65 protein-coding genes and 2 rRNA genes (2 of these 67 only partly in view) are annotated in these 56,846 nt (G+C 41.0%); 43 read left to right on the top strand and 24 right to left on the bottom strand.

Translation table 11 applies throughout. From position 1 onward, the window contains the following. From IPF37_02885 to IPF37_02865, 5 genes are all read left to right on the top strand, one after another. A 23S ribosomal RNA gene (locus IPF37_02885) occupies positions 1-969 on the top strand (it extends 2,039 nt beyond the left edge of the window). 198 nt (positions 970-1,167) lie between these two features. After that, a 5S ribosomal RNA gene (gene rrf / locus IPF37_02880) occupies positions 1,168-1,282 on the top strand. Positions 1,283-1,365: 83 nt separating this feature from the next. Beyond that, positions 1,366-1,965, top strand: coding sequence for a hypothetical protein (locus tag IPF37_02875; GenBank protein ID QQR49763.1), 600 nt, complete (start codon positions 1,366-1,368; stop codon positions 1,963-1,965). Beyond that, a complete protein-coding gene (locus tag IPF37_02870) occupies positions 1,934-2,614 on the top strand; it encodes a hypothetical protein (GenBank protein QQR49762.1) in 681 nt (226 codons plus the stop codon). Before IPF37_02875 ends, IPF37_02870 begins: the two co-directional genes overlap by 32 nt. Positions 2,615-2,627: 13 nt before the next feature. Further along, positions 2,628-3,983 (top strand): family 1 glycosylhydrolase, encoded by a 1,356-nt coding sequence (locus tag IPF37_02865; protein ID QQR49761.1) that lies wholly within the window; start codon positions 2,628-2,630, stop codon positions 3,981-3,983. Positions 3,984-4,008: 25 nt separating this feature from the next. On the opposite strand, the gene IPF37_02860 is transcribed toward IPF37_02865, so the two are convergent. Beyond that, positions 4,009-5,061, bottom strand: a complete 1,053-nt coding sequence (locus tag IPF37_02860) for a low specificity L-threonine aldolase (protein ID QQR49760.1) — start codon at positions 5,059-5,061, stop codon at positions 4,009-4,011. A gap of 268 nt (positions 5,062-5,329) precedes the next feature. On the opposite strand from IPF37_02860, the gene IPF37_02855 reads away from it, so the two are divergent. From IPF37_02855 to IPF37_02755, 21 genes are all read left to right on the top strand, one after another. Then, the gene (locus IPF37_02855) at positions 5,330-5,794 is read left to right on the top strand and encodes a hypothetical protein (protein ID QQR49759.1); all 465 of its coding nucleotides are present in this window, start codon (positions 5,330-5,332) and stop codon (positions 5,792-5,794) included. Positions 5,795-5,828: 34 nt separating this feature from the next. Further along, complete coding sequence (locus tag IPF37_02850) at positions 5,829-6,815, top strand: CYTH domain-containing protein (GenBank protein QQR49758.1); 987 nt, start codon at positions 5,829-5,831, stop codon at positions 6,813-6,815. 13 nt (positions 6,816-6,828) lie between these two features. Beyond that, positions 6,829-7,194, top strand: coding sequence for a hypothetical protein (locus IPF37_02845; protein QQR49757.1), 366 nt, complete (start codon positions 6,829-6,831; stop codon positions 7,192-7,194). After that, positions 7,191-7,556, top strand: coding sequence for a hypothetical protein (locus IPF37_02840; protein QQR49756.1), 366 nt, complete (start codon positions 7,191-7,193; stop codon positions 7,554-7,556). The genes IPF37_02845 and IPF37_02840 overlap by 4 nt, the downstream gene beginning before the upstream one ends. A 25-nt stretch (positions 7,557-7,581) precedes the next feature. Then, positions 7,582-7,935: a hypothetical protein gene (locus tag IPF37_02835; GenBank protein QQR49755.1), complete on the top strand. Its 354-nt coding sequence runs from the start codon at positions 7,582-7,584 to the stop codon at positions 7,933-7,935. A 36-nt stretch (positions 7,936-7,971) separates the two neighbouring features. Then, positions 7,972-8,346 carry a hypothetical protein gene (locus tag IPF37_02830; GenBank protein QQR49754.1) on the top strand — a complete coding sequence of 125 codons (375 nt, stop codon included), beginning with the start codon at positions 7,972-7,974 and terminating at the stop codon, positions 8,344-8,346. A 21-nt stretch (positions 8,347-8,367) separates the two neighbouring features. Beyond that, positions 8,368-8,751 (top strand): hypothetical protein, encoded by a 384-nt coding sequence (locus tag IPF37_02825; GenBank protein ID QQR49753.1) that lies wholly within the window; start codon positions 8,368-8,370, stop codon positions 8,749-8,751. A gap of 12 nt (positions 8,752-8,763) precedes the next feature. Beyond that, a complete protein-coding gene (locus tag IPF37_02820) occupies positions 8,764-9,126 on the top strand; it encodes a hypothetical protein (GenBank protein QQR49752.1) in 363 nt (120 codons plus the stop codon). A 41-nt stretch (positions 9,127-9,167) separates the two neighbouring features. After that, positions 9,168-9,548: a hypothetical protein gene (locus IPF37_02815; GenBank protein QQR49751.1), complete on the top strand. Its 381-nt coding sequence runs from the start codon at positions 9,168-9,170 to the stop codon at positions 9,546-9,548. Positions 9,549-9,561: 13 nt separating this feature from the next. Then, positions 9,562-9,927 carry a hypothetical protein gene (locus IPF37_02810; protein ID QQR49750.1) on the top strand — a complete coding sequence of 122 codons (366 nt, stop codon included), beginning with the start codon at positions 9,562-9,564 and terminating at the stop codon, positions 9,925-9,927. A gap of 62 nt (positions 9,928-9,989) precedes the next feature. After that, a complete protein-coding gene (locus tag IPF37_02805) occupies positions 9,990-10,430 on the top strand; it encodes a hypothetical protein (GenBank protein QQR49749.1) in 441 nt (146 codons plus the stop codon). 37 nt (positions 10,431-10,467) lie between these two features. After that, positions 10,468-10,827, top strand: coding sequence for a hypothetical protein (locus IPF37_02800; protein ID QQR49748.1), 360 nt, complete (start codon positions 10,468-10,470; stop codon positions 10,825-10,827). A gap of 205 nt (positions 10,828-11,032) precedes the next feature. Then, the gene (locus IPF37_02795) at positions 11,033-11,290 is read left to right on the top strand and encodes a hypothetical protein (protein ID QQR49747.1); all 258 of its coding nucleotides are present in this window, start codon (positions 11,033-11,035) and stop codon (positions 11,288-11,290) included. 173 nt (positions 11,291-11,463) lie between these two features. Then, positions 11,464-11,610: a transposase gene (locus IPF37_02790; GenBank protein ID QQR49746.1), complete on the top strand. Its 147-nt coding sequence runs from the start codon at positions 11,464-11,466 to the stop codon at positions 11,608-11,610. Next, complete coding sequence (locus IPF37_02785) at positions 11,610-11,738, top strand: transposase (protein QQR49745.1); 129 nt, start codon at positions 11,610-11,612, stop codon at positions 11,736-11,738. Before IPF37_02790 ends, IPF37_02785 begins: the two co-directional genes overlap by 1 nt. Positions 11,739-11,845: 107 nt before the next feature. Continuing rightward, entirely contained in the window at positions 11,846-14,125 is a 2,280-nt protein-coding gene (locus IPF37_02780; protein QQR49744.1) for a cation-transporting P-type ATPase, read from the top strand. 310 nt (positions 14,126-14,435) lie between these two features. Beyond that, a complete protein-coding gene (locus IPF37_02775) occupies positions 14,436-15,452 on the top strand; it encodes an ABC transporter substrate-binding protein (GenBank protein ID QQR49743.1) in 1,017 nt (338 codons plus the stop codon). Between the two features lie 16 nt (positions 15,453-15,468). Beyond that, positions 15,469-16,362 (top strand): hypothetical protein, encoded by an 894-nt coding sequence (locus IPF37_02770; GenBank protein ID QQR49742.1) that lies wholly within the window; start codon positions 15,469-15,471, stop codon positions 16,360-16,362. A 4-nt stretch (positions 16,363-16,366) separates the two neighbouring features. Then, positions 16,367-17,074, top strand: coding sequence for an ATP-binding cassette domain-containing protein (locus IPF37_02765; GenBank protein QQR49741.1), 708 nt, complete (start codon positions 16,367-16,369; stop codon positions 17,072-17,074). Between the two features lie 112 nt (positions 17,075-17,186). Then, positions 17,187-18,371 (top strand): hypothetical protein, encoded by a 1,185-nt coding sequence (locus IPF37_02760; protein QQR49740.1) that lies wholly within the window; start codon positions 17,187-17,189, stop codon positions 18,369-18,371. 27 nt (positions 18,372-18,398) lie between these two features. Next, on the top strand, positions 18,399-19,589 hold the full coding sequence (locus IPF37_02755; GenBank protein QQR49739.1) for a hypothetical protein: 1,191 nt from the start codon (positions 18,399-18,401) through the stop codon (positions 19,587-19,589). A 38-nt stretch (positions 19,590-19,627) separates the two neighbouring features. Here the strand turns inward: IPF37_02755 and IPF37_02750 are convergent, their stop codons facing one another. Next, the gene (locus IPF37_02750) at positions 19,628-20,791 is read right to left on the bottom strand and encodes a hypothetical protein (GenBank protein ID QQR49738.1); all 1,164 of its coding nucleotides are present in this window, start codon (positions 20,789-20,791) and stop codon (positions 19,628-19,630) included. A gap of 147 nt (positions 20,792-20,938) precedes the next feature. On the opposite strand from IPF37_02750, the gene IPF37_02745 reads away from it, so the two are divergent. From IPF37_02745 to IPF37_02715, 7 genes are read left to right on the top strand one after another with little or no spacing between them, the layout of a single operon-like run. Beyond that, the gene (locus IPF37_02745; protein ID QQR49737.1) at positions 20,939-22,159 is read left to right on the top strand and encodes a type II secretion system F family protein; all 1,221 of its coding nucleotides are present in this window, start codon (positions 20,939-20,941) and stop codon (positions 22,157-22,159) included. Between the two features lie 35 nt (positions 22,160-22,194). Continuing rightward, the gene (gene gspG / locus IPF37_02740; GenBank protein ID QQR49736.1) at positions 22,195-22,632 is read left to right on the top strand and encodes a type II secretion system major pseudopilin GspG; all 438 of its coding nucleotides are present in this window, start codon (positions 22,195-22,197) and stop codon (positions 22,630-22,632) included. A gap of 3 nt (positions 22,633-22,635) precedes the next feature. Beyond that, positions 22,636-23,190 (top strand): prepilin-type N-terminal cleavage/methylation domain-containing protein, encoded by a 555-nt coding sequence (locus IPF37_02735; GenBank protein QQR49844.1) that lies wholly within the window; start codon positions 22,636-22,638, stop codon positions 23,188-23,190. Position 23,191: 1 nt separating this feature from the next. Continuing rightward, a complete protein-coding gene (locus IPF37_02730; protein ID QQR49735.1) occupies positions 23,192-23,614 on the top strand; it encodes a hypothetical protein in 423 nt (140 codons plus the stop codon). After that, entirely contained in the window at positions 23,611-24,630 is a 1,020-nt protein-coding gene (locus IPF37_02725) for a hypothetical protein (GenBank protein ID QQR49734.1), read from the top strand. The genes IPF37_02730 and IPF37_02725 overlap by 4 nt, the downstream gene beginning before the upstream one ends. Beyond that, positions 24,627-25,796, top strand: a complete 1,170-nt coding sequence (locus IPF37_02720; GenBank protein QQR49733.1) for a hypothetical protein — start codon at positions 24,627-24,629, stop codon at positions 25,794-25,796. Before IPF37_02725 ends, IPF37_02720 begins: the two co-directional genes overlap by 4 nt. Positions 25,797-25,823: 27 nt before the next feature. After that, positions 25,824-27,371, top strand: coding sequence for an MCE family protein (locus IPF37_02715; GenBank protein ID QQR49732.1), 1,548 nt, complete (start codon positions 25,824-25,826; stop codon positions 27,369-27,371). An 89-nt stretch (positions 27,372-27,460) separates the two neighbouring features. Here the strand turns inward: IPF37_02715 and IPF37_02710 are convergent, their stop codons facing one another. From IPF37_02710 to IPF37_02680, 7 genes are all read right to left on the bottom strand, one after another. Next, positions 27,461-29,035, bottom strand: a complete 1,575-nt coding sequence (locus IPF37_02710; GenBank protein ID QQR49731.1) for an ankyrin repeat domain-containing protein — start codon at positions 29,033-29,035, stop codon at positions 27,461-27,463. A 33-nt stretch (positions 29,036-29,068) separates the two neighbouring features. After that, on the bottom strand, positions 29,069-29,440 hold the full coding sequence (locus IPF37_02705; protein QQR49730.1) for an ankyrin repeat domain-containing protein: 372 nt from the start codon (positions 29,438-29,440) through the stop codon (positions 29,069-29,071). 34 nt (positions 29,441-29,474) lie between these two features. Beyond that, a complete protein-coding gene (locus IPF37_02700) occupies positions 29,475-29,849 on the bottom strand; it encodes an ankyrin repeat domain-containing protein (protein ID QQR49729.1) in 375 nt (124 codons plus the stop codon). A gap of 32 nt (positions 29,850-29,881) precedes the next feature. Further along, complete coding sequence (locus IPF37_02695; GenBank protein ID QQR49728.1) at positions 29,882-30,052, bottom strand: hypothetical protein; 171 nt, start codon at positions 30,050-30,052, stop codon at positions 29,882-29,884. A 190-nt stretch (positions 30,053-30,242) separates the two neighbouring features. Further along, entirely contained in the window at positions 30,243-30,896 is a 654-nt protein-coding gene (locus tag IPF37_02690; GenBank protein QQR49727.1) for a hypothetical protein, read from the bottom strand. After that, complete coding sequence (locus tag IPF37_02685; protein ID QQR49726.1) at positions 30,871-31,578, bottom strand: ribonuclease HII; 708 nt, start codon at positions 31,576-31,578, stop codon at positions 30,871-30,873. Before IPF37_02685 ends, IPF37_02690 begins: the two co-directional genes overlap by 26 nt. Further along, complete coding sequence (locus IPF37_02680; GenBank protein ID QQR49725.1) at positions 31,520-32,830, bottom strand: hypothetical protein; 1,311 nt, start codon at positions 32,828-32,830, stop codon at positions 31,520-31,522. The genes IPF37_02685 and IPF37_02680 overlap by 59 nt, the downstream gene beginning before the upstream one ends. Before the next feature lie 249 nt (positions 32,831-33,079). Between IPF37_02680 and IPF37_02675 the strand changes: the two genes are divergently transcribed. Next, positions 33,080-33,751 (top strand): helix-turn-helix transcriptional regulator, encoded by a 672-nt coding sequence (locus IPF37_02675; protein QQR49724.1) that lies wholly within the window; start codon positions 33,080-33,082, stop codon positions 33,749-33,751. Positions 33,752-33,821: 70 nt separating this feature from the next. Here the strand turns inward: IPF37_02675 and IPF37_02670 are convergent, their stop codons facing one another. Next, positions 33,822-34,463 carry a LysE family transporter gene (locus IPF37_02670; GenBank protein QQR49723.1) on the bottom strand — a complete coding sequence of 214 codons (642 nt, stop codon included), beginning with the start codon at positions 34,461-34,463 and terminating at the stop codon, positions 33,822-33,824. A 123-nt stretch (positions 34,464-34,586) separates the two neighbouring features. On the opposite strand from IPF37_02670, the gene IPF37_02665 reads away from it, so the two are divergent. From IPF37_02665 to IPF37_02640, 6 genes are all read left to right on the top strand, one after another. Continuing rightward, positions 34,587-35,954: a phosphoglucosamine mutase gene (locus IPF37_02665; protein QQR49722.1), complete on the top strand. Its 1,368-nt coding sequence runs from the start codon at positions 34,587-34,589 to the stop codon at positions 35,952-35,954. Beyond that, on the top strand, positions 35,941-36,294 hold the full coding sequence (locus IPF37_02660) for a DUF502 domain-containing protein (GenBank protein QQR49721.1): 354 nt from the start codon (positions 35,941-35,943) through the stop codon (positions 36,292-36,294). Before IPF37_02665 ends, IPF37_02660 begins: the two co-directional genes overlap by 14 nt. Positions 36,295-36,324: 30 nt before the next feature. Then, complete coding sequence (locus IPF37_02655) at positions 36,325-36,627, top strand: hypothetical protein (protein QQR49720.1); 303 nt, start codon at positions 36,325-36,327, stop codon at positions 36,625-36,627. An 11-nt stretch (positions 36,628-36,638) separates the two neighbouring features. Beyond that, positions 36,639-37,595 (top strand): LptF/LptG family permease, encoded by a 957-nt coding sequence (locus IPF37_02650; GenBank protein QQR49719.1) that lies wholly within the window; start codon positions 36,639-36,641, stop codon positions 37,593-37,595. 109 nt (positions 37,596-37,704) lie between these two features. Further along, positions 37,705-37,989 carry a hypothetical protein gene (locus IPF37_02645; protein ID QQR49718.1) on the top strand — a complete coding sequence of 95 codons (285 nt, stop codon included), beginning with the start codon at positions 37,705-37,707 and terminating at the stop codon, positions 37,987-37,989. Positions 37,990-38,111: 122 nt separating this feature from the next. Next, positions 38,112-38,870 (top strand): hypothetical protein, encoded by a 759-nt coding sequence (locus tag IPF37_02640; GenBank protein ID QQR49717.1) that lies wholly within the window; start codon positions 38,112-38,114, stop codon positions 38,868-38,870. A gap of 85 nt (positions 38,871-38,955) precedes the next feature. Here IPF37_02640 and IPF37_02635 read toward each other — a convergent pair whose 3' ends face one another. From IPF37_02635 to IPF37_02615, 5 genes are read right to left on the bottom strand one after another with little or no spacing between them, the layout of a single operon-like run. Then, positions 38,956-39,933, bottom strand: a complete 978-nt coding sequence (locus tag IPF37_02635) for an SET domain-containing protein (GenBank protein ID QQR49716.1) — start codon at positions 39,931-39,933, stop codon at positions 38,956-38,958. 8 nt (positions 39,934-39,941) lie between these two features. Next, positions 39,942-40,757, bottom strand: a complete 816-nt coding sequence (locus IPF37_02630; GenBank protein QQR49715.1) for a TlyA family RNA methyltransferase — start codon at positions 40,755-40,757, stop codon at positions 39,942-39,944. Beyond that, positions 40,678-42,339, bottom strand: a complete 1,662-nt coding sequence (locus IPF37_02625) for a trypsin-like peptidase domain-containing protein (protein ID QQR49714.1) — start codon at positions 42,337-42,339, stop codon at positions 40,678-40,680. Before IPF37_02625 ends, IPF37_02630 begins: the two co-directional genes overlap by 80 nt. A 21-nt stretch (positions 42,340-42,360) precedes the next feature. Continuing rightward, a complete protein-coding gene (gene pssA / locus IPF37_02620) occupies positions 42,361-43,128 on the bottom strand; it encodes a CDP-diacylglycerol--serine O-phosphatidyltransferase (protein QQR49713.1) in 768 nt (255 codons plus the stop codon). A gap of 4 nt (positions 43,129-43,132) precedes the next feature. Continuing rightward, positions 43,133-43,666, bottom strand: a complete 534-nt coding sequence (locus IPF37_02615; GenBank protein ID QQR49712.1) for a nucleotide exchange factor GrpE — start codon at positions 43,664-43,666, stop codon at positions 43,133-43,135. A gap of 108 nt (positions 43,667-43,774) precedes the next feature. Here IPF37_02615 and IPF37_02610 point away from each other — a divergent pair, with 108 nt between their 5' ends. After that, positions 43,775-44,623, top strand: coding sequence for a class I SAM-dependent methyltransferase (locus tag IPF37_02610; GenBank protein ID QQR49711.1), 849 nt, complete (start codon positions 43,775-43,777; stop codon positions 44,621-44,623). Here the strand turns inward: IPF37_02610 and IPF37_02605 are convergent. The 5 genes from IPF37_02605 to IPF37_02585 are packed head-to-tail and all read right to left on the bottom strand — an operon-like array spanning position 44,620 to position 50,408. Beyond that, the gene (locus IPF37_02605; GenBank protein ID QQR49710.1) at positions 44,620-45,432 is read right to left on the bottom strand and encodes a class I SAM-dependent methyltransferase; all 813 of its coding nucleotides are present in this window, start codon (positions 45,430-45,432) and stop codon (positions 44,620-44,622) included. The two genes, IPF37_02610 and IPF37_02605, sit on opposite strands and share 4 nt — an antisense overlap. Then, a complete protein-coding gene (locus tag IPF37_02600) occupies positions 45,432-46,652 on the bottom strand; it encodes a glycosyltransferase family 4 protein (protein QQR49709.1) in 1,221 nt (406 codons plus the stop codon). Before IPF37_02600 ends, IPF37_02605 begins: the two co-directional genes overlap by 1 nt. Further along, on the bottom strand, positions 46,637-48,040 hold the full coding sequence (locus tag IPF37_02595; GenBank protein QQR49708.1) for a UDP-glucose/GDP-mannose dehydrogenase family protein: 1,404 nt from the start codon (positions 48,038-48,040) through the stop codon (positions 46,637-46,639). The genes IPF37_02600 and IPF37_02595 overlap by 16 nt, the downstream gene beginning before the upstream one ends. Positions 48,041-48,055: 15 nt before the next feature. Next, positions 48,056-49,192 (bottom strand): glycosyltransferase family 4 protein, encoded by a 1,137-nt coding sequence (locus tag IPF37_02590; protein QQR49707.1) that lies wholly within the window; start codon positions 49,190-49,192, stop codon positions 48,056-48,058. After that, a complete protein-coding gene (locus IPF37_02585; protein QQR49706.1) occupies positions 49,140-50,408 on the bottom strand; it encodes a glycosyltransferase in 1,269 nt (422 codons plus the stop codon). Before IPF37_02585 ends, IPF37_02590 begins: the two co-directional genes overlap by 53 nt. 381 nt (positions 50,409-50,789) lie before the next feature. Between IPF37_02585 and IPF37_02580 the strand changes: the two genes are divergently transcribed. Both IPF37_02580 and IPF37_02575 read left to right on the top strand, forming a co-directional pair. Further along, positions 50,790-52,061, top strand: coding sequence for a hypothetical protein (locus tag IPF37_02580; protein ID QQR49705.1), 1,272 nt, complete (start codon positions 50,790-50,792; stop codon positions 52,059-52,061). A gap of 376 nt (positions 52,062-52,437) precedes the next feature. Then, positions 52,438-52,983: an ankyrin repeat domain-containing protein gene (locus tag IPF37_02575; protein QQR49704.1), complete on the top strand. Its 546-nt coding sequence runs from the start codon at positions 52,438-52,440 to the stop codon at positions 52,981-52,983. 66 nt (positions 52,984-53,049) lie between these two features. Here the strand turns inward: IPF37_02575 and IPF37_02570 are convergent, their stop codons facing one another. The 4 genes from IPF37_02570 to IPF37_02555 all read right to left on the bottom strand — a co-directional run. After that, positions 53,050-55,110, bottom strand: a complete 2,061-nt coding sequence (locus tag IPF37_02570) for a hypothetical protein (protein QQR49703.1) — start codon at positions 55,108-55,110, stop codon at positions 53,050-53,052. 94 nt (positions 55,111-55,204) lie between these two features. Further along, a complete protein-coding gene (locus tag IPF37_02565) occupies positions 55,205-55,981 on the bottom strand; it encodes an ankyrin repeat domain-containing protein (GenBank protein QQR49702.1) in 777 nt (258 codons plus the stop codon). Next, entirely contained in the window at positions 55,971-56,786 is an 816-nt protein-coding gene (locus IPF37_02560; GenBank protein QQR49701.1) for a glycosyltransferase, read from the bottom strand. Before IPF37_02560 ends, IPF37_02565 begins: the two co-directional genes overlap by 11 nt. Further along, positions 56,771-56,846 carry the final stretch of a hypothetical protein gene (locus IPF37_02555; GenBank protein ID QQR49700.1) on the bottom strand. The gene runs 170 nt beyond the window's last position, so the window shows 76 of its 246 coding nt (coding positions 171-246); its start codon lies beyond the right edge, outside the window; it ends in the stop codon at positions 56,771-56,773. The genes IPF37_02560 and IPF37_02555 overlap by 16 nt, the downstream gene beginning before the upstream one ends.

Below are 56,846 nucleotides of genomic sequence, written 5' to 3'. Positions count from 1 at the left end.
TGTCGGGTAAGTTCCGACCTGCATGAATGGCGTAACGACTTGGACGCTGTCTTGATGAGAGACTCAGTGAATTTGTAGTCCCAGTGAAAATGCTGGGTACCCGCGATAGGACGGAAAGACCCCGTGCACCTTTACTATAACTTGACATTGATTTTTGGATTGGCATGTGTAGGATAGGCGGGAGACGGTGAAGTCATGGCGCTAGCTGTGACAGAGTCAATGGTGAAATACCGCTCTTGTTCGTTTGAAAATCTAACTTTTTTCCGTAATCCGGAAGAAGGACATTGTCTGGTGGGTAGTTTGACTGGGGTGGTCGCCTCCCAAAATGTAACGGAGGCGTTCAAAGGTTCCCTCAAGGCGAATAGAAATCGTCTTTAGAGCGCAAAAGCATAAGGGAGCTTGACTGCGAGACATACAGGTCGAGCAGGTGCGAAAGCAGGATTTAGTGATCCAGTGGTTCCGCATGGAAGGGCCATTGCTAAACGGATAAAAGGTACGCCGGGGATAACAGGCTTATCTCCTCTAAGAGTCCATATCGACGAGGAGGTTTGGCACCTCGATGTCGGCTCATCGCATCCTGGGGCTGGAGAAGGTCCCAAGGGTTTGGCTGTTCGCCAATTAAAGCGGTACGTGAGCTGGGTTCAGACCGTCGTAAGACAGGTCGGTCCTTATCCATCGTGGGCGTAGGATATTTGAGAGAAGCTGTCCCTAGTACGAGAGGACCGGGATGGACAAACCTCTGGTGTTCCGGTTGTTTACCAAAAGCAAAGCCGGGTAGCTAGGTTTGGATGAGATAACCGCTGAAAGCATCTAAGTGGGAAACTCACCTCAAGATAAGATATCCCGTTTATGCAACTTCGGTTGCATAACATTAAGACCCCTTGAAGACTACGAGGTTGATAGGCTGGGTGTGTAAGCACAGTAATGTGTTGAGCTAACCAGTACTAATAGGTCGAACGTTTTATCTACGCTTTAATTAGTCTCATCATACAACTTTCTGTTTTTTGTCTTTTCGAATATTCAAATATGACTATGAAAATTATGCAAGCAACTTACGTCGCATCACGTTTTGCTACGAGTTGCTTGCATAATTTAAAATTATATATATAATTATATGTATAAGATCTTTAAAAAAATTATGAAATATATAAAAATTTTACAAAATTTCCTGGTGGCAATAGTGCTGGGGTAACACCTGTTCCCATTCCGAATACAGAAGTGAAGACCATCACGCCGAAAATACTTGTTTGGAGACGAACCGGAAAAATAGGTACTGCCAGGTTTAATTCAAAGCCGCTAACTGCAAAGTTAGCGGCTTTTTTGTTGGGCAAAATTTAAGCAGCCATTATTGACAGGAGTTTATCTATGAAAAAATTACTCAATATGGATCTCTCTTATTCCATGGGTCGTTCTTATTCTTCGGATAATACAGAACAACTATCTGAAGAGCAGCGTGAAGATCTTGACATTTTGGTACGTAGTTGTATGAGCGAAAAAGTAGTATTATGCGATGATGGCAGGGTGCTTATATTTGCCGACCCAGCAGCTTGGGGATCTGTTTTTTCGTCTGCTATTTTTTTAGGAATTGCTGCTTTGTTTGCTTTATATCGGTTTCCAAAGGAAAAAGAAGCAAGTATTATTTTTGGTTCTGGTTTTTTCTTGGTCGGTAGTGCTTGGTGTGCTTTTGATGCTATTAAAAACTTAAAGAAAAAAAATAAAAAAACGCCATGGCTTGTGCTTGATAAAGAGCAGATTATGATTGGTGAAGCTGCAGTAAGTTGGGATGCTGTGGCAAATACCGTATGCGAAACCAAAACAAATAAGAATGGTTCCGTTACTAATTCTGTGGTGCACTTGAACAATAAAAAAGGTGTTCCCATGGTAACAATAAACGCCCTTGATTTGCCTATCGACGTTAAGAGATTTTGTAAATTTGTTAGTTATTATCTTAGTATTCAAAAATAACAAAAAACAGGAGTGTATCTATGAAAAAATTACTTTACAGTGCTTTTTTTGTTGTTCAATTAATGCAGAAGTGTCTGCTCAGGATTCAAAAAAACAAGAAGATGATTTTAAAGTTTTTATACGCGACTTTGGTAGCACAAAAGTAAGGCTGAGTGATGATGGCAAGGTACTTGTATTTGCTGATCCATCGGTTGTTTTGCCGGTAATCAGTAGCGTGACTCTAGGATTGCTGACAGGTGCGGGATTTTCTCAACTGGTTAATATTGCTTATCGTGAGTGTTTCAAAAATAAAAAAAATGCAGCGCTGATTTTGCTGATTCCCACGGGGCTTGGGTTAGCTTTCACAATTTATGCGACGCTTGATTTAATGAAAAAAATAGAAAGAAAAAACAAAAAAACGGCGTGGCTTACGCTCGATAATAATCAGATAGCGATTGACGACGATGGTGCGGTATCGTTTTTAAATTGGTGTGATATTGCCGATACCTACTGGGAAACGGTTACTCGAAATGGCATTACCTGTCGATCACTGGTTGAATTTAGAAATAAAAAAGACGTTACTCTTCGTACACTTGATGGTATGTATTTACCTATTGAACCAAAAGAATTTTGTAAGCTCATTGATTATTATCTTAGTATTCAAGATTAACAAAGGGTTTCTCATGATGCTTTGTTGGGCTCGGTTTCTTTTGTTGGGATTTTTCTTAACGCATGCATCGAATGGTTCGCTTTTTTCACAACCATTCCCATCAGATTTTTGCTGGGGCACTACAATTGCAGAATTTCAAAATTCGGGTGCTCAGACACTGCCTCATTCTAACTGGGCTTACTTTCAAGAAAAAATGGGTTTGTCTTCAGGAGTGGCAGTTGATCATTGGAATAAATATCCTGAAGATATTGAGTTGATGCAAAATATCGGGTTGAATTCATTTAGATTTTCTGTCGACTGGAGCAAGATCGAGCCACAGCAAGGTATAATAAATCACGATGCGTTGCAGCATTATGATGATTTGTGCGATGCGTTACTTGCTGTTGGTATAAAGCCGATGGTGACGTTACATCATTTTACGCATCCTGCCTGGTTTGATGATCTTGGTGGTTTTGAGCGTGCTGAAAATATTCATTATTTTGTTGATTTTGCTCAACGCGTGTTTACTCATTTTCAGGATAAAGTTCAGTTGTGGTGCACTATCAATGAACCAGCAGTTTATGCATTTGCCGGGTATTTAATTGGTATTCATTCTCCTGGCAATCTTGCATTTACTACCGATAGTTTTCGGATGTGTGGTGAAGTGTTAAAAAATCTTTTGAGGTCCCATGTTGAGATTTATCAAACGCTTAAAACGATGCCGGGTGGTGATAAAGCACAAATTGGCATTGTGCACAATGTTCTTAAATTTAAACCTCGGTATTCGCTTGAACCTATTTCATCGCTTATTTGTACGTTTTTAACGGCGTTTACTAATGACGTAACGATGAATTTTTTAAAAACGGGGCTCTATGAGTACGAACCGTTTAGTATGTTTGGTTCTACCACCTTGTGTGCCGTTACGCATTACGATGCGCGTGCGCCACAAGCATTGGATTTTATTGGTTTAAATTATTATGCAACGGCGATTATCGGCTTTAATAGTTCTACTATTTTTGGATCGACTTGTTTTTCTGGCCAAATTATGGGTGATATGGATTTGCCGTTAGATCCAGAAGGTTTAGCAATAGCCATCCGTGATGTTGCAGCATTTAATAAACCAATTTATATTACTGAAAATGGGATGGCAGATAATAGCAAAATGCACGATAAGCGCCGGCAGCTGCTTATTATGACGTCATTGAATGAAGTTGAAAAAGCATTGGAAGATGGTATTGATATTCGAGGTTATTATCATTGGACGCTTGTTGATAATTTTGAATGGCACAAAGGTTTTGAGACTTGTTTTGGGTTGCACGATAGCCAGCGCAGACCACGGCCAAGCGCTCAACTTTACAAAAAATTGATTTCTGAATATTCAGAAAAATAAATTTTTTCAAAAATGCCATATATTTTTATAAATTTATTATTTTGCTTATAGTTTTTTTTGCTAAAGTTATAAAATTATCAACATCTTCGATTGTTGTATCAAAAGATGCCATAAGTCTCGCTTCAGATGTTTTTTTGTTCCAAATATAAAATGGGTACTGTTCTTGCAATACTGCGATAGCCTGGAGCGGGATGATGGCAAAAACAGCATTTGCTTGGACTGGATGCGTTATAGTAATGCCAGGAATGACAGCAAGACCTTGAGCCAGTCTCTGTGCCATGGCATTACTGTGTTGAGCATTTTTTAACCAAAGGTCATTAGATAATAAAGCACTAAATTGAGCTGAAATGAAGCGCATTTTTGACGCAAGCTGCATACCTTGTTTACGAATATATTTAAAATTTTGTGCAAATTTTTGACTAAAAAAAATTACTGCCTCACCACACATTAGACCATTTTTAGTACCACCAAAAGACAGAGCATCAACGCCAACATCAGCAGTAAGAGCTTTTAATGATATCTTTAAATGAGCTGCTGCGTTTGCTAAGCGAGTACCGTCCATATACAAAAACATCCCGCGAGCGTGCACAAAATCAGCGATTTCTTTAATTTCTGCTGGTGTATAAACCGTTTCAAATTCGGTAGCTTGTGTTATACTTACCGTTTTTGGTTGTGCTTGATGCTGATCACCAACTCTTTGCAAGTATCGCTCAAGATCATTAACTCGTAACTTTCCATGTTCAGTCTGAATCGTAAATAATTTAGCACCAATAAATTTTTCTGGGGCTCCACATTCATCAACATTGATATGAGCATTTTCTACGCATAAAATTGCATTAAACGATTGGGTTATTGCAGATAACGCAAGAACATTAGCTGCTGTACCAGTAAAAACAAAATGAACTTCAATGTCATTACCAAAATGTTCTTTAAATTTTTCTACCGCTTTTTGCGTCCATTCATCAGCTCCATATGCCAGCGCATGGCCCTGATTGGCATCGATAATTGCTAGTAGAATGTCAGGATGAATACCTGAATAATTATCGCTGGCAAAGCTTTTTTTTGATGTGAATATCATTGACGATCCTTCAATTCGGGAAACATGAAAAATCTTTAATTACAGGTTTATTGTATAGCCAATTTCTTGGGGAATTTCAATCTTCTTGCTCCAGGTTTAACTAATTTTAAAAGTAGCTGAAATCTTTATCTTTTAATGCGAAAGCCTTTGAATAGGGCTCTGTTTTTGTTGCTATTTTTTTAAAAAACGGGCACCATAGCCTTTATTCAAAACGAAAAGGCTTTTTTTTATCAAATAAAAAAAATGAAAGATTTGAGAGTAATACAAAGTGAAGACTAAGCTTGAGCATTTAGTAGCCCTCCATCATGATCTCGAAATTATTATCTGCGATACGCCCACTAAAACTTCTGAAAGTGCGGCGCTGTTTCTGGATGTTTCTTTATCCAGTATCGTTAAAACGCTTATTATAAAAACTAACACACAAAATTTTGTTGCATTTGTTTTGTCTGGCCATGACCGTCTCGATCGGCATGCCGTGACCGCACGATTGCACTGCGATAAATTTCGTTTTGCAACCGGAGAAGAGGCTTTGGCAGTAACGGGCTACCCGCCTGGCGGCATCCCGCCAATCGGGCTTAATGATGGATTGGAAGTTTTTGTTGATGAAAAGGTTATGGAACATGAGGTTGTTTATGCTGGTGGGGGGGATATTAATAAACTTTTAAAAATTCAGCCCAGCCTTCTTGTTGCGTTGAGCAACGGGCGTTGCGGTAGGTTTTCATTGGAAAGTTAAGTTAAAAAGTTGAGATGAGAGAAGAGAGAAGAAGATGAAGAAAAAATTGTTAGTGGTCGCGTATGCGTTTCTTTGTGGTGTTTCGCCGAGCGTTCAAGCATCAACAGCCCCAAATTTTTCAGAAGAAATAGAAATAAAAATAAAATTGGATGATCAGCAATCTGACCTTTTATGCTCGTGGCTTGCAAAAAATGCTCAATCAAGCGTTGCCGTTGAAATGGTTGATACCTACTTTCAGCATCCGTCAATTCTTGCCCCATTTCGCAATGCGCAAGGTTTTGATGATGCCGATCTTTTTTTACGAGTAAGAACACAACCGAACGGCTTTTCTGTCTGTTGCAAAAACAGCGGCGACCAGCTTGAACGGCGCATTGAGGCTGAAACCGGCGTAACCTCTGGCCGCGAGATGATGAATATTCTTTTGCTGTTGGGTTTTTATAAACACGTTGAAGTGAGAAAAAATCGTATCAAACATAAAATTCAGTTTCAAAATTCTATTCTCGAAGTAGCGCTTGATCAAAAAGTGCAAGGTGCTGTTGCTGGTGGTGATTTGGTTGATTTTGGGAATTTTACTGAAATCGAAATCAAAGATGGCAGCAAAGACATTAACGTTCTCTACAATTTTTTACATCATGTTGGCATTAGTGAATTTAAACTTTTTACTAAAAGTTATTATCACATTGCCTTGAATCCAGCGCATAATTTTTACGAAATGAGGAGTTTGTACAACAACGACCGTGGGGCTGCTGTAGCCACGGTAACGCACGATCATGAGCTGGTAAAAACATGTCATGAGTTGTGCGATCAGGGTTTAACAACTGAGCAAGTTGTAGATTTTGTGGTCAAAAGCGATAATAAAAATGCTTATTCAAGATGGCTTGCAGAATTGGAAAATGACGAAGATTTTGATAGAGAGCAGTCAACGATTTTATGTCCATGTTCGGTAGAAATGCTAACAGTTGCTGCGGTATTGCTGGCGTATGGTGTACACGTTATTTATTGTTGGGATTGGGATTTTTAAGGAGATATTAAGGGTGAAAAAAGTAGTGTTGTTGGTCGTTGGTTTGTGGTGTACATCAGCGCAGGCACAGGTGCCAAGCGAAATAGGCGTTGCTCAGGCGTTAACGCACAATGCCGAACTTGTCAAAGTGTGTTGTATTTTGCGTGAAAAAAATATGTTGTCCGAAAAAGTCTTTCAAAAATTAATGGGTCAGGATGAAAAAAAAATGAATAGTGCGGCTTCTTTGCTACCAGAATGGCTGCATAATTATGGTGACATTGCAGCAGTTTGGGGTTTTATGTCCGTGTTTTATATTTTTTGGTACATCATTGATCCTGAAGTTTTTAAAGCGATGTGTGACGATGATATTTTACAAAATGCAGTAGAGGAGCGTTCATGAAAAAAATAATATTTTTAGCCGTAGGTGTTTTTTTGTTTTCATCAATTCAAGCTCGAGTGCACAGTGACGTAGAAATTGCTCAAGCGTTGCTACAAAATAACGAATTTGTAGCGACGTGTTGTGTGTTGTCAAAAGCGGGCCTGACCCATGATCAGATTGTTGCGCAGTTGATGCAAAGCGATAAAAAAGTTGCCTATGGTCGCTTAGATTACCTGGAGTTTGACGCAGAGGTTCAAGAATTTTCTCTTATCCAATCGTTTGTGTGTGGCTTATCTGTTGCGGTAGCAATTTTGTTTGGCATTGGTGTAATGGCTTGTGGTCGTACAACGTTAGACAATATCGATGAATCTTGCTTCCAATAAAAAAATTTAGTTAAGAGAAGTAGTAATGAAGAAAATAATCTTTTTATCGATCGGTCTCTTGTTCTCATCAGTTCACGCGCACGTATTGAGCGAAGCAGAAATTACTCAAGCGGCTGTTGTGTTAGAACACCATCCTGAATTGGTGGCGCGTGTTCATACGCTGTGTGCATGGGGCTTGACGCATGAGCAGATGGTTGCGCAGTTGATGCAAACTAGTGAGGCGCGCGCATACCTACTTCTTGGAGATCCAGATTATGAAAAAGATAAAAATAAGAGAGCGCAAGAATTAACACCTATTGAGATTATTTTATCTCTTGGCGTTCCCTTGTGTGTGCTCATTATTGGACTCTATTTTGAGCTTCAATCTCAAGAAAAATGATTCATATTTAATGTATGATTTTTAGGAGAGTTTGTAGTGAAGAAAATAATTTTTTTGTCGATCGGTCTCTTATTTTCATCAACTCAAGCAGCAGATTTTAATGAAACTGAGATTATACATGTAGCGACTGAGTTGGCACAAAATTCTGAATTGGTAGTGCTTTTTCATGTTTTGTATGAGCAAGGGCTTGAACCTGAACGGGTTATTGAGCTGTTGATGCAATCTGATGAAATGCAAGCATATGCGAGAAATACTCACTATCAAAGACGCCAAAGAGGTACGCGACGCCGAGAGATGATAGCGGATGCTCTTTCTATGACAGCTGTAGCTTTGGCTTCGTTAGTTTTGGCTATCTTTGCATGGTGCAAATATGTTTCTGAGCAAAGTGATTCATCCGCCTTGCAAACTTAAGAAAATTATGGAGAGTTTGTAATGAAGAAGATAATTTTTTTGTCGATTTTTTTGTTGTTTTCATCAGTTCAAGCGCAAGAATTGAGTGCAATCGAAATTGATCAAGTAGCAGCGGCATTAATCAAAAATCCTAAAATTGTGACGAAAGTTCGTGCGTTGAATGAGCAGGGACTAACAACTAATCAAATTGCTGAGCAGCTGCTGTCTCGTGATGTAAAGAGCGCGCATTTTATTGAACTGAATGCTAAAACGATAGCAGAGTTGGTTGTGATAGCCGTAGTTCTTTGTATTCTTTTCTACAATGACCGGCAGGCAAAAAAAACAACAGAAAACGACAGTGTTCAAGAAAAAGCAAAACAATACGATGACATGATGAAGGAAGCAGGCCTTTTAAAAACTGAATAAAACTAAGATTGTATGAAAAGAATAATAGTGCTGGTTAGCTTTTTAATGTTTTTTTCAGTTCAAGCTCAAACGAACTGCGAAGTTGAAATTATTCAGACGGCAGAAAAATTAATGTGCAATACTGAATTGGTAGAAAAATGTGACGCGCTGTTGACGCAAGGTTTGACGACTAAACAGATTGTTGATTCTCTGATACGCGCTAATGAAAAGAATGCGCACGTGTGGGAGCTCTATACTCAAGAGCCGATAATTTTAACTTGTTTGATGGTGAATGTTGTGGTTGGGGTGTTTTGTTGGTGGATTTTTAGGAAGGAAAAAAAAGAAAAAGAAAAGATGGGTTTTAAAGACGACCCGACAGCTTTTGTTGAACATTGAGTAATGCAGATATTGATAATCAAGTTTAATGAGATTAATTAATGAAAAAAATAATAATTTTATTCGTTAGCTTGTTGTTTTCATCAGTTCATGCCCAAATGTATAGCGAGGCTGAAATTGCACAAGTGGCAGCTCAATTAATGCAAAATTCTGAGTTGATAGAGCAGTTTTGTTTACTAACGGCCCAGGGGCTTACGTTGCAAGAAGCGGTTGAGTTGATGACGCAACGTGAAGAGCAACAGGCGCATATTAGCGAGCTGGAAGCAAAAATAATCCTAGCCGGCTTCGGTACTATGTTTTTGATTTCTTTTTTAGCAGTTCTTGTTCATGATATCCCTTTGGTGATCGAGGATTTCCGGAAAGCTGCTTTTAGTCAAGAGTCGCTATTTTATTATACTTCGTTATGCTTGACTAGTGAATAAGGGAGATTCTGTTATGAAAAAGACCTTGATTTTGGCCGGTTGTTTGTTGTTTTCATCAGTTCATGCTCAAATGTATAGCGAAGCTGCAGTTACGCAAGCAGCAGCTGAGTTACTACAAAATACTGAGTTGGTGGTACACTGCCGAGCATTGTACGAACATGGTTTAACGCCCGAGCAAATTGTTGCAATAGTTTTGAAGCATGACATTGTAAAGGCATATTCAGATGGCCATGGCAATGTGCAGATGAATGAATATCCAATGCCACTCATACTTGGTATTGTGGGCGCTATAATAATTGGAGCTGTGATTGAATTTTTTTGTTCAGACAGCCTCTTTAGCAAGAGTACAAAAGAACAAGATTCTTGCAACGACAACTGATATTGTACAATGAATAATAATATTTTTAATAAGTGTCTGTTTAATAGTTGGGAGTGTGTGTAATGAAAAAAATATTAGTTTTATCAATTGGCTTATTGTTTTCATCAGTCCAAGCTCAAGCGTACAGCGAAGCTGAAGTGCCGCACGTCGCAGCTGAGTTAATGCAAAATCCTGCATTGATAGAAAAATGCGTTCAGTTGTCAGCACAAGGTTTAACACCCGAGCAAGTTCTTGCTCAGTTGCTCGAGAGCGAAGACAAGCAAGCGCATAGTATTTTTAGTAGCTGGAAGCTGGCAGTGCTACTTGCCGGACTTGGTCTTGTGGGTTTATGCGCAGCTCAAAATATTTCACTGCCAGACTCTGTGATCGATGTGATGACGCAGGTAATGCCGGAAGTTCTGACGGGTGAGACGCAGATGATTGGTTATTTTAATGACGCAGAATCGGTTGGTTTGCTTTGCGCTTGCGAAGATTTTGTTTGTTTTTGTACTTCGATTTTTTAAATGAATTGGTGAGAAAAAGTAATGAAAGGATTGTGTTATGAAAAAAATAATGATTTTATCGATTAGCTTGTTTTTTTCGTCAGTGCAGGCAACCAATTGTACCGAACAAGAAGTTATTTCGATGCTGGCGCAAAATCCTGCGTTGGTAGAAAAATGTGTTCAGTTGTCAGCGCAGGGCTTGACCGCAGAGCAAGTTGTTGAACAGATTTTTGAAGGTCAAGACCAGCAAGCGCATCTCAGCCTTGGTGCAAGCTTATTCCAAGTAGTCTACTGGGGTGGTATGCTGGCGGCTCTTTTTGGGCTAGTTCTCTACCGTGATTATCCTGAGGTAGTAGCAGAGATTGGGGAATATGTATGCAGTAACTCGTCGCTGCTTTCTGGTAGCCCGTTATGTTGAACTGGTAAATAGGTTTCTTACTTTCATAGCGCAGCGTTACATATAAAGTTTTTGATTTTTTTGAGCGATTGGTAGTAATCTACCAGTCGCTTTCTTTTTTGTTCGCCCCACGCTTTTGATACGATCAAATCTAAACTATTGATTTTCTCCCTCAAATTATTCGACATTATAAAAAAAGATTTCTTATCCAAAAAAAGGGGGACGTATGATTTTTTCTGATGTGGCTAATAAGACTGGCGCCGAGGTGGTAAAAGAACTTGAGACATCACTTGAAACTGGTTTGTTTTCGCTTGAAATAAAAAAACGCCAGGCTCAGTATGGGCCTAACGCACTGAAAAGTAGCAGTAATAAATGGTGGCATATGCTGCTGCGGCAATTTTCTTCATCATTTGTTTATTACCATGAGCAGAATACCCCAAGGCTTTTCAAGCCTGGGGATGAATGCGAGTCCACTTGGCGCTGAAGCAAAAAGCGAAGTATTTTTGCGAAGAGCCAACTGAAGTGGCATACTGAGACCATGAAGAAATATTGGTCAGGAGCACATACAAGGCATAGATTAATGTACCACTTAGTTTGGATCCCAAAATATAGAAAAAGGATACTAAAGGGAGCTATGTAGCAAAACGTATTGAAGAATTGTTTCGGCAGTGTGCAGAAGTAAATCGATGGGAAATTCATGAGCTGAACATTCAGTCAGATCATGTTCACATGCTGATTCAGATAAAGCCGAGCATAAGTGTTAGTATGGTTGTTCAGCTGTTCAAGGGTGGTAGTAAAAGATAATGAGAGAAGAGTTTGCAGAATTGGAAGAATTTTTGTGGGGAGATAGCTTCTGGGCAGATGGCTATTTTGCAGAAACAGTTGGCCAGTGCAGCGAAGAAGCTATCAGAAAATATATTCAGAACCAGTGATATTCAAATGTTCATTGAGAAGCCCCGGCTTTTAAGCCGGGCGGTGTCACTTGCTTTTGATAGCTGCTATCATTTCATTTTTTTTAGGCGAATATTTAAATAGCGGCATGATTGTATTTTTTGTTGGCATCATGGCGGTGTTGGGCTTTTACCAAGAGTTTTTTGCGCAACGCACGATGCAGATGCTCAAGAAGTATGTTACGTACGAAATGAAGGTTCTGCGTGATGGTCAGGAAGTGCTGGTTGATAGCGCCTTACTGGTGCCGGGCGACATTGTTTTCCTTGAGCCGGGCGATTTGATTACGGCAGACATGCGGCTGATTGATATGCAGCATTTGATGGTTGATGAGTCAAGTTTGACGGGCGAGTCTGTCCCTGTTGAAAAATGTCTTGATAAGCTTGAAAAAGTTGAGCAAATTTTTGAAGCAAAAAATATGGTTTTTACCGGAACTACGGTTGTCAGTGGCCAGGCAAAAGGTGTGGTCGTGGCAATTGGCGGGGAAACAACGTTTGGTCGTGTGGCGCATTTAACGACCAAGAGTGGGCAGTTTAGTCGTTTTTCTCAAGACATACAAACGCTCAGCCGCTTCATTTTATATTTGGTGGTGATTGCGTTAGTGAGTGTTATGCTCGTAAATTTTTTGGTAAAAGGTAAAGAGTTTGACTTTGTTCACATGCTTATTTTTTCCATCAGCTTGGCGATTGCGGTTATTCCTGAAGCGCTGCAAGTAGTCATTAATTTTTCTCTTGCATATGCAGCACGAATGATGACGGCCAAGCAAGTGGTAGTTAAGCGTCTTTCAGCAATTGACGATTTAGGTAGTATCGAAGTTTTATGTACCGATAAAACGGGAACTATTACTGAAAGTATTATGGAAGTTGCCGATATTTATGCCGAAAAGCCGTACGATGAAAATCAAGTTATTGGCTATGCAACATTTGCGGGCGCGCGTTTTGCACAAGCGCATCAATCCTTTGATAATGCGTTAGTTGCTTATCTTGAAAGAAACGGCAGCAGTTATGTTGAAAATATTGAGCGCTTGGACTACCTTCCTTTCGATCCGCAACGTCGTCGAACTGCCAGTTTGGTTAAAGAAAATAATCAGTATCATTTGATTGTACGCGGTGCGTATGAAGATATTTTTGCGTTGTGTCATTTTAAAGAAGATGATCAAATACTCGCGTGGATTGCCAAGCAAGGAGGCGAGGGCCGCCGTATTATTGCGATTGGGCATAAAGAGTTTGGTCAGCAACCAGCAGATTTGTTGAATGTTGAGCAAGAAGTTGCCTTTATTGGCCTTGTTGCTTTTTCAGACCCAATTAAAGCCTCGGCACATGATGCGATTAAGCACGCTGAAAAATTAAAAATTGATATCAAAATTTTGTCCGGTGATGCGCCGGAAGTGGTGGGAGCTGTTGGTTATAAAGTGGGACTGTTGAAATCTCCCAGCGATGTTATGTTGGGCTCAACGTTTAGCGCTCTGCCAGAGCATGAGCAGCGCGAGGTAGTTGAAAAATGTCATGCGTTTGCGCGCGTGTCGCCAGAAGATAAATATCTCATTGTGTCGTTGCTGAGTCAAAAATATGCGGTTGGCTTTTTGGGCGATGGCGTGAACGATGCACCGGCACTCAAAGAAGCTGCAGTGGGCATTGCAGTTCCCAATGCAACCGATTTGGCCAAAGATGCGGCCGACATTATTTTGCTGGAAAATAGAATTGGCGTCATTTTAGATGGCGTGGTTGAAGGTCGTAAGGTATTTTTTAACACCTTAAAATATTTGCGTGTTACGCTGACCTCAACGTTTAGTAACTTTTTTACTATTTCGGTGGCGGCTTTATTGTTGCCTCATTTGCCAATGCTTCCGATTCAACTGTTGTGTTTGAATATCTTGGCAGACTTACCGCTTATTTTTATTGCAACTGATACGGTTGATCCGTCAGAAATTACCAGGCCTGAACGTTACAACATGAAGTCGCTTTTTATTACGATCATGACGGTTGGGGCTCTGTGTAGCTTGTTTGATTTTTCATTCTTTTCAAAGCTTTACAAAGAACAGCCAGCAATTTTACAAACGCATTGGTTTTTGTACAGCATCACCTCGGAATTGGTTTTGTTGTTTTCATTGCGTACCAAATCAATATTTTTTAGAACAACGAGGCCTTCCAACTTGTTATTGGGATTTTTGTTTATTGCAGGGTCCTTAGCATTTTTACTGCCATACACCGCCCTTGGCGATTCAATGCTGTCTTTTGTAACGCCAATGCCGGTTCACGTGCGTTGGATTTTTACGATTGTTGGTATGAATTTTGTGGCGCTTGAAATAGTAAAATTTTGCTGGAAATCATTATTTAATAATACTGAAGTTGTTGAACGACGTAAAAAATAGCAATTTTGTATTGAAAGTTAACTTTAGTTAATTTTTTGCTATAATCAAAACGTCGTTAAGAATTATTTGTACGTAAGCCTGAACGGTTATAACCGTTCAGGCTTTTCCAAGATGAAAGGTAGATCATGGCTTGTTCGATTGCCATTTCACACAGATCTTTGTTGATTTCATCTTTTTCTTATGCTGCTGTTTTGACTCTTACCTGGCGCTGGTGGCGCTAAATCTTTTATTTCTCTTACCTTATTTTGTTTTATTTTTTTTCATAACGTTGGTCTTGGTTTTTTGATACCATTACCGTAAAGGTTTTTTCATGAAAAAATTAATTATTATTGCTATTTTTGGTTTGCATGTTTGTTTGACCAGCTACTTGGGCTATTTGCTGTACGCTCCTGAACAAAAGGTGATGCATGCAACGGCAACGCGTACGCATCGCGTGGCTATTTTAACGCCCGTAACGCATCCAAGTTTGGAACAAATTGAACAAGGTTTTCGCAAAACATTGGAAACTGATGTGACGGCAAATTATGAATGTACGACCTACAATGCCAATGGTAATCGCTCGCTCATGCGCTCACAGGTTGAAGAAATATTGCAAGGTGCGTACGATCTTGTTTTTGTGATTACGCGGCAGCCGTCTCAAATGATCAAGGAAATTAGCACCAAAAAACAACAATTAGTGCCGATCGTTTTCAGTGCGGTATCAGATCCGGTGGCCAGTGGTTTAATTGCATCAGAGCAATCGTCCGGCAATAATGTGACGGGTGTTATCGAGACAACTGATTATGAGCTACAGATGGCGCTCTTGCATCAACTCAAGCCTGCCATCAAGCGCATGTTGCTGGTGTACGACCCTCAAGGTAATTTTGTTAAAGACAAGCAAGAAATTGAAAATTTGGCAGTTCAGCACGGCATTCAACTTTCCGCAATTGAAGTGTATGCCGCCAGCGAAATTTATGGCAAAGTTTCTTCAGCGCTCAGCGGAGTTGATGTGGTTATGGTTTTGAAAGACAACACAGTTGTTTCTGGCCTTGATGGTTTAATAAAATTGTGTAACCAGCATGGCGTGACGCTGTACGCAACCGACTTAGATTCGCCAGACAAAGGTGCAGCGCTTGGTTTTGGCGTGCAAGAATATGACTTTGGTGTTCAAGGTGCGCATAAAGCATTTTTAATTTTGAATGAAGGTAAAAAGCCAAGCGACATTCCATCAACCGCGTTGACGGTCAACAGCATTAAAGTTAATGCTAAAGCAGCCCGCGTGCAGGGCCTATCGCTGAGTCGTGAGCAGCTCTTTTTAATGAGCTCAGGCATTGTGGTACAAAAATAAAAAACGGAGAAGTATTATGACGACGATTGCACTGATTATTCTTGAACAATTATGCATGTACCTGCCGCTCATTATCGGCGGCTACATTGCTTTTTCATTATTGAAAGTGCCAAATATCAGCATTGAAAGTGCGTATGTTTTTGGTTCAATTTTGGCGGCCAATTTTATGTTTGTTGGGCAAAGTGTTCCATTTGTTATATATCTTCCAATGGTTTTTGTAGTAAGTTTTTTTGGCGGCATGATGGTAGGGCTGGTGACAGCCCTTTTAACGCAATATTGCCGTGTGCCGCATCTACTTTCCAGTATTTTAACGATTGGCATTTTCCACGGCATTAATCAGGCAGTGCTGGGCAATGCGCATCGCTCGCTCAGTGGTCTGCGCAATCCGTTGGTGGTTTCTGAGCAGTTTATAAAAAATCCGGAACTGATTATGCTGCTTGTTGTTGGGTTGCTGTTGATGGCCGGATTATTTTTTTTATTGCGCACGCAGCTTGGGTACTCGTTTGCTGTCTTTGGTTACAATCCAAGATTTTTTGAACATTACGGCATAGCGACTAATTTTGTGGTGTTGAGCGGGATTGCACTTGCCAACGGCCTTGCCGGTATTTCAGGTTATTTGGTGGCGCAATCGAGTGGTTTTGTTGACACAAACGCTGGTTTTGGGATGGCGCTTTTTTGCATCACGGCACTTATTTTGGGCAAATCGCTGTGCTTTTTTGTACAGTCGTTTTCATGGCTAGTACCGCTGATAGGCGCCGTTGTGTATTGCTCGCTTCAGCAGCTTTTATTAAAAGTTGGTTTTAATTTAAAATATTTTACGATGATACAATCGTTACTGGTTTTGCTGATGGTGATTCAACGCTACCAAACGAGTAGGTCGAATAAAAACGTTAACGATTTGGGGGTTTAAAATTATGGTAAACGCTCTTGAACTTAAAAATCTTCATTTTAAATTTGCGCCCAACGCGCCCGATTTTTTTAAAAATGTAACGATTAATTTTGAAAAAGGCCGCATTCATTTTATCAAAGGATTTAATGGTGCCGGCAAATCTACGTTGTTTAGAATTTTGCGCAGCAAGCTTGAACAGCAGGAGGTGGTTGAGGGCGTAATCGTTGTGGAAGGCAATGCGCAAACGTTGCAGACCGGCACACAGCACTATGATGCGCTGAGTACCATCAACATGGTCCAGCAAAAATTTGATGTGATGCTGGTCGACCATCTTTCATTTGAACAAAACTTACAACTTGCTAATCTGCCGATCCATCCGGGCTTGGCGCCTTTGCCGGCTCATAAAGCGATGCCAACGTTTGTTGAACGATTTGCGATTGATGTTGAAAAGCCGGTTCATTTACTTTCTGGCGGGCAACGGCAGATTTTGGCAATTTTGATGGCATTGCAAAAAACTACCAACATTTTATTGCTCGATGAACCGACGGCGGCGCTTGATGAAAAAAATGCTGAAATGGTGATGTTGTTTTTGAATGATTTAGTGATAACAACACGATTGACCGTGCTTGTTATTTGCCATGATCGCGAGTTGGTTATGCGCTACGCGCATGATCGTTACTTTGAATTGGTGGTTGATGAACAAGGTGTGCGATCAATCGTGCTGCGCAGTTAATTTGTATCGTTAATTAAAAAGAGATTGAAATTATTGCCGAACGGCCTACACTTTCCCCATCCTGTACTTGAAAGTAATAATATTTTTTGGTCAAAGGGAATCGGTGGTAGTCATGAAGCGGTTAGTAGTTTCAATCTTTTTTCTTTCTATTATTTTTTTTCAAGCAGCACATTCTGCTGCAGAATCTGATTTGAGTAAAAAAATTATAGCGTGTGTAAACTCGATGGGTTTAGAACCTTTTGCAGCAAGTGAGAATTCTTCGGTGCGCTCATTTGTCGGTGATGTCAAAGATTTTATCCAGAAACATGAAGACGGTGGTCGCGTGCATGCGTGTTGCATGAATGATATTATTGTTAATGCGCGTATTGTCGAAGATGCTCATAGCGGGCGGATTACTAAATTGGTAAAACTTGATGACTATACTTTTGCTTCCTCATCATGGGACAACTGTCTCAAAGTGTGGAGCTATGATGTGTCACGTGATCGCTTGGTATGCGCTGCTCAGTTAGCTGGCCAAAACCAGAATAAAGATTTTGTTTTATCTCTTGCACTATTGAATGATCATACGATTATCGCAAGTGTTCGCGGTGGTTGTGTCAAAGTATGGCAGCGCGATGATGCCGACCATGAATGGAAGTGGGTTGCCAATATCAAAGAGAATTTGCATGATCATGTCTCGAGTATTGTTGTTCTTGATGATTACACGATTGTGTTGGGATTTTCGAGTGCTCGGGTTGAGATATGGTCGTGTGCAAACGGTATTCGTGGATGGCAGCTTGTACAAACATTGCCAAGCAGCTTTCCTGCGTATGAGGAGGTAATGCCGTGTCTTGTAAATCAGCACATGCTTATTGTTGTGCACAAAGAGACTTGCAAGGTTGCTACGTGGATACGCAAGGATATCGATTCTCCTTGGATTTATCAAAGAACTGATTGGCTTGGGTATCATTTTGTACGTATTCCTGCTATTGAAAGAATTGATGATAACTGTTTTGCCATGGTTAATATAATGCCTGGTTATAAGTCCTCATTCAAGTGTTTATGGAAAGAAAAGTGGGTTGTACAAAAAAAAGCTTCCTATCAAAACGACTCCTTTGCGTTGGCTCCGAATATGAAGAAAGGCTCGATAGTACGTCAATTAGTCCTTAATGACGAGATTCTTGTTTCTGGCCATAACCATGGTGATCTTGAAATAACAAAAATCCCCACGTTGCTCGAAATTGCCCTGACTATCAAACTGCGCGGCATGAGCGAACCAGAAAAGCAAGAAATTTATGATGAATTGGCGGCGTGTTAAAAAATTAAAAAAGAGAAAGTGGTAATCATGAAACATCTGGTAAATGCGTTCTTTTTTGTGCTCATTGGTTCTTTTCAAGCTATACATCCTGCTGCCAGTTCTTCGTCATTCAGCAGCTCGAGTTCAATAGAGTCAGATTTGTGCAGAAAAATAATAGGGCTTTTCCATGATTTTGGAGAAAAAACATTTATCGCAAGCGATAGCCCTACAGTGGCAACGTTTTTTAAACGATTTGAAAAAGTAAAACATTTCATGACCGACAACAATGCAAAATTTGATTGGTGCAGAAGATTCAATATACCAATGACTGTGCGTATATTGTCTGAGCACGCGCATACTTCTCGGATTGATCGCATTGTAAAAATTGATCATAAATCATTTGTTACGCTGTCGCTTGGCGGCGAGGTAAAAGTATGGGCGGGTGATGCCAGAGTCAATGATTGGCATTGGGTTGCTGATTTGGCAGACCGAGCATATATCTGCACGGTTGCTGCTTTAAACTCGCAGACGATCGTTACGGGATGCCATGGAGGGTATCTTGTTCTGTGGGAACAAGATGTGGCGAGCGGCGTGTGGAAAAAGGTTTCTCAGTTGGAAGGGCATACGCATGCCATTCTTGGGATTGCTGTTATTGATAAAGATACAATTGTGACAGCAGGATCTGAAGACACGATTAAAATTTGGCAACGAGTTCTTGGGTCGCAGGTATGGCAACCGGTGGATATATTTTCTACTACGAATAGGTTAGCCAGTATTGCTGCTTTGGATAAAAATACTTTTGTTACGGGGCATAAAGACAATGGTCTTATTCGAATGTGGTCTCGTAAAAACCCGCAGAGCTCATGGAGGAATAGTGGTCTTATGTACTGTGGATCTGATTGTTCTATTGAGCGTCTTGAAAAGCTTGATGACAAGAACTTTATAGCAGAATCTTATAAAGCAAGATTTTTTTGGACAAAAAAAAGTAATGAAAGAGAGTGGCATCTTTCTAAAATGTCGACTAAGCGCGATACTATTATAAGTTATGGGGGCTTTCGTAACGACATTTGTAGCTGGATTCCATTTGATCAAGATACGCTTATTGTTGGTTATTCAAGTGGTATTCCGCGCGTATGGAAGTTTCCTTCTGTTCAAGAAATTACGCTTAGGATTGTGTTACGCGATTTATCAGAGGCAGTAATGCAAAAAATTTATGATGAGTTGGTCGATTTAACATAAAAAGAACGTGAGCTTATTGATAGCTCACGTTCAATTAATTAACAAATAATACCGGTTTCAAAAGCGATTGCTTTTGTTTTAGCTTGTGCGAGTGCATCAAGTAGTGTTTCTTTTTTAGTTTTAATCCCATCATCTTGTTCATCAGCTTCAAGGAAATAAATAACGCCGTTGGCAAGGTCTTGTTCAATTTCATCAAAAAAGTCCATTGGCTGGGAGCCGCCGGTCAAATCGAGATAGTAACAAAACCGGTTGGTGTGGTCCCACAGTAGGCCATCAAGGTCGTCCATGTGGTCGATAACGCCGTTGGTGCCCAGCAATTGCAAATCGTTGGCAACGGTTAAGAATGAATCCCACACGCCTTCTGGTGATCTAAAATTCCACATTTGTTTACCCAGCATGGTTTCTAAAAAGCGTACCGATTGTTGGCGAAGGCGAGCGCGCACTTCTTGTTCTTCCTCGAGTTGGGCAGAGCGTTGTTCCAAGGTGCGCAATTGTTTTTTAATGCTGGCGGCAATATCATACGAAAGATCAGACAAAAAGAGATCAGGGTCTTTTTTGAATGATCTAAAGTTTTCGGTGAAGCGAGAAATCAGCAAATTTTCTGTATGACGGCGTATGAAGCGCAAATCATTTTTGCTTGAGCTTTTCTTTTTGGTGTTTAAATAATGTGGTAGCGCTTCAGCAAATGCCGGTAAAATTTGCAAGACGACCGTGTTATCAACAATCTCACAGTCCCATGCTTTTAATTTCTGGTTAAACAAGCGCATGCCAACATAAACTTCATGTGCCCCCAAATTAAGTTCATGCGCCAGCGAAAAAAATTCAACAATGTGGGTACCGTCTTGCGATAACGTTTGAACATAATGTCGCGTGTTGTACATTTCTCTAATAAATTTACCCATTGATTGATTAAAGTCTTGCTCTTTTGCTTTTTTGGTTCTGCTGCGTAGGGCGAGCTGAGAGCAGTTCAAACTGCGAAAATAATTGCGGATGCTGTTGGTGCTAAACTGTAGAGGCGTTATATCTTTTCCTAAAATATCGTCAAAGTCGAGCGGCTGAGGCTTTTGTTTTAGGTTGAGGACATCAAACGTAGTGTCAATAAATGATGATACTTGTGGCGTGAAGTTTTTGGACGATGCGTTGTGTGTAAGAAAAAGAGTTATGAAAAGAAGAGAAACAAAAAAGAGTTTTTTTCTTTTCATTCGGGAATCCTTTCTGCTAAAGTGGGGTTGTCGGTTAGTACCAATACGTAAAAACAGTGTATTAATAACGAAAACATAACAGAAAACCGTCGTGCTTTGCAAGCAAATAGGATATGAATATTAAACGAGTTGAGGAGCCGAGCATCTATGCCTCTTTATAAGTATGATTCTTTTAATCGACGGGGCGGCCGCGTGGCGGGAACAGTAGACGCCGTCTCGATGCATGCTGCCAAAGAAATTTTGCAGGGCCAGGGCCTGATGCCGGTCAATATTAAAGAAGTAACCGCTGGTTCTGCCGGGGGTGGCTTTTCGCTTAGAACGCTTTTCGAGCGACCGATTGACGTAAAAGTGGTGGTTTTGTTTACCAAACAATTAGCGGTCTTGCTGCGTGCTGGTATCCCGTTGCTGCAAGCCCTTGAACTGCTGATTGAACAATTTGAAGGCCGGTTTAATCGCTTACTGATTAATGTGCGCGATGGCGTTAAATCTGGTGAACCTTTTGCCAAAGAATTGTCAAAGTATCCCAAGGTATTTTCCAATGTCTACGTTCAGTTAGTGCGGGCTGGCGAGGCGAGCGGTAACCTGGATGCCATTTTAGAAAATTTAACAGGCTACTTAGAAAGCGCTGAAGAGACGCGTAAAAAAGTAAAAAAGGCAATGCAGCAGCCGATCATGATGTTATCATTTGCAGGATTGGTGGTCGTTGGTCTTTTGACAGTCTTGGTTCCGCGGTTGAAAGATATGTTTTCCCGCATGAAAACCGAGCTGCCCTTGCCAACGAAAATTTTGATAACGTTGTCTAATATTTTGAGTAATTATTTTTTAGTGCTGTCAGCTGCTCTGCTGCTGATTGTTGTATTATTTACGTACTGGAAATCAACAAAAAAAGGCGCGTATCAATTTGATGCGATGTTGTTAAAATTTCCTGTGACCGCCTATTTTTCTCGAACCAAAGCGATTGTGCAATTTAGCAAGACTTTGGGCATGCTGATCAACAGCGGCGTCAACCTGGCCGAGGCGCTTGACATTGTATGCAATATTGTCGAAAATCGAGTACTGGTACAAAAATTACGAGATGCACGTGATAAAATTATCAAAGAAGGTAAGATAGCAAAGTATCTTAAGCAGACCGGCATTTTTCCTGGTATTGCTAGTTACATGATCAGTACTGGCGAAGAATCTGGCAAGTTGGGTGCTATGCTGCTGGCGGTGGGCCATGATTATGATGTCGAGCTCAAAGAGTTGACTGACGGCTTAACGGAAAAAATTGGTCCAGTGATGACGATCGTGATGGGCCTGATTGTAGGCTTTATTATCATGTCGATTTTCTTACCGGTGCTCAAGATGGGCGATATAGCAAATATGTAAAGCAGGTGCGAGTATTTTTTTATGACGAGGTATATATGAATTTTGTAAAAAAAAGTAGTGCTTTTTCGATGATCGAAATTTTGGTGGTTGTGTTTATTATTGGTTTGTTGGCGACATTGGTCGGTCCAAATATTGTGAAATTGATGACCCGCGGTCAGCGTAGTGCTGCGCAGTCAACCATTAATTCATTAAAAGCCGCCTTGGCGGACTATCGCATGGACACCGGAACCTTGCCAAGTCAGCGCGAAGGCTTGCAAGCGTTGGTACAAAATCTTAACAATAATCCAAAATGGAATGGCTCATATCTTGAAGGCCAAAATGAAGTGCCAAAAGATCCATGGGGCAATGATTATGTCTACAACAAGCCGCCACAAGTTTTTACGAATAAATATAAAACGTATGAAGTCTATTCGTACGGCAGCGAAGAAGGCCAAGACAATCCACAAAATAAATGGATTCATGCAGGGTCTTAATTGATTGCAATAAAAAAAACTGACGCGTTTACGCTGATTGAGTTATTGGTTGTCATCGTGCTAATTGGTTTGATGGCAACCTTTACCATTCCGCGTATGATGCGGCGTAGCCCATCGGTCGAGTGGGCAACTATTTTGGATGAGCTCAATAATCTTGTCTCGTTTGCGCGGCAAGAAGCTATCTGTACGCAGCGGGTGCACCGCCTGCTCATCAGGCGCGACAAACAAAACCCAACCTTTGTGGTGGTACAAGATGAGCGCATCGATTTTGAAAATCCACAAAAAAAAATCTATAACCAAGTAGCGTGCGATTATTTTGAAACGCGCTATGAGTTGGCGCCCGAAATTACCGTCAATGCGGTATATCTTGGTAAACAAAATCAATTTAATGAAAGCAACGAAGCCTTTTGTTATGTTATCTCCGACGGCCTGGTGCAGGAAATTTTGATGCATTGTTCGCGGCAGGAAGATAAAAAAGTTTCGCAGGTCAGTTTTAAAATAAATCCGTTTTTAGGTGAGTTTTCGTTGCTTGATGGCCATGTAAAGCCGGAGAAGTAATATGCGTTGTTCGCCAAGTTTTACGCTGATTGAAGTGATTTTAGCCATCGGTATTTTGGCTACAACCATGTACACGCTTTCAAGCTTGCAGATCAGGTCGCTTTACCGCATTATTAAAGATCGCGAACAGATCGAAAAAATTTTTCTTACCAAGTGCCAGTGCTACCGTGCCCACCTCAAGCCGCTTGCTGCCGGCAAACGGGTGGTAGTTAAAACTGAAAATCCGCCAACAACTTTTACGACTGAAGTTAGTGAAATTGGCAAAAAGTCTGCTTTGGTAAAATTCGCACAAGATCTCAATGTGCTTAAAACTGAATGCTTATGGAAAAGTGAATTTATGAATGGCCAGTTGGACATGATCAGTTTTACGCCAAAAACGGCTGAAGAAAAAGAACAGCAAAAAAAGAAGGCTGTACAACAATGAAATCAAAGCGTCCTGCCTTTGCGCTTATGGAACTGTTGATTGCCTTGTCGCTTTCAAGTTTTATTATTGTTGGCTTGATGAAGGGCTACCAAGGTATTATGGATTATCTTGATCGTAGTCGCTCTATGATGGCGGTCAATCGCAAAATAAGCTTACTTTACAACCAGCTTGAGCGAGATATCATGACAGCGTTTATCGTGCAACCGCAGGAAGAAATTTTTCCTGAAAAAGATAAAGACCGTGAGAAGCACATGCAAAAAAAGCGGGAAGACCAAGACAAAGCAAAAACGATGACGGCAGAAGAGAAAAAAAAAGCTTATGAAAAGAAATTAGAAAAATTAAAAGAGTATTTCTTTGGGACTATTGACGAAGATCAATTTATACAAGTACAGGGCAAGCGTCGTTATATGTTTAAAAATCTTACGTTTTTAACGACGAGTGCGCTTCAAGTTTATGGCGAGCATAAAGTGCGGTTTGTGCGTGTGATGTACGAGCTGACCAAAGATAAAGAGAACAGCAAAGACGGTCACGATCGTTATATTTTGGTGCGCAAAGAAACCCAAGATCTCGAAAATTTTAAAATGCGTGTCAGTGATTTTGATTATGAAAAACAGCAAAAGCAGCCAATTAAAACGCACGTGGTGGCCGACAATATCAAGCACATGAGTGTTAATTACGTCACGTTTAAAAAACCAAAACAGCCAACTGGTTCGGCATCAAAAAAACAAAAAGAAGATGAAGATGTGCGCTTGAACACGTGGGGCGAAAAGCCTTTTACCAAGGGTGTAGTGCCGTGTTGGGTTGCAGTGAACATTTCTTTTTGGAATCGTACGATGCGTGGAGAAGATACGTTTGAAATTTTATTTCCGGTGCTTACCTACCCAACGCCGCAAGAAAAACCTGAGCATGAAAAAGAACAAAAAAAAGATGGAAACGAGCCTGCCATGCCAGCTGCCGTGCAGCAGCAAGAACCAGTTGAAGTGCAAGGTGGCACGGTTCATGGAGTAAATCAATGAAAAAACAATCAGGCTTTATTTTAATTTTTTCGTTGATTATCGTTTCGCTTATTTTAGTATTAACGCAGCAATTGGTGCGAGGCGTGTATGTTGGTGCGCATTTTAGCCGCACGATGGTTGACCGTGAACGCGCCGAAATGTTGGTTCTTGGTGCGCTGAATATTGCGCTGGCAAAATTGATGGTTGGCGATGAAAAAGTAGATCCAAAAAAAAGTGCGCCAGCCCAGACGCAAGACGAAGCTGCAACAGATAAAAATGAATCGAAAGAAAAAAAGAAAGCTCAAACGCCAAAACAAAAATTTTTAATGCGTATACTGCCGTACTTAAATCGTTGGCAAACCATTACGCTGACTGATGAGCAGGATGGCATGGCCGGGATTATCAAAATTTGTATTTCGTGCGAGCATGGAAAAATAAATCTTAATGAAGCGTATGATTTTGAAAAACAAGAATTTAAGCCTGCCTATCAACGGTTGCTCAAGGGCCTTGAACTTAAAGGTAACGTTGTACTTGCGGCAGGCGAAATTTTAGAACGACTTGATGATTTTTTGAAAAAAAGGCGCAAAAAGTTAGACGATATTTCTGAGTTAGGACAAATTAACGATTTTGGTGAGCTGGATGCTTTTTACAAGCCGCCTCGGCTTGCGCAGTTAAAAAGAGAAAAAAATACGCCAAATGCCGGTCTTGCTTTGCAAGATCTTTTTACGATATGGACACCGACGGCAGAAATGGAACCGCTATTCCTTTCAGATGCCCTGTGTGCTATCTTAGGTTTGCGTCGGCCGATGGCAGACGATCCGCAGACGATGAATGATGCATTTAAAAAAGTTGTCAGTGAATTTCAAGAAAATTGGGGACAAAATTTGGATGGTAATTGGTCGCATCTAGAGCTTATTTACGGAGAAAAACCAAAAAATCTTTCTGACATGAAAGATCTTTTTTCTAAACAATTTGGGCCTAAAGTATATTCTGTGTTATGTTATGGAAAAGTTGGCAATGTTGAGCAACAGTTGCTGGCAATTGTGCAAGAAGAGGAAAAGGTAGAGCAGAAAAATCAACCTGATGCAAAGAGCGCAGATATCACACAACAAGGGCAAGAGCCTGAAAAAAAAGCTCCTGCTCAGCCTCAAAAATCTTTCAGAATTGTCAGATCATACTGGCTCTAAAAACTCATTATAACGTAGGGTACCCTCGTGAGAACAGAAACACGTGTTGGATTATTCATTTTAGCCGCCATTGGTATCTTTTTATATTTAAGTATTAATATTAGAGCCTTCCGCTTTAATAAAGATAAATATAATGAGTACAAGGCATATTTTGATGATGCTGGTGGTGTTGTATCAAAAGCGGTTGTTAGAATTGCAGGGGTTGAAGTTGGTTGGATTGACCAAGTAAACTTGCTGTCTGGTGGTAAAGCTGAGTTTGTGCTTCGTGTTCATAAGAAAAATAAATTAGCAAAAAATGCTTATGCTATGATCAACCAAGATGGATTGATTGGTACTAAAAATGTTGAAATCGATCCGGGAGATTCTCGGACGGGGATCTTGCTGCCGGGCAGTACACTTTCTATGCCGGGCAAAACGCCGGCTACCGTTGGCGAGCTTCTTGAGCAGTTTCGTGATATTGCAACTGGTATTCAAGATATTACGTCTTCGTTTAAGAGCGCGGTTGCTTCTCGAAAAGGTGAGGAAAATTTGCGTCAGACGCTTGAATCTGTTGCCAAAGCTTCCAATCGTATGGCTGATTTTTCTGAGACTTTGCAGCGCACAATGCAAAGTAATGAAAATAATTTGAATACGATTGTTTCAGATTTTCGCACTACAGTTGCTCATTTAAAAACGAGCATTCCTTCAATTACGAATGATGTGCACGAAGTTGCTGGTTCGTTTAAAGAATCTGGCGAGAAAGCTGGCGAGGCCTTTAGCAATTTGAATGAGACTGCCACGCATGCGCGTGAAGCATTTCGTGGAGCAGGTGAAGTTGTCGACAAAATTAATACAGGCAAAGGCGTTATTGGTAAATTGGTTAACGAAGATGAAACGTATACTGACATCAAGAAAACCATTCGTGGCTTTAAAAATTATGTGGGTAAGACGCAAGCACTGATGCTCAATATTGATATGCACTCAGAAACAATGCTGCGTCATAGTACTTCAAAAGGTTATTTAGAGCTTAAGCTCAGACCTAGTTCAGATTATTTCTATCTTATTCAGTTGGTTGGCGATGAGCGCGGCAGTGTTTCGCGTGAGACACAGTTCTTTACGCGTCGCGACGATAAAGGTACCGTCCTGCGTGCTAGTGAGTTGCCAATGTCACCAGAACGCAAAATTGAGTGGGCAGATCAAGTTGAGCGTACGGTACAGAAAAAAGATGACGTGCTGTTCGGTCTGCAGGTTGGTAAGCGCTTTAACAAGCTTGCATTGCGCGTTGGGCTCTTTGAAAACACGTTTGGTGCCGGTGTTGACTTCAACGTTCCGCTGTATACCGATAAAGTTCATTGGATTACCACGTTTGAAGCGTTTGATTTTAGAGGTAGAAATCGTGTTGAGACTGGTCGTCCGCATGTTAAATGGCTCAACCGTGTGTTCTTCCTAAATAATTTGTACACGACATTTGGGATGGATGACTTTGTGAGTCGCTATAATGCAAATCCATTCTTTGGTGGTGGCTTGCGCTTTGGTGATGATGATTTAAAATATTTCTTGTCGTCCCTGCCGGTTGGTGGCTTTAAACGTAGTTAGTAAAAAATAGATATAAAAAAGTTAAGGACCGATTCAATGTTGTTGAATCGGTCCTTAACTTTTTTGCTTTTAAAAAAATACTTGGGAAATTATTCTTCGACAACAGGCTCTTTGATGTCCGGAATACCTTCGTAACTTTGCAACAAATCGGCGACGGCTTGGTGTTTAAATTTTAGTGCAAGTTCTCTTGCGGTTTGGCCATCAATTGTTTTTTCTTCAAGGTTGGTAGTATCGTTCAAAAATTCTCTAATGCATACGGTGCGGCTACATTTGATAGCAAAAGATAGTGGTGTCTGGCCCTTGTCAATTTTTGCTTTAACATTGGCGCCATTGGTTAAGAGTGGTTCAATGCAATTAATGCGGCCGTTTATGGCTGCATTATGAAGCGGTGTGTAGCTGTCATTATCTTTTGCATTGACATCGGCATTATGTTTCAAAAGTTCTTTAACGCATTCGAGGTGGCCGTTTTGAGCAGCCCAATGAAGTGGTGTTTCGTCCAGGTTACTTTTTGCATTGACATCGGCATCATGTTTCAAAAGTTCTCTAATGCAGTCGAGGTGGCCGTTTCTGGCAGCAAAATGAAGCGGGGTGCAGCCGCTGTTATTTTTTGCGTTAACATTGGCATTATGTTTCAAAAGTTCTTGAACGCAGTTTGTGCGGCCCAAGTAGGCGGCATCATGCAGAGGCGTTGAGCCAAACGGATCTTTTGCATTAACATCAGTGAAATCTTGTTCTAGCAATGTGCGTAGCTGTTCGACGTTGCCATTTCTTGCCGCATCGTGTAGCGTTACCGTCCCCGACTCTTTCCTTTTTATAGCGTCTTCATAAGCTTGCAACCATGCCAAGGTACCCGCGCTAGCAAGGTCTTTTGCGGTTTTACCTTCGCTTGTTTTTGCTTCAAGGCTGGCTCCATGATTTAAAAGCTCCCTCATGCATGTGGGATCGCCGTTCATAACAGCAAAATGAAGCGGTGTCCTGCCGGCCCAATCTTTTGCATTGACATCGGCATTGTTGTTTAAGAGTTCTCTAATGCAGTCACCGTGCACGTAGTCAGCGCGCCATATGATAATAATGGTAGCATAATGAAGAGGCGTCGAGCCGTTGCTGTCTTTTGCATTGACATCAGCACGGTAGTTTAAAAGTTCTCTAATGCAGTCGAGGTGGCCGCGTATGGTAGCAAAATGAAGTGGTGTGGAATCACCGTATTTACCCTTTGCGTTAACATCGGCTTTACGTTGTAAAAGTTCTTTAACGCAGTCGAGGTGACCCTTTTCAGCAGCCCAATGAAGAGGTGTCAAGCCGTTGCTCTCTTTTATATTGGCATCGGCGCCCCTGCTTAAAAGTTCTCTAACGCAGTTGGTGTGGCCGTTGTCGGCAGCCGAATGAAGTGGTGTCCAGCCGTAGCCGCCTCTTGCGTTAACCTCGGCACCATTGTTGAGAAGCTCTTGAATGCATTTGAGGTGGCCGTCCTTGGCTGCCCAGAGCAGTGGTGTATAGCCCATGTCATCTTTTGCATCAATATCGACACCATTGCCGACTAGCAAAGTATGCAGTTGTTCAATATCGCCGGCTTTTGCGGCGTTATGCAGCGGGTAGTCTTTTGGCATGGCGGTTGAAGCGAGTGCGAGAACGATTGAAAATGAGGCGATAATTTTATTGATCATGATTGAACTTTCTAAAAAGTAGTTGAGAATTTTTTAAAGGCCCTCAGGCTCTTTAATGTCTGGGGTATTTTCGTAATCTTGCAACAAGCCGATGATGGTGTAGTTGCCTTCTTCTACTGCAAGGTATTTTGCGGTTACACCCTCATTGTTTATTGCTGTGATATCAGCCCCAGCGTTTAAGAGCACTTTAACGCATTCGACGCGGTCCCAATAAGCGGCGTGATGGAGCGGTGTCCAGCCCCGGGGATCTTGTGCATTAATGTCGACGTTATTATTGGCCAGCAGGGAGCGTAGCTGCTGAGCGTCGTTCTTTCGTACCGCTTCACGCAGTGCAAATCCCATCGGCGTGGCGGTTGAGGTGAGGGCGAGAACAATTGAAAATGAGGCGATAATTTTGTTGATCATGATTTGACCTTTCTGAAAAATAGTTGAGAAATTTTTAGTTGACTTCAGGCTCTTTGATGTCTGGAAGGCCTTCGTAACTTTGCAACAACGCAACGATATTTTCGTAGTCTTCTTCTCGTGCGATGTCTTTTGCAGTTTTGCCTTCGTTATTTGTTGCATAAACGTCAGCGCCAGCGTTTAGAAGCTCTTGAACGCATTTGAAGCGCCTCCAATAGGTGGCGTGATGGAGCGGCGTCCAGCTGTTATTATCTTTTGCGTTAACGCCCGCGGGATTTTGCGTGAGCAACGATTGTAATTGTTTGATGCTGCCACCCGCTGCCGCTTCATGTAATGGTGTTCTAGCTGCTGGCAGGGCGGTTGAAGTGAGGGCTACAACGAAAAATAACGATCCAAATAATATTTTGTGCATGGTATCTCCGTTGATTTTTTTGACCTGTTTTCCTAATGAATTCTTTCTAACGGCGTAGATGTATTAATCATCTCTTCTTCTTCGTCATCGCAGAAAACAAAGTGTGTGTCATACGAAGTTTCATAAATTTCTGAATAAACGCTGTCATATGAGCATTGATAAGAAATAGTGGGTGTGCTGATTGGTTCTTGTGGGTGGTTCATGGTTCTTTAGTCTTTCTGGACAGAGCGTTTATTGGTTCATCCCTATTGGTGCAGGTATAAGAGCAATATAACGCCTGCTTTTTTTAAATCAATGATTAGCGAAAAAAACATTTAATTTTCATATTGAAATTTAAACATAAAGGTTTTTGGCCTGAAAGAGTCATTTTTTCTTGCTGAAATGAGGGGGCGGCTAGGGGTTGATGATATGCTCGACCCGCTTTAAAAATAGCTTGAGCCTTCGATAATCGTTGCCAGAAAGCAGCGAAAAGGTCTGACAAAATTCATGGAATACTTTTTGTGTAAGTTTCTTTTGGGCGCTTAAGTTGTGCAAGATTGCCAGCAGTAATTCATCAAGATTAGATATTTTATGCTGAAAAGAAAACAGCATGGGTAAAAAAATTGGGTTGCTTAAAAATTGTGCCGACAATGCTGGTGCGCATTCTTTAACAAACGCATGAATCTTGCTTGGTTTTGGCGGGAGCATGTACAGCACCTTTTCGGGTGTTGCTTTGAGCGTGTACCCAAGAATTTGAACATCAAACGTTGTTTTTAAAAATTCAAAAATTTGTGGCTGTTGGCTTAACAGTTCCTCTTCGGTTTTTTGATAAGGAAACGGGTAGCGCATCGGGTCCATGGAGCCGGTTTGGATTTGTACCACGCAGCCCAAAATAATATGCTCATTGCTTTCAACTTGCACCAACGAGCCAAAGTTGGGGAAAAAATTCCACGACCAGCACTGGGCGGTAAAGGTCTCAAGATTGCTTTGAATTACTTCGGCAAAATTGTGGTAGGTACTGATTTGTTCTGGCGTGGCGGCGTTAGAAGAGGAGGTTTTGGTGTTCATGGTCTTGCTGGCTTTTAAGAATGTTGGACAAATAGCTGGTGCGGTGCACAATGCTGGGCCCATGCTGGTGGATACTGGCGATATGTTCTTTTGTTGCATAACCCTTGTGGTCGCCAAAGGCATAGGCTGGAAATAATTTTTGTGTTGTGTGCATCAGTCGATCGCGTGTTACTTTGGCAACAATTGAAGCGGCGGCAATGGAGCGAGAGTATGTTTCGCCAAACGTAAAGTTATGAAAATCGAGGTTACTGTGCTTGTACGGTTCTTTCATAAAAACCGGCATGGCATCAACTACCACATAACGCAATGTTTCAAATTGGTTGCCCATGGTGCCAATCAGCTGGATGTATGCTCGGCGCATCGCGTGCAAGGTTGCCTGATAAATATTAATGCGGTCGATCTGTGAATGATCGGCCTGAGCAACGGAAAAAAGGCAATGGGTAACAATCCATTGGTATGCCTGTTCTCGTTCTTCTTCGGTCATAATTTTTGAATCTTTGAGCAATTTATAGGTAGTGTTGAGTGGCAAAATAACCGCCGCTACAACAACCGGCCCTGCCAATGGCCCGCGCCCTGCCTCGTCAATGCCGCAGACGTGCAAATTCTGAGTCCAGGCATCTTTTTCAAAAAAGTGCTTGGGGAACGAGTGTTGTTTTTTCGGTATGGCTTTTTTGGTTTGCATAATTTTTTTGGCTTACAAAAATATTGCTAAATTCTTCAAGATCGCACAGCTTACGTTGGTACAGGGAATTATTCTCAAGAAAACCAGTATACAACAAAGCTGCCTGTTTACAAATGGCGGTTGCATTGCATTCAGTTTGCAAAAGTTCAGTACAAATTTTTTGGGAAGAAAGCAGGTTTGGCAGGCTGATAGCTGAAGGGTTAATGAATAGTTTGGTGAGTACATACGTAAGCCATGAAACTTTGTACGTGACAATACTGGGAACGTTTAAAAGTGCTAGCTCAAGCGTAACGGTTCCCGGTTTGCTGATGACAAGGCAGCAGCGAGTTAACGCCTCTTTCTTTTCTGTTTCGTCGTGAATGATTGAAATTAGAGATGTGTTAATGTTTGCTTGATCTAAATAATATTGGAGCATGCTTGGCTCAAATGACGCAGCAACAGGAAAAATATACTGTACGTCAGGAAATTGCTCTGAAAATTGTTTAATAAAATCAATAAAGAGCGGCATCATGGTTTTAAGTTCGCCCGCGCGAGAGCCGGGCAGCAGGGCAATCATTTTTTCTTTTGGTGTCTGTTTGTGCAGGGACAGCTCAAATTCATCACGGTATGGATAGCCAAGCCATGTTACGTTCATGCCAATGGATTGGTACCAAGTAACTTCATACGGATACAAAACAATGATGGTGTCGCAATACGCTTTTAAAAAATCATCGAGGTGCCATGTTCCCCAAAACCATAACTCTGGCGGAGCGATAAACGTGATGTTAATAGTTGGCTGGGCTAGTTTGAGTGCGCGAGCAAACGGGATGTTGATGAGTGGAAAATCTACCAGTACGACCTCGGCAAAATTATTTTTTAAAACGTAATCAACCAAATTATTAAAATGCGTCAGTTGGCGGGGCAGGGTGTTGATGAGTGATGCAAGCCCATTACCAACGTATAGTTCGTCAAAATTTTTAAGAAGTTGAGCGCCCTCTTTTTGCAAAAATTTGTTGCCGAGTGCTTGGCATGAGGCCGAGCCCCTGCTTTCTTTTATTTTTCTTAAGTACCAAGCGCCAAGTTTATCACCCGAAACTTCTCCCGTGAGCATAAATATTTTCTTTGAGAATTTATTGTTCCAAGGTTTCTTGCTTGTTTTTTTTGCAAAGTGTTGAGCTTGGTCGATAAGTTTGATTGTATAGGCAAAGGTAGTGATAATTGAAATGCTCGTGAAGGCCAAGAGTGTTACAAAAAATAGGCGGATACATCTCATAGTTGTGCTTATTTCATATGGTTTTTTTTATGAGCACGATTTCTTCGTAAGCGTTAGTTTAAGAAATAAAAATTAAATTTTGAACAAAATTGTCACAAAGAAACAATTTTTTTTGTCATTCATCTTGAATTTTTTGATAGCATTTCTATTTGACATGGTTTATATTATTTTAACAGATTTATATGACTAGGCTGTCGAGTTAATACTACAAGATCTTTGTTGCGCTACATTATGTGGAAAGGAGTATTTATGTCTTCAACAGAGTTACGGGTTAAAGAATTGCTGAGGGAACGAGGGTGGACTACCAAAGTTCTTGCGGAAAAGACCGGTATGTCCGAAAGTTATTTGACGCATATTAAAAATGGTACGCGTCGTTGGAATGAGGACGCGTTAAAAAAATTAGCTAATGCGTTTGACATTCATCCCGTTGATTTGTTCGCACAACGTCGTAGTAGAACCGATAATGTGGATACTAATATCAAAATTCCTGAAACAACAGCAGTTGACCTTCAACTCAAAATTGTTCCAGTGATGGGCGATATTCCATCAAATCCTTCTCCTTACAACAATCAGTTGACGCAAGTGACAACCGGCTACAAAGATATTTTTGTGCCAGTTTTCAATAGCTCTGATGATTCAATGTTTTGTTTAAATGTTGAAAGTAATGCCATGGCACCAACGTTTGTGAAGGGAGATTATTTAATTATTTCTCCTGAAACATGGACGCGATCTGGCGATATTGCTGCCGTTGAATATGGCAACGAAAATCCAATCAAGGGTATCTTGCAAGTAACGTACATGGAAGACTTTATCGTGCTTGAATCAGTGAACCACAAACATCCTCCGGTGGCATTGATTCGAGGTAAAGATAATTTTCGTGTTGTTGGTAAAGTAACACATCGTTACCAGAAGCTTAGCTAGAAATTATTTTCCATTTTTATTTTAGAAACTAAAATAAAAAAGCATCCATCGTAAAAGTGGATGCTTTTTTTTATCGTAAGCGAATAATTTTAATGAGATTTAAAACAAAGTCGCTGAGCAAATAAATACCGGTAATAAGAAAAAGAGTGCCGGTACACAATGAAATCAATTTTAGAGCGCGGGTGTTAATGGCATTACCAATCGAGCTAGCTATCAGTCCGACGGTTGAAAGAACGGTTAATGAGCCGCCAAAGACCATAACACTGCCCATTCCAATCTGCCATGCTGAAAGTTTTTGTATGCCAACTGGCAGTAATTGAACGCTGACAATCATGAAAAACAAAGCCGTAAACGGATTGAAGAGTGTGACAATAAACGCTTTGCCTGTTGACTTAAAAAAACCGCTTACATGAATATTTTCGATGCGTTGTTGCTCCATGATGGTGCGGTAGCCAAGAATGATCAAAAGAATACCGCCAACAATGTCCATGGCTAAAAGAATATTTTTTGAAGTTTCAAGTAATTTTAAGCCGCCCAATAAACCTAGAGAAAAGTAGATGCCATCAACCAATGCTGCTCCAAGGCCTATTGGAAATGCTTTCAAAAACCCGTAGCGTGCGCCGTGATTAAAAATCCAAATAAAAATGGGACCAACCGATGACGATACGGCAATGCCGATCAAGAAACATGAAATGAAAAACCAGACACTCATAATTACCTCGTTTGTTACGACTGAAGTCTTGTTTTATTATAACATAATCGTTACGATTAAGAAAATTGTTCAAAAAAACATCACTAACTTGTGATTTTAATTATTAAAAAAGGAATCATCAACGTGAAACAAGTTATTGCTTTTGGTACCGATGGCATTCGTGGGCCGGCGCATGAGTATCCGTTTACAACTACCTCGTTGCAAAAACTTGGAAAAGCGTTGGGTTTGTGGGCGATTAAAAAATATGCTAAACAAAAACCACAATTTTTGTTAGCAAGTGATACGCGTGAATCGTGCCCGCGTATTAAAGCTGCTGTGAGGGTAGGGCTTGAGCAAGTTGGTGTTAAGGTTATTGATGCTGGGGTGGTGCCAACGCCGGCGGTGTTTCAATTGATTCATCATGTTGCTCATGAACAACAACCGTTTGATGCTGGCGTAATGGTTTCGGCATCGCACAACCCGTATCATGACAATGGATTAAAGATTTTTGATGCGCGTGATTGCAAGTTGACTAAAAAAGATGAGCAGGAAATAGTAGATTATTTTAATGCCATGGACGATGAAGTTGATTTTGTTATTTCTGACATCCAGATTGCTTCGTGGGCTCAAGCAGGGCCTGAATATGGCAATCTGGTGGCATCATTTTTTCCGCACAATTTTTTAGCGGGGATTACTGTTGTGCTTGATTGTGCTCATGGCGCAACTTACCAACTAGCACCCATGATTTTTGAAAAATTTGGTGCAAAGGTGGTTCTGTTGCATGCAGCGCCTACTGGCACCAACATTAATCATGGCTGTGGCGCCTTGCACCCACAAACACTTCAAGCTGAAGTTGTAAGGCTGGGAGCGCATGCCGGCTTTGCATTTGATGGTGATGGCGATCGTGTGATTGCCGTTAATCGGTTTGGTGTGGTTAAAGATGGTGACGATGTATTGAGTTTGTTGTTGCGTTTGCCGCGCTATGCGCTTTCCAAGCAGGTAGTGGGAACGGTGATGACGAACAGTGGTTTTGAGCATTCGATGCAGCAAGCTGGCGTTCAGCTGATTCGTACTCCCGTTGGCGATAAGTATGTATCGGCAATGATGGAAGAATGCGATATTTTGCTGGGTGGCGAAACCTCGGGGCATATCATCGTTAAAGATTACTCGCGGACAGGCGATGGCATTTTTGTGGCGCTTAAGATTTTAGAGTCGATGCTGACGACGCAAAATTGGGATATGGCTTCGCCTGAAAAATATCCGCAGGTGCTGGTTAACGTTCCGGTTGAGCATAAGCGCAATTTAGCGGACCAGCCATTCGCTCGGATTATCCAACAATATGAGCAAGAGTTGCAAAAAGGTAGGATTTTAGTACGTTATTCAGGAACTGAAAATTTATTGCGTGTTATGATAGAAGCTGCAACAAATGAGCGGGCACTCAGTTTTGCTCAACGGTTGGCAACAGCTTTGCAACAGGCACTTTCTACTGAAGGATTTTATGAAAATTGTTAAAACGTTGCAGGCTATTGGTGCTTTTGTACGATCACTTTTTTTAAATGGTCTATTTACTATTATTCCGATTGCGTTAACGGTATTTTTTATCAAATTTATTTATGACTTTGCATTTAAAGTTCTTGAGCCGTTACGCAACGTTGGGCCAGAATTTTTTCATAAAATTCATGGTTCAGAATTTTTGCTGGTAACCGGCTTTATTTTGCTGCTTGGTTTTTTGCTCAAGATATTTGTTGTACATACTATTGTGCATTATTTTGAGCGACTTATTGTTAAAATACCTTTTATCAGAATTGTTTATTCTTCGGCAAAGATGTTGGTTGATTTTTTTAGAATATAAAAAAAAGGCGCCGACAAGTCACGCCAAGTGGTGTTGATTTCGTACCCGCGCTTGGGCAACTATCATTTGGCTTTTTTACTCGAATCAGCGGATGACAGTTATCAAAAAATTATTCCTAGTCATCTTAAAAAAAACCCAGAAGAGCGTTATTTCAAAGTATTTATGCCTAATTCACCAAATCCAACAACTGGCTATTTTTTCATTTTGCCTGAGAGTGACTTGATTTATACCGATATTACTTTTGAAGAGGCTGTTAAGACGTTAGTATCGTGCGGGTTGATTACGCCAGAATCTCTGATTAAATATGAGCGTTTAGAAGAACCGCAAAAATAGTTCCTTCAACAATGGTTTTTACGCGCTATTTTTACAGGCTATTTTTCACTACTTTTTTTGGCATCAGCGTTGTTCTGTCGTTGCTTTATAACTTTATCGAATTTTTCGAAAAATTGTTAAGCGTGCAGCACGCGACCTTTTCTCAGATTGTTTATTTTACCAGCTTAAACATGGTGCCCACTTTTGCGCGCATGTGGCCGGTTGCTTGTTGGCTGACGACTTGTATGGTAGTGCGTGAGTTGTGGCAGCGTGGCGAGTGGCAGACCTTGCAGTTACTAGGGGTTGAACGAGCACGCTTATTACGCACGTTTTTTGGCGTTGGTTTAGTAATGCTGGCAATTGCGGTACCGCTTTATGAAGTTGGTGTTTTGACGGCGGTTGACCGTGCTGAAAAATTTAGAAAAGAGACGTTTAAGGGCGGCGTTGCTGGGCGACTTATTGCTACCTGGCTTATGTTGGATGAGCATCTTTTTTGTTATATTGGTTTTTTAGAGCCTACGGCATCAGGCAAAGACATTATTTTAGTTTATCGAAACGCTGATGGCTCTCTTGCAAAACTTCTTACCGCCCCCACCTTTTCGCTTGATTATGAGCTCGAGCAACTAACACTGCATGACGGCCAATATTTTGTTGCCACATCGTGCGAACAAAAAATCTTACTCAATGAAACATTATCGTTACCCAGTTTATTTTTGCGGCTTTCAATGCAGCACGAACAGCCTTCTCTTTTTATTCTTTTGCAGCGTTTGTTTTTTTATCGTGACTTGTTAGCGTTTGATGCGTGGCATGCGTTGCTGGCAGCGATGATCGAGCGACTATTATTTTATCTTCAAATAGCATGCTTCCCATTTTTAACAGCCGGTATTTTTATAATCTGTCAGCGTTATGTTTATGCAAAGTGGTTTGCTATCTTATTGATTTATCCCATAATTGCGTTTTTAAGTTTGGTAATTTTGTGTGTGTTATAAGCATTTTCTTGAAAAAAATTATTGTTTGCATAGACTATGATCGATGCAAAATGCCTGTGGGCATTTATTCTTTTGTTGTGGTCAGTTGGTTATTTACGATGGAACTATTATGAAGATGAGAAGTCTTTTTGCTTTATCTATCGCGCTTTGTATGAATTCGGTATCAGCTTATGATATTACGTCATTAGTTAAAGGTCGTGAAGTATCTCAGGAATCAAAAGATCAGTTTAAAACACTTGATCAGCCGTTCTGCTTTTTTAAAACAATCAGCGAAGATCCTTATATGATGGTGTTTCACTCAGGAAAAAGTGAATCTAATACCGTTATGTGTGGTACGCGCGATAAGGGACAAAACCCTCGTCGTGCAAAAAATCTGCCGATCTTGCAAATTTAACGCCGATCAGAAATATCGTTATTTACGCAGATGCTTGCCTTAAACTTGATCAAAAGTTTCGTGGGTATCGCAAAACCGTTGTTGGTAGCTTTTTAGATAAAGCACTCAAAACAATCGGTGCTTTGCCAGACAGAACGTACAACGGTACCGTTCTTGTCGATCAATATCAAACCGGCATGCCAATGAAATTTGTATTGCGCAATATTGAAGATTTCCAAAATTTGAGAAAGTACTTTGAAAAGCATTTTAGAAATATGGTGATGATGCCAAGCAAAAAGCCTTTATTGGTACTTGAAATTACCGAGAGCCAAGATTTGTTTGCACGCCGCACACTTGAAGGTCTTTCAGATGCTGATATTGATTTCTTAGAAACATACTTTGAGCTTGCAGACCCTACAAATCCCGAAGTTTGCAAATTTTTCCAACGTTGTCAGAGCGATTTTATCGAAACTATGTACAGAATGCCGAATGATGTAAAAGTTGTTGGTAGAAGTCTTGGCGAAATTGTTTTTGATGATATTGAAAAGAAAAGCATTGATTTCAAGGCTGTTGACGCTGCCGGAGCTGTGATGACCGTAGTTATTGGTTGGCTTGTATTTGAATCATGTAAAAACACATTGAAGAACCAAGTTGTAGAGCCTGCACAAAAAGAATTTGTGAAACATTTTGAATTAGCTAAAAAATTTGGCGAATTTAAGAAAACTGTTAATGATAATAAATTACTGATTTCTGGTACTCTTGGAGTTGGTCTTGCTGCATGGATTGCTTACAGACTTGCAACTCAAGAAGAAAAAGAAGAAGATCTTCTTCTTGAAGATGTTTTAGCTGGCGACAATGATGACGACATTAACTTTGTTCAAGAAGCTGAAGAAGTAGTATAAGCGTAAATTTTACGTTATTAAGTTTAATAAAAAGAGCCGCTGTTTTTTACAGCGGCTCTTTTTATTGGCTCGAGTTTTTAAAAGCTTAGGAAGATTTTTTATAATAATCTTCTTTCAGGTGTTCTGGCTCATTAAGATAGTTATAATCAATCAAAATTTCATCACCAGCTTTGATGTCTTTTGTTGTGACAAATGCACGCTCTGTCCGTGCTCTAATGTCATGGATCGTAGACATTTCTTCATGGTTTTTTGCAATATTGGGGGTGTCTGAATGGTTTAAATACCAACCTATTTCCATGCGATCAAAGCGCTCAGGTCCTAGGCATTCTTCGTCGTTGAGGTAGATGCAATATTGTCTGAGCTCGAGAGAAAGATCTTTTACTTTCCAAGTTTTTATAATGTGATCATTGCGAAAAACTTGTGTGCCTGTTGGAATATCATGCACGGCAAAAACGCCAATGCCGCCCAAAGATGACGGCTTGAGCATAAAAGAAAATTCTGACCATGTTTTGGAAACGTTCTTTTGTGCCTGTTGATTTGGCGGATTGAGTGTCGATGTTGATGTGGTGGTAGTCGATTGCTTATAATAATCTTCTTTCAAGTGCTCGGGCTCATTGAGGCCGCTATAATCAATCAGGATTTCATCACCAGCTTTAATATCTTTGAGGGCATAGCAGCCGCGGTCGGTTGGTTTATCGTATTTTGCAATATTTGGCATGTGTGAGTGGTTGAGGTACCAGCTGATTTCTAAGCGGTCAAAACGCTCAGGGCCTCGGCATTCTTCATCGTTGACCAAGACGCAGTATTTAATAAATTCTGGATCGAGGTCTTTTGTTTTAAAAGTTCTTGAACGGTGATCGGTACGAAAGAGGGGTGTGCCGGCAGGAATATCGTGCATGGCAAAAACACCAACGCCACCTAAAGATGAGGGCTTGAGTATAAAAGAAAATTCTGACCATTCCATGGCTGGTTGCTCCTGGGGATATACCTTAAATAAACTTATAACTAAAAACGAACTTATTGCCAAAAAGATGGCAAGTGTGATTTTTGGAAAAAGCTTCATAATTATTTTTACTTTTCGATATGTTCAAACAACGCAAGAAACTCTTTGTTGCCAGATGTAGCCCCAACAATCGGCGATTCAATAACGCCAATCATGTTGAACCCAAATTCCTGCATGCCCTGTTTAATTTTTTCAATAACGCGTTCATGAACAGCGGCACTTTTGACAACGCCGCCACGTTGAATATCTGCCCGTTCAGCTTCAAATTGAGGCTTAATGAGTGTGATAATTTTGCCGGTTGGTTTGATAATATTTACGAGCGCTGGCATGACTTTTAAAATCGAGATAAACGATAAATCGAGTGTTATCAAATCGACCAATTCTGGCAGCGGGGCCAAATGGCGCAGGTTCGTTTTTTCCATCAAAATCAAGCGCGAGTCAGTGCGGATTTTTTCATGCACCTGGCCGTAACCAACGTCAATGCCGTAAATGCGCTTGGCGCCGTGCTGTAACAAGCAGTCGGTAAAACCACCGGTTGAGATGCCGGCATCAAGAGCTACTAGATTGGTAACATCGACCTTAAAATGCTCGAGCGCTGCTTCAAGTTTAAAGCCGGCACGGCTGGCATATTTTGGTTGGTCAGCCTCCATGCCAATAACGGCATCGAGGCTGACGGGTGTTCCCGGTTTTGTGCAGACTAAATCGTTAACTTTGACTTTGCCTTGCAGAATAAAACTCTGCACTTGGTTGCGCGTCAAATGAGGGTAAAGTTCAAGAATTAGTGCGTCAAGGCGCTTTTTTTCTTTAGCCACGTTTCTCTTCTCGTAATTGTTCAATGAGTGGTGATGATTTATAAAAATACTGTGCAGAAAGCATTGGCTCATCTTTAACGATGCGATCAACCGATAAAACGCCGTACAAATTATTGTCGGTTCTAATCGTTAAAAATTCTTTATTTTTGCTTTGTAAAATTGCTTTGCGTAAGTCGGCCAGTGTTTGTACTTTTTCGTTGTTGACGGCAGCAATAATTTCGCCAGGGCGCAAAACACGAGCACGTGATGCTTGTGAGTTTGGCAACACGTGAGTGATTACCAAGGCTGGCGTGTGTTGCTTGTCTGGCTGGCCGTATTTTACCAAGCTTGGCACGCTTTGAATCATAATGCCCACGTGGTTAAGTGAAAGAGGCATAACAACCATGCCGCCAACAATTTCATAATCGATTGCTTCTGGTTCAAATTCAGAATAAATCGTGCGAATGGGTGGGAGATAACTATCGTCAAGCGTGAAACTGATATCTAATGGTTTGCCCTTGCGGTAAATTGAGAATGCTAAAGAATCACCAATTTTGTAGCGATTGAGTAGTTCGAAAAGAGAAACTTTGTCTTCGCTCCATGGTACATCAAGTTCGCCGTACATGTCGATCGGGTAGCCATTAACTTTGTACAACATATCGTCTTTTTTCAGGCCGGCTTTTTTCAAAAGTGTGTTATTAAAAACTTTGGCAATGTACCAGCCGCCTTGCGGTGGGTTGCCCAGGTAGTTAACCATTTCTGGTGTTGCGTAGGTAAAAATACAGCCGAGAGTTGGCTTGCGCAGCAACGGTACTCGAGACAAGTCATTCAAGGCACTTTTAACTTCGTTGATGGGAATAATGTAACCAACGTTTTGTGCGCCAATAACGCCACGAGAATTAATGCCCACGACTTTTCCCGCGTTGTTGAGTGCAGGGCCGCCCGAGTTGCCGGGGTTGAGCGGTGTGGTTACTTGAATGTAACCAAAATAGCCAAGTGTCTCACGACCACTGACAATACCCAAGGTGCTTTTAAGTCTGCCTTGTGCCAGAGGATAGCCGAGGGCAAGAATTTCTTGCGAACGGATAACTGCATCAGAGTTGTCAAAAGTTAAAAATGGAATTGGGTCTAATTTTTGTTTAATTTTGGTGAGTGCTTCATCCGTTACTTTTAGTAAAGCAATATCACGCTCTGGGCTTACGCCAATTAACTTTGCATCAAAGCGTTCCATGCCAAAGAGTGGAATTTGAATTTCAATGTTGGTTGACTGCATGACCACGTGATAATTAGTTATTAAATGGCCTTGATCGTTGATAAAAAAGCCACTGCCGCTGCCTTCGCCTTGGCGGGGTGTTTTGTATGGTTCAAGCCAGTTGAATTCATTAATTTGTGAGAAAACTTGAACAACGGTATTTTTGACTTTTTTTTGAATGTCGATCCATGATGCCGGGATGGTTACTTCTTGTTGCTCAGCAACAACAGCAGTACTTGGTGCTGCAGTTTTGTGCGTGATAACTTTTTCTAAAGAATCTTTTACTGATGTGTATTGGCCGAGCAGTTGTTCTAAGTGTTCAAACTTTTTGTGTCGATCATGAAGGTAATAAATACCCCCACCAATCAACATGAAGCTGATAACGATAGGTAAAGCAAGCAACGAGTTGATACGTGATTGCATGAAAATACTCCTTTTTGAGCGTTATGATTTTCGCACGATTGTAGTAAAAGGCTGAATACAGGTAAAAACAAAGTAGGCAATAAAAAGTAAAAGTAATACCTTAAGAAAACCCATGCTAATGACGAATGCTGTGAGCATGACGCTTGTTAAGGCATACCAATTTTTGCTTATTTTTTTAAAACTTGAAAAGCGCACTTTGCTGATCATCAAGAAGCCAAGAGTTACCACAAGGCTTAAAATAAAAAAAATGTATGATGGTTCAAGCAAGAATGATTGGCTATTGAGCAGGAGTGTCACTAAAAAACAGCCCGCTAGTGTGGTGGGCATGCCAATAAAAGCGGTCGATTGTTCGTTGCTGGTGATGTTAAATTTTGCTAAGCGCGCAATACCTGCTAATAAAAAAAAGGCACACGCGGCATAGCCGATAAGGCCCATTTTGCGTAACACCCAAAAATAGGTTAAGAAAGCTGGTGCCATGCAAAACGAAATGGCATCGCTCAGCGAATCAAGCTGCGCGCCCAAGGGGCTTGTTACCCCAACATAACGGGCGACGCGGCCATCAAGGGCGTCCATGAGAGCGCCCAACAAAATGAAATAGCCGGCGGCAAAAAAATTGCCGTGTGCCGCAAAAATCATTGAGGTAAAACCAAAGCATGCATTGCCCAGCGTTATTAAATTGGGAAGCTGATTAAGATTGGCGCGACGAGTAAACCGCCTAAAGCTAATAACCCGCCGGTAAGGGCGGTTTTGAGAAGAAAGTTTTTTAGGGATTAAGCGCACCATCATCATCTTTTTATTTAGCGACACTTACCTTTGCATGCACAATTACTTTGTCTTTAAAGGTATAGCCTTTGTGAAACACTTGAGCGATTTGACCCGATTGTTTTTCTGGATCTTCAACTTGCATTAATGCTTCGTGCATTTCTGGGTTAAACATTCCGCTTGTGTCGATTACTTTTACGTGTACTTCTTCAAGCTTTTTTTCCCAATTTTTTTGAATCAATTTAAAACCATCAAGCCATGCATTGTGGGTTGCATCGGTTTGGGCGTTGTTGGCCATCACAAGAGCGCGATCGAGTTCGTCAAAAATAGGTAACAGCTCAATCAAAAGATTCACTTGCGACACATCCATCCACTCAGCACGTTCTCTGGTGACGCGTCTTTTATAATTTTCTAAGTCGGCGCTTAGTTTAATGAACTGTTCATAAAAATTTTCTGTCACCTGTTTTTTTTCTACTGGTGATGTCGTTTCTTCGTCGTGGTTGTTGAATTCTTCGTTTTTTATATCTTCTGCATCCATTGTTCTAAAAGCTCCTTGGTTAGTCATCACATGACAGGTGTATTTACTTGCGTATTTATACGATCTAGACTTGAGTTTACCATGAAAAAAACTGTTAGTCATCTAACGGCACAATGGCCAAAAAAGGAGAAATTTATGTTATATCAACGTTATACTTCATTGTACAAGCAAGGTCAAATCCATACCGGCTTTTCCAATCGGCTACCCGACTATGCCGTTGGCTTTTGGTTAGAACAGCTTGAAAAGGTCGTTTTTCAGAGCAAGCGGGGGCGGTTTTTAGATGTGGGTGCGGGCGATGGTAGGCTTACTCGGTTGCTGGCTGAATTTTTTAAGCAGGGCGTTGCCATTGAAGTTCAAGGGAATCAGCATAGCTGGGACCGCCTGCGCCAAGCATGTCCCAATGTTTCTTTGCGGGAAGGTTTTTTGCAAGACTTAGTGCCCGCTCTGGTCCAAGAAAAGCCGTTTGATTTTATCTTGCTGGCCGAGGTTTTTGAACATATTCCCTTGGAAGATGTTGATGCTTTTTTAAGTGCTTTGCCCAAGGTTTTGGCTGACGATGGTGTTATATTTTTAACCACGCCCAATTTTGTAGTTCAAGGACCGGCTGAAAAAAGCCCCCGTTGGTACGTGCGGCAGCAGTATGGGCACTATAAACATTACTCATTTCAGGAAGTAAAAGCGTTGCTTGCCCAGCATGGCCTGGAGATAGTTGAGGGGTGGTTTGAGTGCCATAAGCTTAAAGCAAAAATGTATAATCGTTTTTACTACCCAGTTGCCCGGCTTGATGCCAAATTGCTGCATTCTAAAAAAGTGCCGGGCATGGTGCGCTGGTTGTACCAAGCCCTTTCCTGGCCATTCTTGCCGCTTGTTAATGGCTTTTTTAGCAGTCTGGGCTGGGCGGTGAACCGTTATGAAAAATGTTATAACAACGAAAAAAATGCTGAGACCATGATTTTGAAGATTAAGAAATCAAAGCGTCCTTAACCCTCTTTTTTTGTAAGATCAAGTGTCATAAACCAGCCGCGTCGGGTCCAGCCCGTTAAGCTTGCAACAAGGTACGCACACGCTTTAATAAAGCGATTTTTTTTGTAATACAACAAATCGTGGCTGGTAATATTTGCTTCCAGTTTATTGATAATAACGGGAAAATCTTTGAGGATCTTTTTAATTTCTTTAAATGTATAAGCCTGCGTTCCTGGGCTTTCTTGGTGCTGGGCTAAAATTTTTTTCATGCTGGTGAAGGGCTTGCCGAGCAAAAGTCCGAATTGAAGGTACTGGTACCAAGCAAAAAGTGACCGCCGGTTATAAACCATAATTTTAATAGCTCCGCCCGGTTTGGTTACGCGTACAATTTCTCGCAGGCATTGGACGGGGTCTGGTGAATGGTGGATGACGCCCCATGAGTACACCAGGTCGAAGCTGTTGTTGTCAAAGTTAAGTTTTTCAGCATCGGCAACGTGAACGTCACAAGCGGTAAGGTTGTAGATTGCCAAGCGATGTAAAACATTGGTAACGGCTTCTTGTGTTAAATCAACGCCGTAAGCCTGGGCGCCTGCGCGAACCCATTGCAAAAAATCAGTGCCAGCACCCACCCCAACCTCAAGAATTTTTTTGTTATGGAATCGGGTAAATTGCGCGAAAGCAAATATTTCTGGTTCGATGGTGTAACGAAAATCTTCGATTGCTTCAAAATATTCTCGAGAGTGTTTTGCTTCGTGAATAAACTCGGTGCCGCAGCTTGCTTGGTTCCAGTAGCGCGCAACCGATTCTTTGGCAAGGTTCTGCTTGGACATTATTCTTCCTTTAAAAGTTGAGAATAAATTGTTTGAATCTTGGTAATTTGGTTGGGTAAGCTGAAGGTTTGTGAACAAAAATCAAAACCTGCTTGGCCCATCGTATTTTGTAAATTTTTATTCAAGAGTAAGGTGCTTAATTTTTCGGCCCACTCGTCAAGGTTTTTGGGTGCGATGAGATACCCCGTTTTTTCGTGAATTACTAGTTCGTCAAGTGGCGCCAGGGCTGAGGCAACAACCGGTTTTTTCATAAAACCAGCTTCAATGATTGGCCGAGCAAAGTGGCCAATGGTGGCAGGAAAGACAAGAACATTGGCGGCGGCCATGGCTTCAGGAATATTTTTTATGGGGCCCAAAAGGTGAACTGATTCTTTAACTTTTTGAAGCTGATTGTTGACTGATTGCCTAAATTTGGCCGCAGGCATAAAGCGCTTAATATTGAGCGAGTGGTGCTTTTGATGGTAAAAATAGCCGGCAATTAAAAGTTGAGCGTGAGGTACTAGTTCCAAAACTTTTTCAAAAATGTTGAGCAATAATAGCGTTCCTTTTTCTTCTGAAAGGCCGCCTACAAATAAAATTTTGGGGATACTTGAGTCAAGATAGTGCTGTGCTAAAAAATCGTGAGGGCTGATAGATGCATCAAACATTGTTGCATTGACGGCATTATACACAACGTGTGTTTTGGGATTGTTACGCCAGGGCAAGGCATCGTTTTTGCAGATCGGAACAATCGCGCCAGCATATCGTTCGATGCTGCGCGTGATGAGTGACTTGCGTGCCCCCAGGTAGCCAGGTGCGAGTGGTTCGCGGATGTGCCAGACTATTGGTATGCCAATTTTGTGAGCAATTTTGCCCCATGCGATAAGAGAGCTGGTGTTTAAGTGTACAAGGTCCGGTTTAATTTTTTCCAGCCATTGGCGGGCTTCAGAGTTGATTGTTTTGAGAGTATCCAGAGAGGCTCGAGTGAGGTGTGGGAGGTGGTACCATTTAAACCACCAAATTTTTGTATGAGCAAAGTCGTAAAGATTTACCGGGCCATGGCAGGTAATGCCCTGTTCGGTAAAAAGCTTGAAGGCATCAGAGTTGTGCAGAAAAAGGACTTCTGCTTGGTAAAGATTTTGGTCAATGCCTTTGACTAAATACAGCAGACTGAGCGGTGCGCCGCCCAGTCCCTTGCCGTGATGTATAAACAAAATCTTTTTTTTTATATCGTTGGACATGTTGGTTGACTCGTTCGGTTTTGTTTTTTGAGCGAGACCAATTTCTTTTTCGTTTCTTGCTGGTGTACGTTACGTCCGATGGTAATGTAGCATAAACCTTGTTCTTGCATGAGAACAGGGTCAAAGCAGTTGCGGCCATCAAAAATAACCTGATCGTTGAGCTTTGCAAAATGTGCCGTTGGGTATGTTTTAAATTCATGCCATTCGGTCAGAATAATTAAAAAGTCTGCCGCGTTGACTACTTCATCTGCTGTTGAGGCAAATGTGACAGTATTTTTGAAAAGCTGTTGCATGTTGCTGCTAGCTACTGGGTCGTACGCAATGATGTGGGCGCCGTGCGCGAGAAGGTTGGTAATAATGTCAATGGCGGGAGCACAACGGATGTCGTCGGTTTCGGGTTTGAAAGCAAGGCCCCAAATTCCGATCCGTTTGTTGAGGAGTGTGTTGCCATAAGAGTCGAGAATTTTATTTAAAAATAATTGTCGTTGTTGCGTGTTGACAGCATCAACTTCCTGAATCAATGACATAGAAACATGATGTTCTTTGCCGGTATGAATGAGTGCTTTGACGTCTTTGGGAAAGCAGCTGCCGCCGTAGCCGATACCGGCATTTAGGAAATGTTTGCCAATGCGTTGGTCAAGAGCCATTCCTTTTTTGACGTCTTCAATATCCGCGCCGACTACGTCTGCCAAATGAGCAAGTTGGTTCATGAAACTGATACGAGTTGCCAGCATAGCGTTTGAAGCATATTTAGTGAGTTCTGCTGAAGGGATGTCCATGCAAACCAACTGTTGTTCAATGTTTGTTAAAAAAGGTGCATACAATTGCGTGAGCAGGGTGGTTGCCTGTTCTGAGTCAACGCCAATCACGACGCGGTCTGGTTGCATAAAATCACTGAGCGCATCGCCTTCTTTTAAAAATTCTGGGTTTGAGGCAACGTCAAATGGTACGGTTACTGAACGAAGACGTAACTGCTCTTGAATAATTGCTTTAACATTTTCTGCCGTGCCAACCGGGACGGTTGATTTATTTACAACGAGCGTGTAGTTGTTGATATGTTGTCCAATTTCTTGAGCGACTTGCCAAACAAACGACAAATCTGCTGAGCCGTCTTCTCTCGATGGTGTGCCGACGCATGAAAAAATAACGTCTGGTTTGGTAGCTTGCAGTGCTTGTGCAACGTTGGCAACAAAGGTAATATTTTTTTTTGTAATACCTTCGGCAACCAGTTTATCAAGGCCCGGTTCATAAAATGGAATAACGCCTTGCAAAAGAGCGGTAATTTTTGCAGGATTATTTTCAACAATGGTAACGTTGTTGTCTTTTTGAGCAAGGCATGCCGCCGTTACAAGGCCAACATAGCCGGCCCCAATAACAATAATATCCACGATCTTTCTCCTTTTTTAAAGAGATTGCCAAAAGTCATATGTTACTTTGGCAATTGCTTGATGCGAATAATGATTTTTTACTCGCTGATATCCTTTTTCTCCGAGTTGGTTGCGCAGTGATGCATTGGTCATAAGCATGTGTAAATAACTAGTAAGTGATTTTTCATTGTTTTGTTCAAAGACTAATCCCGCCTGCGCAACAACGTTGGGAATTTCTCCCGCGTTGCTTGCGATCACTGGCACTTTACATGCCATTGCTTCAATTAAAATGTGACCAAATTGTTCTTTCCAATGCGGTGTGTCGTACGATGGGAGAACTAAGATATCAATAAACGATAAGGCATTGGCAACTTTGTCATGTGAGATGGGGTCACGAAATTCAACTACATCAATAAGTTTATGAGTGACTACGTAATCGATCAGTTGTTTTTCAAATGGACCAGAACCAATAAAAATTAACCGCCAATCGGGAAATAGGGTGTGGAGGGAATGAAAAGCGTGTGCAAGTAGCATGACCCCTTTTTCTTCAACCAATCTGCCAATGTAACCGATATAGCGATGAGGGTGGTGTTCGATATGTGCTGGCTTAAAGGTTTTAAGATTAATACCCAGTTGTGGGCACACCGTTGTTTTTTTTGTAAAACCTTTTTCAGTTAATATTTTTTGTGCATCATGATTGCCGACAATGGCGCCGCTGGTGAAAGTACGATTAAATTTTTCAATTAAACCCCAGAAGAGGCGATATTTGAGTGAAAATTTATGATGCCAGTTGACCCACGTAAAAAATGAAAGTTTTGCCTGACGGCAAAATATTTTTGCAAACAAAATACTTTGAAAAAGACTCAAGGCATTATCACCTTGTTCAACGTGAATAATGTCTGGCTTAAAGTTTTTCATGACCTTTATCAAGCCGCGCGGATAGTATCCATAGCGGACTTCATTGCCAACGCCAAATGCTTTAAGGCCAATAAAGGTACAGTTCTTTAATTGTTCTTTTTCTAAATTTTCTACCTGATGATGATATAACGAACCCGGCCATTCGCGCGGGAAAACCACAGCGAGCGAAACGTCTGGATAATCTTGTGCAAAAATCTTCCATTTATCTCGGTTGATTTGTGTAACATAAGTGTGGCTGATGACGAGGATCTTCATGATTTACCTTCTCTACCCTTTCAAACCATGCCTTCAACTCGGGATAAGCGCAAAGCAAGCCTCTTCTAAATATCGCATGAATTTGTTCAACTGAGAAGTTATTTTTCATAAATGTGCCAATTGTCGCTTTAAGCGCAGCAATTTTTTTTTGGTCTTTCAGAAGAAGGCAGGCCATTTCTGCCATGGCGGTATCATCGTCACAAGCAACAACAAAACCGGTTTTATTGTTGCTGACATAATCTCGAATGCCGCCACAGTCGGTTGAGATGACCGGCACGCCGTGAGCAAGCGCTTCAAGGCCGGCAATGTTAAGCCCTTCTTGGTATGAAGAGATGAGCATGATCGTAGCGCGTTGATAAAATGACAAGAGTTTGGCGCGGTCAAGTTCGCCGGTAAAGACAATATTTTGGAAAAATTTTTTACCAGAAAATGGGAGCGTATCAAATGGATGCGGGTGGCTGCCAATAATAAAAAGTTGAGCGTCGGGGCATTGTTTATAAATTTTTTCAAAAGCTCTAAAAAGCATCGGTGCATTTTTACGTGGATCGTTAAAGCGGCCAATCGCTATAATAATTTTTTCGTTGGTTGGAGCCGAGGGAATGATGGATTGATAATCGATAGGAAAGCCGCAGATTGCGTACGGTTGGTTAAAGCCGGGCACCACGTCTTTGATCAGTTGATGCGTGTACGAACTCAACGGCCACACAAATGCTACTTTTTTTAAAACAAGTCGTTCGATGGCCAGCATCCACGGCTGGGCGAGCCGATCGATCCATTTTCTTAAGCCTCGCATTTTTTGTGCGCGTTGCTCGCGGTCGTGCTGGTAGGTTGAGGCGGGCCATAAAACAAAGCGTTTGTTCATGAGTGCTAGCGCGTGGCCAGCGATGGGTGTGCCGCTTACCACAAAAAAATAATCGTAGTCCTGCAGCGCTTCTTCCCATTGTTCAAGTGTTGCTGCATAATGTGCCGGCTCCCAAAAGGCCCAACGCACACCCACTTCAACGCAGGGCATCCCGTTGTGTATGCCGGCTCGGTTGCGTGAGGTTGTTTTCAATGGTCGCAGATGTGCCGAAATATCTTTTTCAAAGCTTAAAAAAAAGAGTGTTGGTTCAAAGTAGTTTTTGCAAAAATTAAAGACTGCCTTTTGGCTGGCGTGGGTGCCGCCATATTTGTATTGATTGCGCAGGGTGATGATGGCAATTTTGGGTTTCTTCATTAAACTTCTTCCTGTCTTTTTTTGATCAGCTCGAAGAGCACGGCGAACGTTGGTTTAGTGATTATGGTCCTTTGAAATAGATACAACGAAACGATTCTTTTTACAAGTTTTTGATAGTGCTTGTATTTGGCGTAACTTTTCACAACGTTTATTTCTGAAAATATTTTCTCAAGGTAGTTGTTTTTTCAATATGAATTCTTGTTATGCAATAAAAAATACTTTTGAAATCAATAAAATTTGTGCTATGTTTCTACTCTGAAATAAAATTTATTTTTAATTTGTATACAAATTTCTTGTGGGTGAGGTATTTTACATGAGCTATTTTTTAATAAAAAAACCTGTGCGGCTGTTTTTGTAAAGGTACTTACGCTGGCATTTTTCATGAACATTGGTCATCCATCAGTATATGCTGCAACTGCGGGTAATTTTAGAGAGATGGTATTGGCGGTGTCGACTATTCCTGTTGAGATTGCAGCGGAAAAAGCTTTTTTTGATAAAGAGCCAAAAAGAGCTGCTTTGTTGCACATTGCTGCGGATCTGCTGGCGCTGGCAAACAAATATTATTTCTTCGATAACAACATTGCTGCGCAAAATGGCGATACAGGAACGTGGACTTATGAACGTCGCGATATGGCCGTTAACGCTGCGTTGGTGGTGCTTGATATAAAGAATCTTGTCAAACATTATGAACAGTTTAAAGCTTTACATATTCAGGAATTAGAAGAGTATGATCCGTTTGCTGACCCGATCAATGAGGACGAAGATGAGTCTCGTGTCAATGCACAACAACAACTTCAAATTTCACACCTTGCGTATTATTGGCGTGTTGTTGCTTTGCCGTGCTTGAAAGGTTTAACGGCGTTGGCAGTTGCTTGTACGCAGGAAGGTGTAGCACGTCGTTTTGAGATTACGCAGGCACGTAATCTGGCAATAGCTGCTCATTCATTTACCAAGCTTTTATCGGAATATGCCTCCCTTGAACAATCTGCTAGCACATCAAAATATAAAATCATACTGAGCGCTGCGTTGATGGCAAATGCTGCCTGGCTTGTGTATGAAGCAAAAGATTATATCGATTTTCTGACACCAACGCCCATGGAAAAAGTTCAGGGTAGTTGTCCCGTGTGCTGTCTTGATAATGAAGTTATTGAATTAAATAGGCTTCATTGTGGCCATGCGTATTGTACTGAATGCTTGCAGGGGCAGATCCGTGAGGCATTTAAAGTGCGTGGCACTAGCGCTTTTCATAAAATTGCCTGTCCGAACAGTTGCAAGGGTTGTACCGATTTTTTGAGCAGAAATGAAATTGCTGAAGTAATGAAGAACGATAAAGATTATCGAGCAATGTTAATAGCGTTTGATGAAGCACGTAGGCATCGTAAAGCCGAAAATTCTATGACTGATGAAGAAGTTAGAACCAAGGGCATGAAGCGCTGTCCAAATCCGCAATGCAGAGTACCGATTGAAAAAGGTGATATGTGTCCGCAGACGACATGTCAATGTGGGCATAATTTTTGTTGGTGGTGTTTGGGTGATTATTATAATAATCATGAACAAAATGGATGCCATAATCGCAATTATGGACAAAATCCTAATATTGATCAGATGTGGGATTATGTGCGTGAGAGCTTAGATACCGTGCCGCCGTATTGAGGATGGTAACATATGCCGCTGTGGTTGTTCCGGTGAGCATATCCACCCTTGATTATTTTTGGTAAAAAACAACTCTTTTCTTTTTTTCAAATTCATTTGCTTGTATAATTTCATAGCAACGCCAGCCCTGGAGTATACCAGGGTTGGCGTTGCATTTTATACTGGAGCTTTTCGAAGAGTTATTTTCCATCGTTTTTTACCAAAAAATTCAAATTAGAAAGAGGTTACGCATGAACAAATTGAATTAATTGAAAGCAAGTTAAATAATCGACCTCGGAAGAGTCTGAGTTTAAAAACTCCAGCCGAAGTTTTTAATCAAGAATTACATAAGTTTGTCGCACTTCGAACTTGAATTATCCAATTAGGAACCTCAATTATGAACAACAAGTTTATTTTTATTTTTCTTGCCACCATTTCATGTGCAACACAATCAACGCATGCTGTAAGAAATTGTTTGCATGATGCAGCCGAACGTGGCCGTGCTCTGGAGCTAAAAAATCTTATCGATACAAGGAAGTATGATATTAACGCACAAGACAATAACGTTCATAATTTTACGCCACTGCACTATGCTGTAAGTCATGGCTATGTACTAAGCGTAAAAACTCTTTTATCTGGCGGGGCAAATGTTAATGCTGTAGATGATTTTGGTCACACACCATTACATATTGCTTCCTGGAAAGGCCGTGTTGATTGTATCAAAGTTCTTATAGAAAATAATGCAATAATGAACTTGCAAGACAAGAAATCCTGGACACCTCTACATGTGGCAGCATTTTGGGAACAGATTGATTGCGTAAAATGTCTTGTGGCGGCAGGTGCCAGCATTTGTGCAGAAACCACCGAAGGAAAAACACCAAAAGCCATTGCATTAGAAAAAGATTATGAAGAGATTGCAGCGCTTTTGCAAGAAACAAAATAGAAACTATCAGTTAACGAATTCGATTTGATGGTAGGTTTTGTAGAGGGTTGTAAATTTTTTTTGAATTTATGACCCTTTTGAATTACTTAATGTGACCAGTGTTTGTGCCAATTCGGTAAGTTTTGCTTTGAGAGTAGTTAGAGCGGTTGCTAATTTACTTAGTGCTTCTTGAGTAAGTCTTTGATTGAGCACATCTGTAAGTGATTTTTGGCCTGGGGTGATTTCTTTGGGCGCATATTTTTCCCAATGATTTTTTGAAGTTTTTTCAAAATTCCATGGAGATTCTATAAAACCTACGTCGAAGGAGTAGAGCCATCTTTGTTGAGTAGTGTCGGCAAATTCAATGCCAGAGGGTTTGCCTGCAGGTTCTTGTAAAATAAAAACTTCTTTGAGGGTAATTTTTTTGCCGGCAGTTGGTCTAAACGCTATTTCACATGCAGATTGGTTTGGATCTTTTTTTCTTGCTCTGAGTCCTTCCAGGGTAAGTGCAATATCATTAATGCCGGTAAGTTCTTTTATGAGAATGTACGCATTTCTTTTATAATTGGCGGTATCGAAAAAAGCGCTGCGAATAAAGTCCAAGATGCCAATAGAGGATTTTGGACTTTCAAGAGAGATGCTATTAAAAGCAAGGATATTGTTTTCGCGTATCATGGGAATAACGATTGGAAAGAAAATTCTATTTACTCCTCGAACCCCTACTATGTTTTCATATGCTTGAGAGCACAGAGGATAGTTAGTGTTATCTTGCACAATAGTTTGAGTTTCTTGTTTAGTTGCTAGATGGTCAAACGTCTCGGTGCCAACGGGTAATTCATTCCAGAAATGCTTGGTGCTTCTATTATTTTTATTGATACTTTGTGTGCTGATAATATTTATTGGTATCTCGATGTTATTTGAATAAAGCAAGACGGCCTTTTTATCTTTGATTACGAAAGGCTCATTGTTTTCTTTGTGAATGCGTGTTTGTACTTTGTTAATAATTTCAATCTCGGCTCCGAGGTTGAATGTTTGAAAGCCTTTTCCGTGTGGTAGCCAAATTTGAGGTAAGTTACTGGTGCCATGCTTGCTATAATCTTGATGTGGATTGAATTTTACAAAGCTTTTCATAAGTTCATCAAGGCCGGGGCCTTTATCGGCAAATTGTGCTGTTTGATTAAAAAAATTACGTATAAATGCTTGAGTTTTTGGAAAAGTCTCTTGAATCACATCATCGTTTGTTGAAAATACCATCAGGGTAAAATTATAGTCATCCAAAACATTAGTACTGTTATTTTCGCTCAATTCAATTTTATTTAAATTCTTGCCGCCTGAGTAGCATGAAAATAACCCAACAAATCCAGTGGTACTTTGGCCTTTTTGTGAAAAGTTTAGGTGTTGCAAAAATGTTTTAATGTTTTTAGGATCAGTTCCACAAATAGAGCCGTCTGTTGAGCCGTGGCCATCAATCAAGAAGTCGCGTACAATATTTTCGGTCATAGGGACAATGATTTTTTTCAAGGTGGTTTGGTTAAGTGCAAGTTTTTTTAGTTTATTACCCAGTAATTTCTTTAGTGTGGTATAATCGTTTAATGATTGGTTGGGCAGAGTGTTAGTGAATTCTATTGTTTTGGTTATATCGAAGCCCGCTAAGCTATATAGATTTTCATATTTTTTTGGAATGAGCAGAAAAAAACCTGTCTCTGATACGCTAAAAAGTCGCCATTGCCCTTGTTTAAATGATAAATCCTTAAATCGTTGGTCGTTATGGCTTGATGCTTGGGGATCGATGCGTTCAATCATATTTAAAAGAACCGAAGCACTGGTGATAATGGCGGAATAAGCGTCTTCAACAGCCATACCAAGTGATGTGGTGACGGCTCCGATGTCGGCATCATTTTTATTTTCTTGATTTTGTTCTTCGATAAGAATTATGCAGGGAGCGTGTACTGTTGGTGTGTTTATCTTTTTTTCCATGTCATTGCTGGTAGCTGCTTCTTTTATTTTTTCAAGATCAGCTTTTATTTTTGGAATATTTTCGTTGGCATAATAATGGTTTGTTGGTAACTCGCTACCAACAACAAGATCATGCGCAAAAAGAGTGACAACAAAGCTCAAAATAAGAGATTTGGGTAAAGCTGTTTTCATATAAACCTTTCAACCTTTTTAAGTACGATTTTCTCTATGGACAGGAGGTTTGCACAAAAGTTTTTTGTTAGGCAAGTAATGAAAAAAATGGATATTATCTTCTTGAGTCCATTATTTTTTCTTGTTTGTTTAATAAAGCAATAATAGTTTTATGGCTGTCTTTTTGTCCTTCTTCTGCAAGCATTTTTGCCGTTTTGCCATCGCTATTTTTCAGTGAGCAGTCAGCGCCACGAGCAAGAAGTGTTTCAACGTAGTCACGATGTCCATACTGAGCGGCAATGTGAAGTGGAGTATTGCGCTTGTGGTCTAGGACATTTATTTTTGCGCCATACTTGAGAAGTAATTTAATGCAGGTTGGGTCATCGCCACCCCAACCGCATGTGTAAACCGTTTCGTGCAACGGAGTTTGGTAATAGTCAGAAAGGGCATTGACCTTGGCCTCGTGCTCAAGCAGCGCTTCGATGCATGCAATGTGGTGGCACCGTGCTGCGATGTGAAGTGGCGTTCGATAATAATAGTAACTTGTTAACGAATTAACCTGCCCGCCCTGAGTAATTAAATCTGCAATTAAGAGCGGCTTGTTGGTGCGTGCTGCTTCAAAAAGATCAAAATTAAGTTTTTCTTGTTTTTTGTTTAGTACAAGGGCTTTTTTAGCAGGATTTCCTTCGTCTGCTTCTTGAGTTTTTTTACGCTTTTTGCCTTGGATAGTTAGTTCACCGAAAATGCATTCAACGTCGTCCAAGCGAACTCTTTTTTCGCAATGGCTTGCATCGCCTGCATCTACGGCTTTGCGTTTGCTTCCGGCTGCTGGAGAAAGATTGACGGTAGCAATGCTGCCCACCAATAAACTCAACAAAATCTTATACTTCATAATGATCAAGATCCTTGTTTAAAAAATTTTTTAACACCGTTGCGAGTCGATAATGACGTGCCTGTTCGTAGGCGTTGTCAATGCAGGTGCGACGTTGCAGTTCATTGTTGAGATAAAAATGTATTTTTTCTATCAGCTCGTCAATTGATTCAAAGCAGGCGATTGAAACATTTTCTTTAAAAAGCTCGTGTGTGTGCTCATACGTTCGTTGAGCAAGGACAAAACTTTTATTTGCTGGCAGTTCAAACGTGCGCATATTGTGCGAGGTCATGTTTTGGCGGCGAATGAAATTAAGATTAATGGTGCTGCAGCGGAACGCTTTTAAACTTTCGGGCGGGTAGAGCGCTGGGCCTTTGATGCAGTTGGCAAGATTGCTCTGCTTTTCGTATTCCCAGCCGTTGCCCCAAATTGCTAGGTTGAGGTGGGGCATGCGCGTGCGCAGCGTGCTCAACCACCACGCGCGTTCAGGCTCCCACGTGCCGATAAAACTGACATCAGCCGTGTAGCGGGTGCGGTCGCTATCTGAGATGCTCAGTTCTTGTTCAAAGATTGTTTCGTCGTACGCAAACGGCATATAAGAAACTTTTTTACAACCGGCCGATTCAAGGGCTGGTATCAGCATTTTTGACCATATCAAAAAAATATCAAAGAGTGGTAGCGCGCGTAAAACGTTTGCGTTGGCATTGCCGTTCCACAAAGAAAAGGGGTTGTCGGGATAAAAATGTATGAGCGTGGCGCGGCTATTTTTTTTGATGATGCGCAGTGTTTTTGGTGAGACTATATCTGCTTTTAAAAAAAGATACAATCTGGCTGGTGCTTTTTGACGGTGCTAATAAGTGCACGATTGCACCAATAATTGTTAAGC

It is taken from the genome of bacterium, from assembly GCA_016699045.1.
In the GTDB taxonomy this organism is placed as follows: Bacteria; Babelota; Babeliae; order Babelales; family RVW-14; genus AaIE-18.
Note: the sequence above shows the minus strand (reverse complement) of the source record. Positions and strands in the feature narration are given on the sequence as shown.

Bases quoted from the DNA above. Each gene is read 5' to 3' on its own strand.
- IPF37_02670 (QQR49723.1), bottom strand. From the start codon at position 34,463: ATGAGTGTCTGGTTTTTCATTTCATGTTTCTTGATCGGCATTGCCGTA.
- IPF37_02770 (QQR49742.1), top strand. From the start codon at position 15,469: ATGACGACGATTGCACTGATTATTCTTGAACAATTATGCATGTACCTG.
- IPF37_02680 (QQR49725.1), bottom strand. From the start codon at position 32,830: ATGAGATGTATCCGCCTATTTTTTGTAACACTCTTGGCCTTCACGAGC.
- IPF37_02610 (QQR49711.1), top strand. From the start codon at position 43,775: ATGTTATATCAACGTTATACTTCATTGTACAAGCAAGGTCAAATCCAT.
- IPF37_02745 (QQR49737.1), top strand. From the start codon at position 20,939: ATGCCTCTTTATAAGTATGATTCTTTTAATCGACGGGGCGGCCGCGTG.
- IPF37_02775 (QQR49743.1), top strand. From the start codon at position 14,436: ATGAAAAAATTAATTATTATTGCTATTTTTGGTTTGCATGTTTGTTTG.
- IPF37_02875 (QQR49763.1), top strand. From the start codon at position 1,366: ATGAAAAAATTACTCAATATGGATCTCTCTTATTCCATGGGTCGTTCT.
- IPF37_02785 (QQR49745.1), top strand. From the start codon at position 11,610: ATGAGAGAAGAGTTTGCAGAATTGGAAGAATTTTTGTGGGGAGATAGC.
- IPF37_02585 (QQR49706.1), bottom strand. From the start codon at position 50,408: ATGAAGAAACCCAAAATTGCCATCATCACCCTGCGCAATCAATACAAA.
- IPF37_02810 (QQR49750.1), top strand. From the start codon at position 9,562: ATGAAAAAGACCTTGATTTTGGCCGGTTGTTTGTTGTTTTCATCAGTT.
- IPF37_02805 (QQR49749.1), top strand. From the start codon at position 9,990: ATGAAAAAAATATTAGTTTTATCAATTGGCTTATTGTTTTCATCAGTC.
- IPF37_02860 (QQR49760.1), bottom strand. From the start codon at position 5,061: ATGATATTCACATCAAAAAAAAGCTTTGCCAGCGATAATTATTCAGGT.
- IPF37_02760 (QQR49740.1), top strand. From the start codon at position 17,187: ATGAAGCGGTTAGTAGTTTCAATCTTTTTTCTTTCTATTATTTTTTTT.
- IPF37_02800 (QQR49748.1), top strand. From the start codon at position 10,468: ATGAAAAAAATAATGATTTTATCGATTAGCTTGTTTTTTTCGTCAGTG.
- IPF37_02695 (QQR49728.1), bottom strand. From the start codon at position 30,052: ATGAACCACCCACAAGAACCAATCAGCACACCCACTATTTCTTATCAA.
- IPF37_02730 (QQR49735.1), top strand. From the start codon at position 23,192: ATGCGTTGTTCGCCAAGTTTTACGCTGATTGAAGTGATTTTAGCCATC.
- pssA (QQR49713.1), bottom strand. From the start codon at position 43,128: ATGATGATGGTGCGCTTAATCCCTAAAAAACTTTCTTCTCAAAACCGC.
- IPF37_02675 (QQR49724.1), top strand. From the start codon at position 33,080: ATGTCTTCAACAGAGTTACGGGTTAAAGAATTGCTGAGGGAACGAGGG.
- IPF37_02570 (QQR49703.1), bottom strand. From the start codon at position 55,110: ATGAAAACAGCTTTACCCAAATCTCTTATTTTGAGCTTTGTTGTCACT.
- IPF37_02615 (QQR49712.1), bottom strand. From the start codon at position 43,666: ATGACTAACCAAGGAGCTTTTAGAACAATGGATGCAGAAGATATAAAA.
- IPF37_02650 (QQR49719.1), top strand. From the start codon at position 36,639: ATGGTTTTTACGCGCTATTTTTACAGGCTATTTTTCACTACTTTTTTT.
- IPF37_02725 (QQR49734.1), top strand. From the start codon at position 23,611: ATGAAATCAAAGCGTCCTGCCTTTGCGCTTATGGAACTGTTGATTGCC.
- gspG (QQR49736.1), top strand. From the start codon at position 22,195: ATGAATTTTGTAAAAAAAAGTAGTGCTTTTTCGATGATCGAAATTTTG.
- IPF37_02795 (QQR49747.1), top strand. From the start codon at position 11,033: ATGATTTTTTCTGATGTGGCTAATAAGACTGGCGCCGAGGTGGTAAAA.
- IPF37_02750 (QQR49738.1), bottom strand. From the start codon at position 20,791: ATGAAAAGAAAAAAACTCTTTTTTGTTTCTCTTCTTTTCATAACTCTT.
- IPF37_02690 (QQR49727.1), bottom strand. From the start codon at position 30,896: ATGAACACCAAAACCTCCTCTTCTAACGCCGCCACGCCAGAACAAATC.
- IPF37_02820 (QQR49752.1), top strand. From the start codon at position 8,764: ATGAAAAGAATAATAGTGCTGGTTAGCTTTTTAATGTTTTTTTCAGTT.
- IPF37_02645 (QQR49718.1), top strand. From the start codon at position 37,705: ATGAAGATGAGAAGTCTTTTTGCTTTATCTATCGCGCTTTGTATGAAT.
- IPF37_02685 (QQR49726.1), bottom strand. From the start codon at position 31,578: ATGCAAACCAAAAAAGCCATACCGAAAAAACAACACTCGTTCCCCAAG.
- IPF37_02600 (QQR49709.1), bottom strand. From the start codon at position 46,652: ATGTCCAACGATATAAAAAAAAAGATTTTGTTTATACATCACGGCAAG.
- IPF37_02865 (QQR49761.1), top strand. From the start codon at position 2,628: ATGATGCTTTGTTGGGCTCGGTTTCTTTTGTTGGGATTTTTCTTAACG.
- IPF37_02660 (QQR49721.1), top strand. From the start codon at position 35,941: ATGAAAATTGTTAAAACGTTGCAGGCTATTGGTGCTTTTGTACGATCA.
- IPF37_02630 (QQR49715.1), bottom strand. From the start codon at position 40,757: ATGAGCCAATGCTTTCTGCACAGTATTTTTATAAATCATCACCACTCA.
- IPF37_02705 (QQR49730.1), bottom strand. From the start codon at position 29,440: ATGATCAACAAAATTATCGCCTCATTTTCAATTGTTCTCGCCCTCACC.
- IPF37_02755 (QQR49739.1), top strand. From the start codon at position 18,399: ATGAAACATCTGGTAAATGCGTTCTTTTTTGTGCTCATTGGTTCTTTT.
- IPF37_02635 (QQR49716.1), bottom strand. From the start codon at position 39,933: ATGAAGCTTTTTCCAAAAATCACACTTGCCATCTTTTTGGCAATAAGT.
- IPF37_02850 (QQR49758.1), top strand. From the start codon at position 5,829: ATGAAGAAAAAATTGTTAGTGGTCGCGTATGCGTTTCTTTGTGGTGTT.
- IPF37_02815 (QQR49751.1), top strand. From the start codon at position 9,168: ATGAAAAAAATAATAATTTTATTCGTTAGCTTGTTGTTTTCATCAGTT.
- IPF37_02720 (QQR49733.1), top strand. From the start codon at position 24,627: ATGAAAAAACAATCAGGCTTTATTTTAATTTTTTCGTTGATTATCGTT.
- IPF37_02765 (QQR49741.1), top strand. From the start codon at position 16,367: ATGGTAAACGCTCTTGAACTTAAAAATCTTCATTTTAAATTTGCGCCC.
- IPF37_02590 (QQR49707.1), bottom strand. From the start codon at position 49,192: ATGAAGATCCTCGTCATCAGCCACACTTATGTTACACAAATCAACCGA.
- IPF37_02835 (QQR49755.1), top strand. From the start codon at position 7,582: ATGAAGAAAATAATCTTTTTATCGATCGGTCTCTTGTTCTCATCAGTT.
- IPF37_02580 (QQR49705.1), top strand. From the start codon at position 50,790: ATGAACATTGGTCATCCATCAGTATATGCTGCAACTGCGGGTAATTTT.
- IPF37_02840 (QQR49756.1), top strand. From the start codon at position 7,191: ATGAAAAAAATAATATTTTTAGCCGTAGGTGTTTTTTTGTTTTCATCA.
- IPF37_02700 (QQR49729.1), bottom strand. From the start codon at position 29,849: ATGCACAAAATATTATTTGGATCGTTATTTTTCGTTGTAGCCCTCACT.
- IPF37_02565 (QQR49702.1), bottom strand. From the start codon at position 55,981: ATGAAGTATAAGATTTTGTTGAGTTTATTGGTGGGCAGCATTGCTACC.
- IPF37_02575 (QQR49704.1), top strand. From the start codon at position 52,438: ATGAACAACAAGTTTATTTTTATTTTTCTTGCCACCATTTCATGTGCA.
- IPF37_02625 (QQR49714.1), bottom strand. From the start codon at position 42,339: ATGCAATCACGTATCAACTCGTTGCTTGCTTTACCTATCGTTATCAGC.
- IPF37_02605 (QQR49710.1), bottom strand. From the start codon at position 45,432: ATGTCCAAGCAGAACCTTGCCAAAGAATCGGTTGCGCGCTACTGGAAC.
- IPF37_02780 (QQR49744.1), top strand. From the start codon at position 11,846: ATGATTGTATTTTTTGTTGGCATCATGGCGGTGTTGGGCTTTTACCAA.
- IPF37_02825 (QQR49753.1), top strand. From the start codon at position 8,368: ATGAAGAAGATAATTTTTTTGTCGATTTTTTTGTTGTTTTCATCAGTT.
- IPF37_02710 (QQR49731.1), bottom strand. From the start codon at position 29,035: ATGATCAATAAAATTATCGCCTCATTTTCAATCGTTCTCGCACTCGCT.